Source organism: uncultured Algibacter sp. (genome assembly GCF_947487575.1).
In the GTDB taxonomy this organism is placed as follows: Bacteria; Bacteroidota; Bacteroidia; order Flavobacteriales; family Flavobacteriaceae; genus Algibacter_B.
Map to the genome: position 1 here is coordinate 1 of NZ_CANKXG010000005.1, position 57671 is coordinate 57671.

At 32.4% G+C, this 57671-nt stretch carries 59 protein-coding genes (1 of these 59 running past the window's edge); 25 read left to right on the forward strand and 34 right to left on the reverse strand.

Translation table 11 applies throughout. The features are described from left to right. Window positions 1–263: 263 nt before the first annotated feature. From Q0870_RS06195 to Q0870_RS06230, 8 genes are all read right to left on the reverse strand, one after another. Window positions 264–545: a DUF2188 domain-containing protein gene (locus Q0870_RS06195; RefSeq protein ID WP_298553450.1), complete on the reverse strand. Its 282-nt coding sequence runs from the start codon at window positions 543–545 to the stop codon at window positions 264–266. Window positions 546–740: 195 nt separating this feature from the next. After that, window positions 741–1199, reverse strand: coding sequence for a hypothetical protein (locus tag Q0870_RS06200; RefSeq protein WP_298553451.1), 459 nt, complete (start codon window positions 1197–1199; stop codon window positions 741–743). A gap of 222 nt (window positions 1200–1421) precedes the next feature. Then, window positions 1422–2540: a DNA polymerase III subunit beta gene (gene dnaN / locus Q0870_RS06205; protein ID WP_298553452.1), complete on the reverse strand. Its 1119-nt coding sequence runs from the start codon at window positions 2538–2540 to the stop codon at window positions 1422–1424. Window positions 2541–2625: 85 nt separating this feature from the next. After that, a complete protein-coding gene (gldG, locus tag Q0870_RS06210) occupies window positions 2626–4293 on the reverse strand; it encodes a gliding motility-associated ABC transporter substrate-binding protein GldG (RefSeq protein WP_298553453.1) in 1668 nt (555 codons plus the stop codon). Beyond that, window positions 4286–4771 carry a hypothetical protein gene (locus Q0870_RS06215; protein WP_298553454.1) on the reverse strand — a complete coding sequence of 162 codons (486 nt, stop codon included), beginning with the start codon at window positions 4769–4771 and terminating at the stop codon, window positions 4286–4288. The genes gldG and Q0870_RS06215 overlap by 8 nt, the downstream gene beginning before the upstream one ends. Then, window positions 4772–5488, reverse strand: coding sequence for a gliding motility-associated ABC transporter permease subunit GldF (gene gldF, locus Q0870_RS06220; protein WP_298553455.1), 717 nt, complete (start codon window positions 5486–5488; stop codon window positions 4772–4774). It abuts the gene before it with no gap. Between the two features lie 82 nt (window positions 5489–5570). Beyond that, complete coding sequence (locus tag Q0870_RS06225) at window positions 5571–5867, reverse strand: antibiotic biosynthesis monooxygenase (RefSeq protein WP_298553456.1); 297 nt, start codon at window positions 5865–5867, stop codon at window positions 5571–5573. A gap of 15 nt (window positions 5868–5882) precedes the next feature. Continuing rightward, window positions 5883–6773 (reverse strand): SAM-dependent chlorinase/fluorinase, encoded by an 891-nt coding sequence (locus Q0870_RS06230; protein ID WP_298553457.1) that lies wholly within the window; start codon window positions 6771–6773, stop codon window positions 5883–5885. Between the two features lie 229 nt (window positions 6774–7002). Here Q0870_RS06230 and Q0870_RS06235 point away from each other — a divergent pair, with 229 nt between their 5' ends. Together Q0870_RS06235 and Q0870_RS06240 are read left to right on the forward strand one after the other, a co-directional pair. Continuing rightward, a complete protein-coding gene (locus Q0870_RS06235; RefSeq protein WP_298553458.1) occupies window positions 7003–7956 on the forward strand; it encodes a PhoH family protein in 954 nt (317 codons plus the stop codon). Window positions 7957–8159: 203 nt separating this feature from the next. Further along, window positions 8160–9107, forward strand: coding sequence for a phosphoribosylaminoimidazolesuccinocarboxamide synthase (locus tag Q0870_RS06240; protein ID WP_298553459.1), 948 nt, complete (start codon window positions 8160–8162; stop codon window positions 9105–9107). 5 nt (window positions 9108–9112) lie between these two features. On the opposite strand, the gene Q0870_RS06245 is transcribed toward Q0870_RS06240, so the two are convergent. The 4 genes from Q0870_RS06245 to Q0870_RS06260 form a co-directional block, all read right to left on the reverse strand. Next, entirely contained in the window at window positions 9113–9760 is a 648-nt protein-coding gene (locus Q0870_RS06245) for an HAD family hydrolase (RefSeq protein WP_298553460.1), read from the reverse strand. A gap of 17 nt (window positions 9761–9777) precedes the next feature. After that, entirely contained in the window at window positions 9778–10563 is a 786-nt protein-coding gene (locus Q0870_RS06250; protein ID WP_298553461.1) for a carbonic anhydrase family protein, read from the reverse strand. Between the two features lie 99 nt (window positions 10564–10662). After that, window positions 10663–11034, reverse strand: a complete 372-nt coding sequence (locus Q0870_RS06255) for a TfoX/Sxy family protein (protein ID WP_298553462.1) — start codon at window positions 11032–11034, stop codon at window positions 10663–10665. Beyond that, complete coding sequence (locus Q0870_RS06260; protein ID WP_298553463.1) at window positions 11021–12130, reverse strand: heparan-alpha-glucosaminide N-acetyltransferase domain-containing protein; 1110 nt, start codon at window positions 12128–12130, stop codon at window positions 11021–11023. The genes Q0870_RS06255 and Q0870_RS06260 overlap by 14 nt, the downstream gene beginning before the upstream one ends. 85 nt (window positions 12131–12215) lie before the next feature. Between Q0870_RS06260 and Q0870_RS06265 the strand changes: the two genes are divergently transcribed. From Q0870_RS06265 to Q0870_RS06285, 5 genes are all read left to right on the forward strand, one after another. Next, the gene (locus Q0870_RS06265) at window positions 12216–13580 is read left to right on the forward strand and encodes an alanine/glycine:cation symporter family protein (protein ID WP_298553464.1); all 1365 of its coding nucleotides are present in this window, start codon (window positions 12216–12218) and stop codon (window positions 13578–13580) included. A 282-nt stretch (window positions 13581–13862) separates the two neighbouring features. Next, window positions 13863–14120 carry a DUF4212 domain-containing protein gene (locus Q0870_RS06270; protein ID WP_298553465.1) on the forward strand — a complete coding sequence of 86 codons (258 nt, stop codon included), beginning with the start codon at window positions 13863–13865 and terminating at the stop codon, window positions 14118–14120. A gap of 16 nt (window positions 14121–14136) precedes the next feature. After that, window positions 14137–15837 (forward strand): sodium:solute symporter family protein, encoded by a 1701-nt coding sequence (locus Q0870_RS06275; RefSeq protein ID WP_298553970.1) that lies wholly within the window; start codon window positions 14137–14139, stop codon window positions 15835–15837. A gap of 121 nt (window positions 15838–15958) precedes the next feature. Further along, window positions 15959–17866, forward strand: coding sequence for an acetate--CoA ligase (acs, locus tag Q0870_RS06280; RefSeq protein ID WP_298553467.1), 1908 nt, complete (start codon window positions 15959–15961; stop codon window positions 17864–17866). An 11-nt stretch (window positions 17867–17877) separates the two neighbouring features. Continuing rightward, window positions 17878–18489 (forward strand): DUF2306 domain-containing protein, encoded by a 612-nt coding sequence (locus tag Q0870_RS06285; RefSeq protein ID WP_298553469.1) that lies wholly within the window; start codon window positions 17878–17880, stop codon window positions 18487–18489. On the opposite strand, the gene Q0870_RS06290 is transcribed toward Q0870_RS06285, so the two are convergent. Continuing rightward, the gene (locus Q0870_RS06290) at window positions 18486–19100 is read right to left on the reverse strand and encodes a fumarylacetoacetate hydrolase family protein (RefSeq protein ID WP_298553470.1); all 615 of its coding nucleotides are present in this window, start codon (window positions 19098–19100) and stop codon (window positions 18486–18488) included. The genes Q0870_RS06285 and Q0870_RS06290 overlap by 4 nt on opposite strands. A 137-nt stretch (window positions 19101–19237) precedes the next feature. Here Q0870_RS06290 and Q0870_RS06295 point away from each other — a divergent pair, with 137 nt between their 5' ends. Both Q0870_RS06295 and Q0870_RS06300 read left to right on the forward strand, forming a co-directional pair. Continuing rightward, window positions 19238–21010 (forward strand): ABC transporter ATP-binding protein, encoded by a 1773-nt coding sequence (locus Q0870_RS06295; protein WP_298553471.1) that lies wholly within the window; start codon window positions 19238–19240, stop codon window positions 21008–21010. Between the two features lie 11 nt (window positions 21011–21021). After that, window positions 21022–21540 (forward strand): DinB family protein, encoded by a 519-nt coding sequence (locus Q0870_RS06300; RefSeq protein ID WP_298553472.1) that lies wholly within the window; start codon window positions 21022–21024, stop codon window positions 21538–21540. 7 nt (window positions 21541–21547) lie between these two features. Here Q0870_RS06300 and Q0870_RS06305 read toward each other — a convergent pair whose 3' ends face one another. After that, on the reverse strand, window positions 21548–22753 hold the full coding sequence (locus Q0870_RS06305) for a multidrug effflux MFS transporter (RefSeq protein ID WP_298553473.1): 1206 nt from the start codon (window positions 22751–22753) through the stop codon (window positions 21548–21550). A gap of 210 nt (window positions 22754–22963) precedes the next feature. On the opposite strand from Q0870_RS06305, the gene Q0870_RS06310 reads away from it, so the two are divergent. From Q0870_RS06310 to Q0870_RS06325, 4 genes are all read left to right on the forward strand, one after another. Further along, complete coding sequence (locus tag Q0870_RS06310; protein WP_298553474.1) at window positions 22964–23578, forward strand: DEAD/DEAH box helicase; 615 nt, start codon at window positions 22964–22966, stop codon at window positions 23576–23578. Window positions 23579–23584: 6 nt separating this feature from the next. Continuing rightward, window positions 23585–24226 carry an acyloxyacyl hydrolase gene (locus tag Q0870_RS06315; RefSeq protein WP_298553475.1) on the forward strand — a complete coding sequence of 214 codons (642 nt, stop codon included), beginning with the start codon at window positions 23585–23587 and terminating at the stop codon, window positions 24224–24226. A gap of 90 nt (window positions 24227–24316) precedes the next feature. Further along, a complete protein-coding gene (locus tag Q0870_RS06320) occupies window positions 24317–25924 on the forward strand; it encodes a hypothetical protein (protein ID WP_298553476.1) in 1608 nt (535 codons plus the stop codon). Between the two features lie 129 nt (window positions 25925–26053). Further along, window positions 26054–27520: a hypothetical protein gene (locus tag Q0870_RS06325; protein ID WP_298553478.1), complete on the forward strand. Its 1467-nt coding sequence runs from the start codon at window positions 26054–26056 to the stop codon at window positions 27518–27520. A 316-nt stretch (window positions 27521–27836) separates the two neighbouring features. Here the strand turns inward: Q0870_RS06325 and Q0870_RS06330 are convergent, their stop codons facing one another. The 3 genes from Q0870_RS06330 to Q0870_RS06340 all read right to left on the reverse strand — a co-directional run bounded on the left by Q0870_RS06330 (window position 27837) and on the right by Q0870_RS06340 (window position 31389). Next, window positions 27837–29387 carry an acyl-CoA carboxylase subunit beta gene (locus Q0870_RS06330; RefSeq protein ID WP_298553479.1) on the reverse strand — a complete coding sequence of 517 codons (1551 nt, stop codon included), beginning with the start codon at window positions 29385–29387 and terminating at the stop codon, window positions 27837–27839. Between the two features lie 72 nt (window positions 29388–29459). Continuing rightward, the gene (gene accC, locus Q0870_RS06335) at window positions 29460–30902 is read right to left on the reverse strand and encodes an acetyl-CoA carboxylase biotin carboxylase subunit (protein WP_298553480.1); all 1443 of its coding nucleotides are present in this window, start codon (window positions 30900–30902) and stop codon (window positions 29460–29462) included. Window position 30903: 1 nt separating this feature from the next. After that, window positions 30904–31389, reverse strand: a complete 486-nt coding sequence (locus tag Q0870_RS06340; RefSeq protein WP_298553481.1) for a biotin/lipoyl-containing protein — start codon at window positions 31387–31389, stop codon at window positions 30904–30906. Window positions 31390–31658: 269 nt separating this feature from the next. Between Q0870_RS06340 and Q0870_RS06345 the strand changes: the two genes are divergently transcribed. Next, on the forward strand, window positions 31659–32243 hold the full coding sequence (locus Q0870_RS06345) for a YceI family protein (RefSeq protein WP_298553483.1): 585 nt from the start codon (window positions 31659–31661) through the stop codon (window positions 32241–32243). A gap of 141 nt (window positions 32244–32384) precedes the next feature. On the opposite strand, the gene Q0870_RS06350 is transcribed toward Q0870_RS06345, so the two are convergent. From Q0870_RS06350 to Q0870_RS06360, 3 genes are all read right to left on the reverse strand, one after another. After that, window positions 32385–32936, reverse strand: coding sequence for an NUDIX domain-containing protein (locus Q0870_RS06350; protein WP_298553485.1), 552 nt, complete (start codon window positions 32934–32936; stop codon window positions 32385–32387). Between the two features lie 18 nt (window positions 32937–32954). Beyond that, window positions 32955–34952: a gliding motility-associated C-terminal domain-containing protein gene (locus Q0870_RS06355; protein ID WP_298553487.1), complete on the reverse strand. Its 1998-nt coding sequence runs from the start codon at window positions 34950–34952 to the stop codon at window positions 32955–32957. Window positions 34953–35315: 363 nt separating this feature from the next. Further along, the gene (locus tag Q0870_RS06360) at window positions 35316–36404 is read right to left on the reverse strand and encodes a M42 family metallopeptidase (protein WP_298553489.1); all 1089 of its coding nucleotides are present in this window, start codon (window positions 36402–36404) and stop codon (window positions 35316–35318) included. A gap of 361 nt (window positions 36405–36765) precedes the next feature. On the opposite strand from Q0870_RS06360, the gene Q0870_RS06365 reads away from it, so the two are divergent. Together Q0870_RS06365 and Q0870_RS06370 are read left to right on the forward strand one after the other, a co-directional pair. Then, a complete protein-coding gene (locus Q0870_RS06365; RefSeq protein ID WP_298553491.1) occupies window positions 36766–37440 on the forward strand; it encodes a DUF4294 domain-containing protein in 675 nt (224 codons plus the stop codon). A gap of 3 nt (window positions 37441–37443) precedes the next feature. Continuing rightward, on the forward strand, window positions 37444–38070 hold the full coding sequence (locus Q0870_RS06370; RefSeq protein ID WP_298553493.1) for a hemolysin III family protein: 627 nt from the start codon (window positions 37444–37446) through the stop codon (window positions 38068–38070). A gap of 7 nt (window positions 38071–38077) precedes the next feature. On the opposite strand, the gene Q0870_RS06375 is transcribed toward Q0870_RS06370, so the two are convergent. The 3 genes from Q0870_RS06375 to Q0870_RS06385 are packed head-to-tail and all read right to left on the reverse strand — an operon-like array spanning window position 38078 to window position 42060. Next, window positions 38078–38833: a T9SS type A sorting domain-containing protein gene (locus Q0870_RS06375; protein ID WP_298553495.1), complete on the reverse strand. Its 756-nt coding sequence runs from the start codon at window positions 38831–38833 to the stop codon at window positions 38078–38080. Next, entirely contained in the window at window positions 38830–40245 is a 1416-nt protein-coding gene (locus tag Q0870_RS06380; protein ID WP_298553497.1) for a DUF1501 domain-containing protein, read from the reverse strand. The genes Q0870_RS06375 and Q0870_RS06380 overlap by 4 nt, the downstream gene beginning before the upstream one ends. Before the next feature lie 6 nt (window positions 40246–40251). Next, window positions 40252–42060 (reverse strand): DUF1800 family protein, encoded by a 1809-nt coding sequence (locus Q0870_RS06385; RefSeq protein WP_298553499.1) that lies wholly within the window; start codon window positions 42058–42060, stop codon window positions 40252–40254. Between the two features lie 172 nt (window positions 42061–42232). On the opposite strand from Q0870_RS06385, the gene Q0870_RS06390 reads away from it, so the two are divergent. Next, window positions 42233–42730 carry a GNAT family N-acetyltransferase gene (locus Q0870_RS06390; protein ID WP_298553500.1) on the forward strand — a complete coding sequence of 166 codons (498 nt, stop codon included), beginning with the start codon at window positions 42233–42235 and terminating at the stop codon, window positions 42728–42730. Between the two features lie 20 nt (window positions 42731–42750). Here the strand turns inward: Q0870_RS06390 and Q0870_RS06395 are convergent, their stop codons facing one another. The 3 genes from Q0870_RS06395 to Q0870_RS06405 form a co-directional block, all read right to left on the reverse strand. Further along, window positions 42751–43179, reverse strand: coding sequence for a DUF4268 domain-containing protein (locus Q0870_RS06395; protein WP_298553501.1), 429 nt, complete (start codon window positions 43177–43179; stop codon window positions 42751–42753). A gap of 74 nt (window positions 43180–43253) precedes the next feature. Next, entirely contained in the window at window positions 43254–43928 is a 675-nt protein-coding gene (locus Q0870_RS06400; protein WP_298553502.1) for a ZIP family metal transporter, read from the reverse strand. Between the two features lie 104 nt (window positions 43929–44032). Continuing rightward, a complete protein-coding gene (locus tag Q0870_RS06405) occupies window positions 44033–44764 on the reverse strand; it encodes a class I SAM-dependent methyltransferase (RefSeq protein WP_298553503.1) in 732 nt (243 codons plus the stop codon). A gap of 182 nt (window positions 44765–44946) precedes the next feature. Between Q0870_RS06405 and Q0870_RS06410 the strand changes: the two genes are divergently transcribed. Further along, entirely contained in the window at window positions 44947–46104 is a 1158-nt protein-coding gene (locus Q0870_RS06410; protein ID WP_298553504.1) for a THUMP domain-containing protein, read from the forward strand. 167 nt (window positions 46105–46271) lie between these two features. On the opposite strand, the gene Q0870_RS06415 is transcribed toward Q0870_RS06410, so the two are convergent. Next, the gene (locus Q0870_RS06415; protein WP_298553505.1) at window positions 46272–46784 is read right to left on the reverse strand and encodes a 3'-5' exonuclease; all 513 of its coding nucleotides are present in this window, start codon (window positions 46782–46784) and stop codon (window positions 46272–46274) included. A 127-nt stretch (window positions 46785–46911) separates the two neighbouring features. Then, window positions 46912–47616 (reverse strand): DUF6090 family protein, encoded by a 705-nt coding sequence (locus tag Q0870_RS06420; protein ID WP_298553506.1) that lies wholly within the window; start codon window positions 47614–47616, stop codon window positions 46912–46914. Between the two features lie 222 nt (window positions 47617–47838). Between Q0870_RS06420 and Q0870_RS06425 the strand changes: the two genes are divergently transcribed. Further along, window positions 47839–48312: an OsmC family protein gene (locus tag Q0870_RS06425; RefSeq protein ID WP_298553507.1), complete on the forward strand. Its 474-nt coding sequence runs from the start codon at window positions 47839–47841 to the stop codon at window positions 48310–48312. 267 nt (window positions 48313–48579) lie between these two features. On the opposite strand, the gene Q0870_RS06430 is transcribed toward Q0870_RS06425, so the two are convergent. The 3 genes from Q0870_RS06430 to rlmD all read right to left on the reverse strand — a co-directional run bounded on the left by Q0870_RS06430 (window position 48580) and on the right by rlmD (window position 51413). Continuing rightward, window positions 48580–49248: a DUF6048 family protein gene (locus Q0870_RS06430; protein ID WP_298553508.1), complete on the reverse strand. Its 669-nt coding sequence runs from the start codon at window positions 49246–49248 to the stop codon at window positions 48580–48582. Window positions 49249–49276: 28 nt separating this feature from the next. Next, window positions 49277–49813 carry a DUF6452 family protein gene (locus Q0870_RS06435; protein ID WP_298553509.1) on the reverse strand — a complete coding sequence of 179 codons (537 nt, stop codon included), beginning with the start codon at window positions 49811–49813 and terminating at the stop codon, window positions 49277–49279. Between the two features lie 184 nt (window positions 49814–49997). Continuing rightward, a complete protein-coding gene (rlmD, locus tag Q0870_RS06440) occupies window positions 49998–51413 on the reverse strand; it encodes a 23S rRNA (uracil(1939)-C(5))-methyltransferase RlmD (protein ID WP_298553510.1) in 1416 nt (471 codons plus the stop codon). 109 nt (window positions 51414–51522) lie between these two features. Between rlmD and Q0870_RS06445 the strand changes: the two genes are divergently transcribed. From Q0870_RS06445 to Q0870_RS06465, 5 genes are all read left to right on the forward strand, one after another. Next, a complete protein-coding gene (locus Q0870_RS06445) occupies window positions 51523–52002 on the forward strand; it encodes a hypothetical protein (RefSeq protein WP_298553511.1) in 480 nt (159 codons plus the stop codon). Then, the gene (locus Q0870_RS06450) at window positions 52003–52542 is read left to right on the forward strand and encodes an RNA polymerase sigma factor (RefSeq protein WP_298553512.1); all 540 of its coding nucleotides are present in this window, start codon (window positions 52003–52005) and stop codon (window positions 52540–52542) included. Window positions 52543–52547: 5 nt separating this feature from the next. After that, on the forward strand, window positions 52548–52934 hold the full coding sequence (locus Q0870_RS06455; RefSeq protein WP_298553513.1) for a DUF6768 family protein: 387 nt from the start codon (window positions 52548–52550) through the stop codon (window positions 52932–52934). Window positions 52935–53086: 152 nt separating this feature from the next. After that, complete coding sequence (rocD, locus tag Q0870_RS06460; protein WP_298553514.1) at window positions 53087–54364, forward strand: ornithine--oxo-acid transaminase; 1278 nt, start codon at window positions 53087–53089, stop codon at window positions 54362–54364. A 2-nt stretch (window positions 54365–54366) separates the two neighbouring features. Further along, entirely contained in the window at window positions 54367–54816 is a 450-nt protein-coding gene (locus Q0870_RS06465) for a DUF5362 family protein (protein ID WP_298553515.1), read from the forward strand. Between the two features lie 64 nt (window positions 54817–54880). Here Q0870_RS06465 and Q0870_RS06470 read toward each other — a convergent pair whose 3' ends face one another. The 3 genes from Q0870_RS06470 to Q0870_RS06480 all read right to left on the reverse strand — a co-directional run bounded on the left by Q0870_RS06470 (window position 54881) and on the right by Q0870_RS06480 (window position 57445). Continuing rightward, window positions 54881–55207: a CCC motif membrane protein gene (locus Q0870_RS06470; RefSeq protein ID WP_298553516.1), complete on the reverse strand. Its 327-nt coding sequence runs from the start codon at window positions 55205–55207 to the stop codon at window positions 54881–54883. 9 nt (window positions 55208–55216) lie between these two features. Further along, window positions 55217–55492 carry a DUF2752 domain-containing protein gene (locus tag Q0870_RS06475; protein WP_298553518.1) on the reverse strand — a complete coding sequence of 92 codons (276 nt, stop codon included), beginning with the start codon at window positions 55490–55492 and terminating at the stop codon, window positions 55217–55219. A 69-nt stretch (window positions 55493–55561) separates the two neighbouring features. Beyond that, window positions 55562–57445: a T9SS type A sorting domain-containing protein gene (locus tag Q0870_RS06480; protein ID WP_298553519.1), complete on the reverse strand. Its 1884-nt coding sequence runs from the start codon at window positions 57443–57445 to the stop codon at window positions 55562–55564. 174 nt (window positions 57446–57619) lie between these two features. Between Q0870_RS06480 and Q0870_RS06485 the strand changes: the two genes are divergently transcribed. Further along, a protein-coding gene (locus Q0870_RS06485) for an LPXTG cell wall anchor domain-containing protein (RefSeq protein WP_298553520.1) crosses the window boundary here: on the forward strand, window positions 57620–57671 show its 5' portion. 140 nt of this gene lie beyond the right edge of the window; only the first 52 of its 192 coding nucleotides appear in the window; the start codon lies at window positions 57620–57622; its stop codon lies beyond the right edge, outside the window.

Genomic DNA, 57671 nt, shown 5'->3' on the forward strand with positions numbered 1-57671 from the left:
AATCATATGATTGTTCAGTTTTAATTAATAAATTTAATCCTTTAATAATCTGTATCGACTATTTAGGACTAGACAAAATATTTTGGGCGTTACCCCAAAAAGGGGGTCAGACTTTCCGTTATATCTTTTTAAAACGTCATAGTGAGTCCGAGAGGACGTAACTATCTGTCAAATTCTAGTTGCTTCAAAAATTTATAGTTTCCCGCTTTTAAAAAGGACGCCACTGCAATCCTTAACGCAGAAAGCACGTTTCCATTTAAGCATTAGTCATAATTAATACGCTCACGTATCCCTCCACTGGCGCGATGGATAATCACATTGGCTTTCCGACGTTTAGCAATAGTTTTGGCTTTATTTATAGCGGTACTTTGCTTTCGGTGTTTAGAGCTAATACGTTTATTGCCCTCTCTACGCACAGCCCAACCATCTTCGTAAGGCACAACATGTTGGTGCCAGGTTCTAGATTTTTTATTGGCACTTTTAAAATAAGCGTCTATGAAGTCTTTTAAAACTTGAATCCAAGATGTTCTATTGCTTTTTGTCATAGGACATTAATTAAAAACTGAAAATGATGCTTTTTGGAGAAGTTCGTTTAACGGTCTCGTATAAGAATAGTTGCGGGTTTGCGAGCGAGGAATTTCCGCAGGAAATTCAGACGTAGCAAACCCGCAACTACCTTTGATTAAGCACTAAACCGCAATTATTTTTATACATTGTTAGGTGCAGTTTTTTATTTATTTTCAATTCCCTGATAATCTTTCCAGTTCTTTTAGTATGAAGTTGACCGTTTTGTCATTCTGTTCATTTGCGTTTAATTCCAAATCTATGAAAATATTATTATTTGATTTCGTAGTAATAAAGCATTTACACTCAATTTGACTTGCAAGTAAACTGAGAGAAAAAGGTGTTCCATAATAATTTAAAAATATACTTTTTTTAAGTTGATGAGATTGATAGTCTTCTCCAGAAGTGTAATCTATTTCAAGATTTTCTATTTCAGTCGAAGTTAGTAATTCGAACGTAGAATTCATTTTCAGAACATTTTTTAAAAATATGGGGTTTTCCTTATATTTTTCTTTTCGTTCCGATTCAATATTCTCAAACTTTTGCTCACGTTCAGTTCGATTTTTTTTGGCACTTGATTGTTCATAAATTATCCATCCAAGTACTAGAATGATTACAATTGCAATTCCAGCCATTTATTATTCAGGTTATTTTTGTTTCCGTAATTGTTTGGTCAAATTGCACCTAATGCAAAGATAAAGTTCCGTTCAAATGAACTTTATCGATTGTTAAACGAAGTTAGCTAATTTTTCTGATAAAGTCAAGCGTATGTCTATTAACAAAAAAAGCAATAACCTAAAATAAGATTATTGCTTTGTATTATGAGGTTTCTCCCGATAGCTACGGGATGCAGAAATTTAATTATTCAACATCACAGGCATTACAAGCATCGTTACTTGCTCTCCGTCATCCAAACCATCAACAGGTGTTAAAATACCTGCTCTGTTTGGCATACTCATTTCTAACTGTACATTATCTGCATTAAGGTTATTCAACATTTCTGTTAAAAAGCGCGAGTTAAACCCTATTTGCATATCATCACCTTGGTAATCACAGGTTAAACGCTCTTCAGCTTTGTTGCTGTAATCAATATCTTCAGCAGAAATGTTTAATTCGGCACCAGCAATTTTTAAGCGTATTTGGTGTGTGGTTTTATTAGAGAAAATACTAACACGACGCACAGAGTTTAAAAATTGATTTCTGTCTATTACTAATTTATTAGGATTCTCTTTTGGGATTACGGCTTCGTAGTTCGGGTATTTTCCGTCTATCAATCGACAAATCAACTCAGAGTTTTCAAAAGTAAATTTAGCATTACTATCGTTATATTCAATCGTTACATCATCCTCACTTGCAGCCAAAATACCTTTTAAAAGATTTAAAGGTTTTTTAGGCATGATAAATTCTGCAACCTGATTTGCGGTAACATCGGCACGGGTATATTTAACCAATTTGTGTGCATCTGTAGCTACAAAGGTTAAACCTTCTGTAGAAAACTGAAAAAACACACCACTCATTACAGGGCGTAAATCGTCATTCCCTGCAGCAAAAATAGTTTTGCTAATAGCAGTTGCTAAAACATCGCCAGTTACAACGGTTTTACTTGGGTCTTCAAGCGCAACAGCCTTTGGGAATTCTGCACCATCAGCATAAGCTAACGCATATTTACCGTGGTTAGAACTAATTTCAACGGTGTTGTTATCTTCAACAACAAAGGTTAAAGGTTGCTCAGGAAAGGTTTTTAAAGTATCTAATAACAATCGCGCAGGAATAGCTACGCTTCCTTGGCTATCGCTTTCAACGTCTAAAGTTGATGCCATAGTGGTTTCTAAATCACTGGCCGAAACGGTAAGTTTTGCGTAATCTAATTCAAATAAAAAATTATCTAAAATAGGTAAGGTGTTCGAGCTATTAATAACACCACCTAAAACCTGTAATTGTTTTAATAAATAAGTACTTGATACGATAAATTTCATGTAAATAACTGAGTTTAGTTTTCCAAAATCACTACTTACAAATATATTCCAAACCGTCGGTATTTGGAAACAAACTTATTAACATTTAAGAAGCGTATCTTTTCTTTCTAAAGTAGTTGAAAACAAAACCAAAAATACCAAGTAAAGCGAGTGGTAGTAAGATGTTTATTAGTTGCCATTTGGTTTTTTCTGACCCTATTTTTTGCTGATTTAAGAAGGCTACGGCAATTTCTTTAGATCGAATGTTTATAAGTCCGTTATCATCCAATAAATAATTAACGGCATTCAGTAAAAAATCTTTGTTGCCATAGGTTTGTCCGGTCCAACGGTCAAAACCAAGTTCTTTAGGTTTGTTTCTAGCAAAGTCGTTTTTTATGACATCGCCATCGGCAATCACAATCATTTTTGTGGGCACACTTTTATTGACGCTTTTTGATACATCGAATGGTTTTACTCGATTTTCGTAAACCGAAGTAAATTCGCCTTCTAAAAGTACTGCTAGTGTTTGGTTGCCTTTATTAAACGCTTGTGGGTTTTGCTCTTTGGTAACCAACTCTAAACTTACTTCGCGTGGTGTGCCTTCTAATTTGGTTAGTGGCGCTGTTTCTAAAAGAATGGTTTTTTTAAGGCTGTTTTTTAAGGTGTCTATTTGGTTGGCAAAATCAAAACGTACCAAATTCAAATTATTAACAATAGGATGCTTACTACTTGAACCAGCTAATGGCGAATACGGCCATTTTAAATGCTGAAATTGCGACTGGCTGCCTTCTCCCATGGCCAAAGTAATAGGCGCAGAGTACAGCGTGCTTACCATATACGGATTGATACGAACCCCATATTTAAAAAAGAAATCGGTTAAATTTAAATCTCTACTTACTGCATAATTTTTTCCTGAAGTATTGTATAAACTATCTTTTTCCATTGCTACCGCATCAATAAGCCACAGGCTTTTTCCTCCGTTCATGGTAAATTGGTCTAAGACTAGTTTTTCTGCTTCTGTAAAGGCTTCGGTAGGTTTTGCAGAAATGATTAAATCGAAATCTTGAATGGCTTTAAGTGTTTGTTGTGGATTTGTATCGACACTATCCAAGGTAAAAGGCGCTATGTAATAGTAGTCTTTAAGCGTTTTTGCGAAGTCTACTAAATATTTGTCTTCTAACTGCTTATTGCCTTTTAAAATGGCAATTTTAGCACGTTTAGGATTGGTGAGTTTGCTAAATCCATCTGCAAAGGCGTATTCTAAATGCTGCACCGAATTGCTAACCAATTCTTGTTGTGAGGCGCCAATTTTATTTTTTACTAGCGGAATGGTAACGGTTTGTGCATTATAACTTGCCAAGGCCCAAGGGAAAATAACCGCTTGTGACGATTTTCCGTTTTCTTGAACGCTGAGTTGCATAGGTGTTAATCCGCGTTGTGTGAGTTGTTGGATGTTGCGTTCGCGAGTCGCATCATCTTCCAACGGATTTATAAAATTGAAAACAATATTGTTATTTACTGCTGCAAACTCTTCTAGTAATTGTTTAGTTTCATTTTGAAGGCGTCTGAATTCCGAAGGGAAATCTTCTCCTTCTAAAAAAATATCAACTACTATAGGCGAATCAACGTCTTCAATAATATCAATTGCTGATGCGCTTAATGTATAACGACTATCTGAAGTTAAATCGAAACGCTTGTAAACTTTACTGCTAATAAAATTTATAGCAATTAAAGCAACTATAAGGATTACTATATGTTTTAAATACTTATTCAAAGGTCTTTTCTAATTGATAAGGTCTTACTGATGTCACCGTATTATTTATAAACTGTAGCTCTATACATTCTTGCATGTTATTAAATGCACCAGGTTTAAAGCCTAAATTGTAATTCCATTTTTGTTCTGAATTGGCTTTTAAATTCTCGTCCCATCCAAACCATTCTGGTTTTCCTAATTGGGTTTCAACTTCATCTTTATTTTTTCCAATCAATAGGCTATCAGTTAAAATTTGATTTGCCATTTCGTAACGCAATTGCGGTTTTTCTTCCCAAGCTTCAGCATCAAAATATTTTTTGTGATGGTAGCTGCTAAATATATTCAGCATCGGGTAAAACAAATAAAAATACACGATTGGTGTTAATACTAAACTTACTATAAATGTAAGCCATTTGCGCTTATCAATGGTGTTTATAAATAGCCAAACGACTATAAATATAACTACTAAAAAAACAATAAATAAAGGCGTTACAATCATTTATTTTGCTTTGTTAATATTTAGTTTGGTTAGCATTAAAAAGAATGCCGTAACACTTAAAAAATAGATGATATCTCGGGTGTCTAAAACACCACGACTCATACTTTTATAATGTGTGCTCATGCCTAATTGTTCTATAAAATTACTTGAGGTAAACTCCGCAACACCTTCAAAACCAATATAAAATACAAAGCAAATAAAAACCGCCGCTATAAACGCTACAATCTGATTATCTGATAATGTTGAAGCGAATATGCCTATAGCCGTATAAGCAGCAACTAAAAAGAGTAAGCCAAAATAAGAGCCCCAAGTGCTCCCCATATCTAGATTACCAACAGGGTTTCCTAATTGATAAATAGTGTATACGTATAGCAACGTTGGTACAAGCGCAATCAATATTAAAATAAGTGCACCAAAATATTTTCCTAAAACAATATTGAAATGGGAGATGGGTTTTGTTAATAATAACTCTAAAGTGCCTTGTTTTTTCTCATCTGAAAAACTACGCATCGTCACCGCAGGGATTAAGAAAATTAAAATCCAAGGTGCTAATAAAAAGAACGATGATAAATCTGCAAACCCATAATCTAAAATATTAAACTCGCCTTTAAATAGCCAAAGGAATAACCCGTTTAAAACTAAAAATATAGCAATAACCAGATACCCAATTGGTGATGCAAAAAATGAGTTTATTTCTTTTTTTAAAATTGCTAGCATTTATTTTGATTACTGGTTACTGGTTATTGGTTCTTTGTAACTGATTTATTTGTTTTTGATTTTCAAAATTTTTAACTATTAACTATTCAAGCCTTTCCAACTTATCAACACTCCAAGCCTCAGGCCTTATACTAAAAAGTGGTTTTACTTTACTCCAAACGCTTTTAAAAAGTTCAGATTCTCTATAATTTTCTAAAGCCTCATCAGATTTCCAATAACTGTAAGTAAAAAATATGCTAGTATCATTTTTATCTCTATATAATTCTAAAAATGTACAGCCTTCAAAAGCTCTAATTTTGGTTTTATTTTTTTCAAAATTTTGAAGAAATACTTCAATATTCTGTTGGTGAAACCCCATTTTAACAATTCTTATAAGCATACATTTTTTTGAAAATTAAAAATCCGCTGCTTTTATATTTGTAGGAACATCAATCCCTTTTGGTACTACCGGATTAGGAATAAAGTTAATACTAACAGCATCCATAAGTCTTAAGCCTAAAAGTGTAGATGCGCTTCCAACGGTGGCACTATTACTTTTATAAACCGCTATTTCTAAAAAATTACCAGAATTAAATACAACAAGCTTTCTGCCTTCATCATTTCGTTTGTTTTCTGGAATTTCAAAGTTAACAAAATCACTATATTTATTATAAATTTTCTTGAATGTATAATGCCTCGCCGAAATCTCGAAATTGCGCCCCTTCTGTATGGTTTCAAAAAAGCTGCGTTTAATATTAGTGACTACATTTCCATAATTATCAATATAAATAACGCTCCCAACAATTTGTGTTTTATCGTCATTAACATATGGAACAATGTTTTTAATTGGTCTTATTTCAGAAATGGGTTTCCCAATAACTTCTAAAGTGCCACCGCGGGCAATATGGCAGGCTACTTGAACAAAAACATCTAAAACAGGAAAACTACTCTGAATTTTATCATGTATATTAATTTCAACAATTTTTTCAGGAGCAATTTCAGAACAAATCATACTCATAATGCCATTATTGGCACAAATAAAGTAATGATCGTCTAGTTTAATGGCAATATGCTTGTTTTCCGGATTAATTTCAGAATCAATACCAATAATATGAATCGTTCCTTTTGGAAAACTATTATAGGCATTTTGGATTATGTAGGCTGCCTCAGGAATATTAAATGGCGAAACAGAATGGGAGATATCAACAATTTTAACATCGGGTAGCTCACTATAGATAGCGCCTTTTGTCGCGCCAGCAAAGTAATCTTTTTCACCAAAATCGGTTGTTAATGTTATAATTGCCATGGGCAAAATTGTTGATATGTTTTTAATGTTATCTCAACCAAATTTATGTATTTTTGAATTGAGAGATATGGTCTTACAAACCTACGTAAATTTTCGTTTTCGTTTTTACGTTTTAAATAAAAAAAACGGAGGTTCATGAAGTCTTATTTAGTAAAATAAAAATCACTGAATAAAACTAAGAAATCATATCTACATTATACTTGTAATATTTAAAATTAATAACACGCTTTTGAACGAAATTATTATCGAACTCGAAGAAATAACTCCAAAAGAATTTTTTGGAGCTCAAAATGCCAACATTGTACTTCTTAAAAAGTACTTCCCAAAATTAAAAATTGTAGCACGCGGAAACAAAATTAAAGCCTATGGTGATGAAGAATTGCTAGAGGAATTTGATAGACGTATTACCATGCTATTGAAACATTTTGCAAAGTATAATAAGTTAGACGAAAATGTAATTGAACGTGTTTTAACAAGCCAAAGTAGTGATGATTATACTACCTCTAAAGCAAGTGGGGAAACTATAGTACATGGTGTTGGTGGAAAATTGATAAAAGCGCAAACCGCAAACCAACGTAAAATGGTTGAGCTTATGCGTAAAAACGATATGGTTTTTGCCATTGGACCAGCAGGAACAGGAAAAACCTATACAGGTGTTGCATTGGCAGTTCAAGCACTTAAAAATAAAGAAGTAAAGCGTATTATTTTGACCCGTCCTGCAGTGGAAGCAGGAGAGAACCTTGGGTTTTTACCAGGCGACTTAAAAGAAAAATTAGACCCTTACATGCAACCACTTTATGATGCATTACGCGATATGATTGCGCCAGAAAAACTAGCCAGTTACATCGAAAAAGGCACCATTCAAATAGCACCATTGGCCTTTATGCGTGGGCGAACTTTGGATAATGCATTTGTAATTTTAGACGAAGGCCAGAATACTACACATGCACAAATGAAAATGTTTTTAACACGTATGGGTAAGCATGCTAAGTTTTTATTAACTGGCGATCCTGGGCAGATAGATTTACCGCGTCGTACTATTTCTGGTTTAAAAGAAGCCTTGTTAATTTTAAAAAATGTAGAAGGCGTAGGTATGATATTTTTAGACGATAAAGATGTTATTCGTCATAAACTCGTTAAGAAAGTAATTGCTGCATATAAAAATATAGAAAATACAGATTAATTTTTTTAGAAGCTAATTCCCGCTTTCGGCAGTCGCTTTTTTGTGTTGCATAGGTGCAACAACACAAAAAGAGCTTCAACAAAGCCTCAATCGGGGCTAGGGCATAGTACTAAAAAATAAAAATTATAACTAAAATATCACACTGAGCTTGTCGAAGTGTCTCTTAAACAAATCAACTCATAAACGAATAAACAGAATTAAAAATGAGTAACACCATAATCGATACCAATTTCAATTTTCCAGGACAAAAAAGTCTATATAAAGGAAAAGTAAGAGCCGTATATAATATAAAAGATGAAGAATTAGTCATGGTAGCCACCGATAGACTATCAGCGTTTGATGTTGTGATGCCAAAAGGAATTCCATACAAAGGGCAAATACTAAACCAAATAGCCACTAAAATGATGGCTGCAACTGAAGATTTAGTGCCGAATTGGCTAACCGCAACACCCGATCCAAATGTTGCTGTAGGGCATCTTTGTGAGCCGTTTAAAGTAGAAATGGTAATTCGTGGGTATATGTCAGGTCATGCAGCTCGGGAGTATAAAGCAGGCAAGCGTACACTTTGTGGCGTGTCTATGCTAGAAGGAATGAAAGAAAACGATGCGTTTCCACAGCCAATTATTACCCCAGCAACAAAAGCTGAAATGGGTGACCATGATGAGGATATTTCTCGTGAAGATATTTTAGCAAAGGGTATTGTTTCAGAAGAAGATTACATCATTCTTGAAGACTACACGCGCAAGTTATTTCAACGCGGTTCAGAAATAGCAGCGTCACGCGGACTTATTTTAGTAGATACCAAATATGAATTCGGTAAAACTAAAGATGGTAAGATTGTTTTAATTGATGAAATTCACACACCAGATTCTTCACGTTATTTTTATGCTGATGGGTATCAAGAACGTCAAGACAAAGGAGAAACTCAAAAGCAACTCTCTAAAGAGTTTGTGCGCCAGTGGCTAATAGCAAATGATTTTCAAGGTTTAGAAGGACAAACTGTACCATACATGAGTGATGAATATATAGAAACGGTTTCAGAACGCTACATAGAACTTTACGAAAACATTACTGGTGAAACGTTTATTAAGGCAGATGTATCCAATATTCAAGAGCGAATTGAGAAAAATGTTTTGGAGTATTTGAAGTAAGGTTTTTACAGAAGCTTTAACAAATCTAAAGGCTTCTCCAATATAAATTCTGCTCCACTTTCCAATAGTTCTTTTTTATGCCTAAACCCCCAGCTAACACCAATGGCTTTCATGTTGGCGTTTATAGCAGTTTGGATATCGGCATTGGTATCACCAACAAAAATGGTTTCCTCGGGATTCACGTTTAATTCTTTGCATATATGTAAAGCAACCTTTGGGTTTGGTTTTTTTAGAGCTTCTTCTTTTAAACCTAAAACAGGGCTTAAATATTCAGGCAATAAAGCTTTTGATACTTTTTTTGTTAAACTATCCACTTTATTGGAAAGCACACTAAGTTTTATTTCCTTTTTATTAAGGGTATCTAGAAGTTCCAGAATTCCATCATATGGCATGGTTTTATTTGTGCAGTTTTTACTGTAAACCTGCATCATGTTTAACAAACATTCATCTATTTCACTCTGTTTATGAGCCATATCTGGAAGCGCTTTTATGACCAAACTCTTAACTCCACTTCCAACAAATGTTTTATAAGTTTTGTAATCATAGATTGGGTAATTGCGTTCCGCAAGAACTACATTCATGGCATCAGCAATATCTGCTATTGAGTTTACTAATGTGCCATCTAAATCAAAAATAATTGCTTTATAAGTCATGTATATTTAAATCAACATTAATAATTCAAAGTTACCACTCTGTTATTTAAAGGTTGTTCATTTCTATAATTATTAATAGGCATATTATTTCTGAGCTTTAAAACTTCTTCAACCGATAAAACAATAGGCTCCTTAAATACAATCCAATTTACACCCTCGGTACAAGGAGGTGTGGTTAATGAACCACCGTAGGAGTAATAATGTTTGTCTTCTAAAAATAAGCTAGATAAATCTATTTTTTGATGAATGTCTTTTACTACGCCATTTTCTAATGGTAAAAAGCTTTCGAAAAATTCAAAGAGTTGGCTTTCTTCTCCTTCTTCTCCCATAAGGCCTAGAACGGTTATGTTTCCTGATTTGCTAAGGTGTACTAAGTGCATTTCTATAGGGTAAATAACACCATTTATTTTATGTTCTGATGGTTCGTGAAAATGGATTTGTTTTAAATAATAGGTTTCGTTTTTGTAATTTATGGAATCGCCAGCTTCAAAATCAAACTGAATAGAGTGTCCATTATTTTCAACTTCGCTTAAAAGTGTTGTTGGTGAATATTGAATTTTTAAATTTCCTTTTGTTTTTATAGAATCTGCATCTTTATTAATAATATTTATAGGAGATTGATGTTTTCCATCACAATCGGAATTCTTTTCGACTTCAACCCAGTGTTCTGGTGATGTTTCACCAGAATAACTCCAGTGATGTTCATTTTTAACTTCGGTTTTATGGGCCATTTTTGGTTTCTGTTTACATGACGCCACAACTAATATGATAGTTGAAAAAAGCAAACTAAGTTTCGTATTCATAATATGATAATTTGGTAAAAGTTACTGTTACAAAATTAATATTACAACATATTCAAAAGCTTACTTTTGTCATGTTTTGAAGATAAATAAGAAGATTTATTAACTATTTCGTTTTCGAGATTTACTAGCTTTAGCTAAAGGATTAAAAGCTAAGCATAAATCTATCCAATACGATAAATCACTTTCAGTATCAAAACCATCTGGAGTAACAAAAATATACCCTTTCATTGGGCGACCTGTAAAATCCATGGGTAAACATTCGGGTTTCTCAATTACTTTTAAATAAGAGTCTTCGCCTATTCGAGCCATTAGTAAACTGTCTCCAAATTTTTTATCGATATGTACACCACAAAGCATTTTATTGTCTACTTTAAAGCATAAACCACCCATCATTTTTAGCTCTGTAAAACCAACATATTTTTCTTGGAGTTGTTTACGGATTCTATCAGCTAAATATTCATCGTAAGCCATGGTATAAATGTTTTAGTTTATCTGTAGTTTTTCGTATTATATTATAAACGAAAGCATTAGTTTTAGCATAATGAAATGATATGAAACAAACCACACCCATAAAAAGTATAGCTCCAAATATGGCAGTAGATGGCTCTAAGGATTGATTTAGAAAGCGTTTTAATCCGTAACCTGTAAAACTTCCGTAGAGTAAAATAAAATGTATAACATAAATGGAAAGCGTTTTTTCACCAATTCGTGCAATAATAGATTGTTTTAAAAAGTTTTCGAAAGCATAAAATACTCCAAATAAGATAAGAACATTTCCTAAACGAGTGAATAGAAAATTATAATCGGCACTCAGTTTAAATAATTCAATATTTGTAAGATAGCTAAGTTTGGTAAGGAATAAAGAAGAAAAATAAATAAGAAATAAGCCAACAATAAAAAAGGTTATGATTGTTGAAATTTTGAATCGTCCTCGATGTAGATGTCTGAAAAAGACAGTAGAAATAAAGGCTCCAAAAGCTGAATATCCAAACCAAGGTAAAATAGTAAATACAGATCCATTAGAAATAGTAATGTAATTGGCTATAAATGTTGGTATAGTTTCTAAAGTTAGATTTCTGTAAAGTGGTTCTGTAACAAAACAAATACATCCTATGGAAAAAAGCACTAGTGAAAAAAAGTAACTGTATTTCTTAAATAAGACGTGTAATATAACTAAGAAAATTAATGATAAACCGATGCATTGCAACACATCTATTACAAAAAAGTATGGGTTAAAATATCCTGATAACCAACTTACTAAGTTAATTCGTAAACTATAGCCGATTCCTAGAAGAAGCAACCCTCTAAAAAGCCCTTTTTTAATTCTTGCCTTATCATTGCCTTTGGCATAAGCACGCAGTAGTAAGTAAGTGAAAACTAATCCAGATATAGTAAAAAAAGTTGGTGCTGTAATACCTCTAAAATAAGACCAGATATTGTATAAGGTGTTAGAATTATCTCTATAAGCAGGAGACAATAATGTGTCTATAAAATGACCTTGAAGCATCATTAAAATAGCAAATGCTCTAACAGCGTCAATAAAATATAGGCGATTAGATTGCACCATAAGTTAGTTTAGTATGCCTAAATATACTTTATAATTAATTGAAATATTTGTAAAGTGATATATTTATAAAATATAAAACCTTTTTATGGAGCAACTCATTAAAGATTTTTCAAATTATGCTTGGGGCTTACCCTTGGTAATTTTGTTAATAGGTGGCGGGCTGTATTTATTGGTTTTGTCTAGGTTTTTACCATTTCGATACTTAGGTCATGCGATTGATGTACTTAGAGGTAAATATGATGACCCCAATGACCCTGGACAAATCTCACACTTTAAAGCGTTAACCACAGCTCTGTCTTCTACAATTGGTATGGGTAATATTGCAGGTGTAGCAGTAGCTATTTCGGTAGGAGGACCAGGTGCTATGTTTTGGATGTGGATAAGTGCCATTGTTGGCATGTCTACTAAGTTTTTTACTTCAACTCTGGCAATTATGTTTAGAGGAAAGGATAGCGCTGGCGAGTTGCAAGGTGGCCCCATGTATTTTATCATGCAAGGTTTAGGAAAATCTTGGAAGCCTTTAGCTATTATGTTTAGTCTTTTTGGGATGGTTGGAGCGCTTCCTGTAGTAAATGTGAATCAATTAACACAGGCCATAAACGATATTATTTTAATCCCAAACGGTGTTGAGGTTGGTTTAAAATCGAATTTAATTATAGCATGTGTTTTAGTAGCTTTAACCTCAGTCATTATTCTTGGTGGTTTAAAGCGCATAAGTAATACAGCCTCTAAAATGGTGCCTTCCATGGTATTATTATATTTCGTTTTAGTACTATATATTCTAATTTCTAATTATGAAGTAGTACCGAAGTATTTTATGATGATTTTCACTGATGCGTTTTCAGCTGATTATTATGAAGGGGATGCGTTTATGGGTGGTGTTTTAGGTGCTTTAATTTTGTTGGGAATTCGCCGTGGAGCATTTTCAAACGAAGCAGGAATTGGTACTGCGCCTATGGCTCATGGTGCAGCAAAAACTAATGAACCCGTTCGTGAAGGCTTAGTCGCTATGTTAGGACCAGCAATAGACACTTTAATAGTTTGTACACTAACAGCATTAGCCATTTTAGTTACTGGAGTTTGGGAAACCACATCAGATAATGGTGTGAGTTTAACAGCCTCAGCTTTTAATCATGTTATGCCTGTTTATGGTAAATATATGCTGATGGTTTGTGTAGCTATTTTTAGTATTTCGTCGTTGTTTTCCTATGCTTATTATGGGTCTAAATGTTTGTCTTTTTTAATTGGTGCTGATAAAAAGCATTATTATAATTATATTTATATCTTGAGCATTATACTTGCAGCAACAACACCTTTTAGTGTGATATTAAATTTAATTGACGGTGTTTTTGCATTTATGGCTATTCCTACTATGCTAGCAACCATAATTCTTGCGCCAAAAGTGGTTAAAGAAATTAAGGCATACTTAGAAAGATTAAATATTACTTAATAGATTTATGAATTCCCTCCTTGAAGGATTGGAGGTAGATTGCGTTAAGGATAGTAGTGGATAGCCCACAGCCTGACGAAGGAAGTGCGAGGACTTGTAACGGATAGCCTGACCCTTTTTAGGGTAACGCCCAAAAAATAATTAGCACAGATTATGTAATGATAGAATTAAGAATAACTAAAAATATTAAAAGCTATTATCCATATTTTGGATAATATGATGCATATAAATTGTATCAAATTAATTTATTTTTAAAAAATAATATTACTAAACCAAGAAAAGATGATAGATAAAAAAAATGCAAAAGCCTATTGGAAAGAGAATATTAAATACCTAACATGGCTTTTAATAATATGGTTTATTGTGTCTTTTGGAGCGGGGATTTTATTTAAAGATGCCTTGAATTCTATAAAAATTGGAGGTTTTAAACTAGGTTTTTGGTTTGCACAACAAGGTTCTATGTATGTGTTTGCAATTCTAATCTTTGTATATGTTCGTTTAATGAATAAACTCGATAAAAAATACGGATATGATGCATAGTTTATTGGCGGAAGGCATGGGTGTGCAAAACTGGACGTACATTTTAGTAGGGATAACATTTACCTTGTATATAGGTATTGCGATATGGTCTAGAGCAGGCTCTACCAAAGAGTTTTATGTTGCTGGTGGCGGTGTATCACCATTAGCAAACGGAATGGCAACGGCTGCCGATTGGATGAGTGCCGCATCGTTTATTTCTATGGCTGGTATCATCTCTTTTGCAGGGTACGATGGTGCTGTATATTTAATGGGTTGGACAGGTGGATATGTGCTTTTAGCCTTACTTTTAGCTCCTTATTTAAGGAAGTTTGGGAAGTTTACAGTGCCCGATTTTATAGGCGATAGATATTACTCGAAAACGGCCAGAATTGTAGCTGTATTTTGTGCATTATTGGTTTCATTTACTTATGTGGCAGGACAAATGCGAGGTGTAGGTATTGTGTTTTCTCGTTTCTTAGAAGTTGATATTAATACAGGCGTAATTATAGGCATGCTTATCGTGTTGTTTTATGCTGTTTTAGGTGGTATGAAAGGCATTACATATACTCAAGTAGCACAGTATTGTGTGCTAATTTTCGCCTTTATGGTGCCAGCTATTTTTATATCTATTCAAATGACAGGAAATCCGATTCCGCAACTAGGTTTTGGTGGTGAATTAACCGATGGTTCTGGAACTTATTTATTAGATAAACTTGATGGTTTAAGCACTCAATTAGGTTTTTCTGAATATACTGAAGGGTCAAAATCTCTGATAGATGTTTTTGCAATAACACTAGCGCTTATGGTTGGTACAGCAGGTTTACCACATGTTATTGTTCGGTTTTTTACTGTAAAGCGTGTTAAAGATGCTCGTAAATCGGCAGGTATTGCCTTATTGCTAATTGTACTTTTATATTCAACCGCACCAGCCGTAGCCGTATTTGCCAGAACAAACATGATAGAAACGGTTTCCAATAAACCGTATGCTGGCGTTCCAGATTGGTTTACAAAATGGGAAACCACAGGTTTAATAAGCTTTACCGATAAAAATAACGACGGATTAATTAAATACGTAGCTAACAAAGAGCAAAACGAATTAATTGTGGACAGAGATATTATGGTACTCGCAAATCCAGAAATTGCAAACTTACCCGATTGGGTTATAGCCTTAGTTGCAGCTGGTGGATTAGCTGCAGCATTATCCACCGCAGCAGGGTTACTGTTAGTGATTTCAGCATCAGTATCTCATGATTTAATCAAGAAAATTATCAATCCAAAAATCTCTGAAAAAGGCGAATTAATTGCAGCACGTTTATCGGCAGTTGGAGCTGTTTGTGTTGCAGGCTACTTTGGTATTAACCCACCAGGTTTTGTTGCAGCAGTTGTGGCATTGGCGTTTGGACTAGCCGCCGCATCCTTTTTTCCAGCCATCATTTTGGGTATTTTTTATAAACGGATGAATAAAGAAGGTGCCATTGCTGGTATGGTGGCTGGTATTACAGCTATGCTTTTGTACATGATAAAATACAAGTTAGGATGGTTTGATGAAACGCTTCCTGATAAAAGTGAGTGGTGGTTTGGAATTTCGCCAGAAGGTTTCGGTAGTATTGCTATGCTTCTTAATTTTATAGTCTCAATAGTTATTATGAAATTTACACCAGCACCTCCAAAAGACGTTCAAGACATTGTTGAAAATATTAGAATTCCAATTGGAGTAGGTAAAGCTATAAAACATTAATTAATCAAAAAGATATTTTTCGTCGACAGATTTATGCTGTATGTTGAAAAAATATCAACAAGATTATATAATTTTATTACTTTACAAACCGCATAAGTTTATTTAAGAAGAAACATTTATAATGAGTAACTACCACATAAAACATTTAGAAGAATATTATCAAGTTTACAGAAAATCGGTAAGAGAGCCAGAACATTTTTGGGAAGAAATAGCCGAAGAACATTTTATGTGGCAACGAAAGTGGGATAATGTATTGAGTTGGGATTTCTCAAAACCCGAAGTTAAATGGTTTGAAGGTGCGCAACTCAATATTACTGAAAACTGTATTGATAGACATTTATCTACTAGAGGAAATAAAACAGCTATTCTTTTTGAACCAAACGACCCAAAAGAAGCAGCAGAACATATTACTTATAACCAATTACACGAAAGAGTTAATAGGTTCGCTAATGTTTTAAAAGACCAAGGCATCAAAAAAGGAGATAGAGTTTGTATTTATTTACCCATGATTCCAGAATTAGCAATATCAGTTTTGGCTTGTGCTAGGATAGGAGCTATTCATTCTGTGGTATTTGCAGGATTTTCTGCAACAGCATTATCTACAAGAATTAATGATTCGGATTGTAAAATGGTTATCACTAGCGATGGTTCTTATCGAGGTGCTAAAACCATAGATTTAAAAGGTATAGTGGATGAAGCTTTGGAAGACTGTTCTTGTGTAAAAACGGTTTTAGTAGCTAAACGCATTCACTCAGATATATACATGAAGGAAGGACGAGATAAATGGTTAAAACCTTTACTTGAGGAAGCTTCAACGGATTGTAAGGTAGAGGTTATGAATGCAGAAGACCCGCTTTTTATTTTATATACTTCAGGATCTACAGGTATGCCAAAAGGTATGGTGCATACTACGGCTGGTTATATGGTATATACGGCATATACGTTTAAAAACGTATTTCAGTATAAAGAAGACGATGTGTATTGGTGTACTGCAGATATTGGTTGGATAACAGGACATAGTTATATTGTTTACGGCCCGTTAGCAAACGGAGCAACTACAGTAATGTTTGAAGGTGTACCGAGTTATCCAGATTTTGGAAGGTTTTGGGAGATTGTAGAAAAACACAAAGTCAATCAATTTTACACCGCACCGACGGCTATTAGAGCTTTAGCAAAAGAAGGTTTAGAACTTGTTGAAAAGCACGATTTATCATCCTTAAAAGTATTAGGGTCAGTCGGCGAACCGATTAACGAAGAAGCGTGGCATTGGTACAATGATAACGTTGGAAAAAAGAAAAGCCCCATTGTAGATACGTGGTGGCAAACCGAAACGGGTGGTATTATGATTACGCCCATTCCGTTTGTAACTCCAACAAAACCAACATACGCTACGTTACCATTTATAGGCATTCAACCAGCATTAATGGATGAAAATGATAAAGAGTTAAAAGGCAATCAAGTAGAGGGTAGATTGTGTGTAAAATTCCCGTGGCCAAGTATGGCAAGAACCATTTGGGGTAACCATCAGCGCTATAAGGACACGTATTTTTCAGCCTTTGAAAACATGTATTTTACAGGAGATGGTGCTTTACGCGATGAGGTTGGTTATTACAGAATTACAGGTAGAGTAGATGATGTTATTATTGTTTCTGGTCATAATTTAGGAACCGCTCCAATTGAAGATGCTGTAAACGAGCATCCTGCTGTAGCAGAATCTGCTATTGTAGGATTCCCTCATGATGTAAAAGGAAATGCGCTTTATGGTTATGTCATTCTAAAGGATACCGGTGAAAGTAGAAACCACGATAATTTACGTAAAGAAATTAATCAAATTATTACCGAACATATTGGGCCAATAGCAAAACTCGATAAAATTCAATTTACTTCAGGATTACCAAAAACACGTTCTGGGAAAATTATGCGTCGTATCTTACGAAAGATAGCTCATAAGGATACTTCAAATTTAGGCGATACCAGTACACTTTTAAACCCAGAGGTAGTAAATGATATTATGGATAATGTCCTTTAACTACTAAAAACATGAAGAAAGTTATTTTTGTACTTTTTGCAATCCTATGTATTTGTATAGGCGTATATCCATTAATTTACTTTTTAATTGACCGAACTTTTGGATTACTAAATTCTAAGAGCGATGTGTTATTAAATGATATCTTTTGGAACATTGGATTTTACTCACACATTCTATTTGGTGGCTTAGCCTTATTAATTGGTTGGATGCAGTTTAGTAAAAAACTTAGATTAAAAAGTATAAAACTACACAGGAATATAGGTAAAATATATGTTGTCTCAGTTTTAATTAGTGGATTAGCAAGTATTTACATTGCAATTTTTGCAACAGGAGGTTTAATTTCTGTAATAGGTTTTTTGTGTTTAGGTTTAATTTGGACAATTACTACAATATTAGCTTACACATCAATTAGAAAAGCTGATGTTAACAAGCATCAAAAATTCATGATTTTAAGTTATGCCGCTTGTTTTGCAGCGGTAACGTTACGTATTTGGTTACCTCTTTTAACTATAGCTCTTCAAGATTTTATATCGGCTTACAGAATTGTTGCTTGGTTGTGCTGGGTTCCAAATATTATTGTTGCTATTTTTATTACAAGAAAATTAGGTTTAAATGCTTCTTAAATAAGTTTAAAGTCTAAAAGTAATTCGCCTTCAACAAAAGCTTGTAAATGGTCGCCTTTTATGTTTTCTCCGGCTCCAGTTGCAGGCGTTCCTGTAAAGATTAAATCACCAGGTTGTAAAGTCATATATTGAGAAACATAAGTAATAATTTCAGCGAAGTTGTAAATCATATTACTGGTATTTCCGTTTTGGACTTCTTTATCGTTAATCTTTAAACTAAAGTTAATATCATTAATGTTAGTAAAATTGGAAACTGGTTTAAACCCATTAACTGGTGACGCACCATCAAAACCTTTTGCCAGTGCCCAAGGTCCTTTGTTTTCTCTGCTAGCACCCAAAACATCTTTTGCAGTGTAATCTATACCTACACCAATTTCGCTAATGTAGGATGCTGCTTCGGTTTCAGAAATATCTTTACCTGTTTTACCAATTTTTGCAACTAATTCAACCTCATATATCAGTTGATTTGTAATCTTCGGAAAAACAATATCCTTATTATCAGTTACCAAAGTACTTTCAGCCTTTATAAATATAAGTTGACTTCCCGTTTTAAGTGCTGCAATCTCACTTTTGTTATTCACGTAATTCTTACCAATACCAATAATTTTCATCCTTTTAATTTGTTTAATTATATGTCAAAAGTAAGCAATACATAGAATTTTACAACTTGTTTTAAATGATAATTGTTGGAAAGTTTAACAAAAAAGTTTTAAAGAAACACTTACCTTTCATATTTGAAAAATGACTCATGAAACACCTAAAGGAAACACAAAATAATAAAGAAAAAACCAAACCAAAAGTAACTATGGCGCAAGCCTTTAAAACCATAATTTGGCCACGCAGAAATTTGGTGTTTATTGGTTTAATATTAATAGTTATTCGCAGTTTAGCAGGATTGGTATTGCCTTGGCAAAGTAAAGTATTGTTGGATGAGGTTGTGCCAAGCAAAGATATATCTCAAATTTACACACTAATTACTATTGTTATAACGGCAATTACAATACAAGCTATAACATCATTTGCATTAACACGAATTTTAAGTGTACAAGCACAATATTTAATTAGTGAATTAAGAGCCCAAGTTCAGAAAAAAGTATTGTCGTTGCCCATTAGTTTTTTCGATAATACAAAATCTGGTGCCTTAGTATCAAGAATAATGAGTGATGTTGAAGGTGTTCGAAACTTAATAGGAACAGGATTAGTGCAGTTGGTAGGAGGCTCATTTACAGCAGTGGTGTCATTAATTATCTTAATAAAACTAAACCCATGGATGACACTTTTCGTTTTTATTCCACTATCAATATTTGGTTATATAGCTTTAAGAGCTTTTAAATATATTCGTCCTATTTTTAGAAAACGAGGCAAGATAAATGCAGAAGTAAAAGGCAGATTAACCGAAACTTTAGCAGGTGTTCGCGTTATAAAAGCTTTTAATGCGGAAGAACAAGAAAATAAGATTTTTGAAAAAGGGGTAGATAAGCTATTTCAAAATGTAAAAAAGAGTTTAACAGCAACAGCATTAATGACGAGCTCATCAACCTTTTTAATAGGTGTTGCCACTACAGGTATTATGGGTATTGGTGGTTACTATATGATTCAAGAACAAATGACGACGGGAGATTTTCTATTCTTCACTTTAGTGCTTGGTTTTATGATAGCGCCTATTGTGCAAATGAGTAACATAGGTAGTCAACTTACAGAAGCTTTAGCTGGTTTAGATAGAACAGAAGAACTCATGAATAGCGCAGCTGAAGAGGATGATGAAAAAAGAACCATACATCTAAAGAGCTTCAAGGGTGATATAAGTTTTAATAATGTCTCTTTTGCTTACGAAGAAGGTAAAGATGTACTTCATAATATAAGTTTTAATGCGCCAGCGGGTTCAGTTACAGCTTTAGTTGGGAGTTCTGGTTCAGGTAAATCTACTATTGCTGGTTTATCGGCAACATTTTTAAATCCGAAATCTGGTAAAGTAACTATAGATAATCAGGATTTATCAAAAGTAAAATTGAATAGTTATCGGCAGTATTTGGGTGTGGTGTTACAAGACGAGTTTTTATTTGAAGGAACTATTAGAGAAAATATTCTATTTCCAAGACCTAATGCTACTGAAGATGAGTTGCAAAATGCCGTTAAAGCAGCTTATGTTGATGAATTTACAGATAGATTTGATGATGGTTTAGAAACGCTAATTGGAGAACGTGGTGTAAAACTTTCTGGAGGCCAACGACAACGATTAGCAATTGCGCGTGCTATTTTAGCGAATCCTAAAATTATAATTTTAGATGAAGCCACTTCAAATTTAGATACCGAAAGTGAAGCCTTAATTCAAAAAAGTTTAAATGAATTAGTGAAAGATAGAACCACTATTGTTATTGCGCATAGGTTGAGTACCATTAGAAAAGCAGACCAAATATTAGTGATTGAAACCGGTAAAATTGTTGAACGCGGCACACACGATGAGTTAATTGCTTTAAAAGGAAGGTATTACGATTTATACACTTATCAAGCAAAAATTTAATAATCATAATTATGAAAGTATCAGATTTAAAGGCATCAGAATATAATAACTATTACCAAACATATATTAGCAAAGTTTCGAATACAGCATCTTTAGTTGAAAGTTATAAAGAAGCACAAAATCAAGTTACAAGTTTTTTTAAAGCGATTCCAGAAAACAAATTAGAGTTTAAATACGCGCCTGGTAAATGGACTATAAAAGAAGTGTTTCAGCACATTATTGATACTGAACGTGTTTTTATGTACAGATGCTTTAGAATTGCAAGGCATGATAAAACACCTTTGTCTGGCTTTGAACAAGATGATTACATAGTGCCTTCAAAATCAAATTTTAAGACCATGGATATGCTTGTGGAGGAATATGAAGCTGTTCGTCAAAGTTCAATCGTATTCCTTAAAAGCTTAAACCCCGAGGATTTAAAATTTATAGGAAACGCCAGTGGAAGTAATGTATCGGCAAGGGCAGCAGCTTTTATAATTTTAGGTCATGAAATTCATCATATAGACGTTATAAAAAACAAATACCTTTAAAGATTGATTATGCGCTAGCAACAATAGTTTTTTTCCTCATTAAAATAAAAACTAAAAGCGATAATATTCCAAAAATAGAGAAACCAATAAAAAGTGGTAGCACCGACGTATTAACAAATTCGCCAATATAATTCGCAATAGGTACTGCCATAACTGTAGATATAAAGCCATTAATCGCGGCGCCTATTCCTGCAATATGCCCTAGAGGTTCCATCGCTAAAGCACGTAAATTTCCAAATAGAAAACCAACAGCAAAAAACTGCAATGCAAAAAAACTAAGTAACACAAAAATACTTGGATTGTTACCGCCCCAAAACAACAAGATATAAAAAACGGAGACAATTACATATGCAATACATGCTGTGAAAGCTATTTTGTGCATTCCATATTTAATAACTAACCTGCTATTTAAATAAGTAGCCACACCTACAGAAATTGCTAAACTTGCAAATATATATGGAAATAGCTCTGCAAGATTATATTGTACTTGAAATATTTGTTGCGAAGTGCTTAAATACACCATAAAAGAGCCCGTAATAAAACCAGAAACAAAGGTGAATGCTATGGCTTGTTTATGCTTAAAAAACTCTTTAGTTCCATCTATAAACAAATGTGATGAAAATTTAATTCGGTTTTTAACAAGTAAGGTTTCTGGTTGCCTTTTCCAGAACCAAATCATAATTGAAACACCAAAAATTAAGTTGAAATAGAAAATAGATTTCCAATCAAAAAAACTTAAAATGAGTTGTCCTAAAGTTGGTGCAATTACTGGTACTAATATAAAGAACATAACAACTATCGAAATTATTTTTGCCATGTAATTTCCACTGTAAGAATCGCGTATCATAGACAAAGCAATACTTCTTGGTGATGATAAACCAACACCTTGCAGTATTCTGCCAATTATCATAATCTCAAAACTTTTAGTCGTAACACAAATTATACTGGCTATTATAAAAACAATAAAGCCTATGTAAACCATGGGTTTTCTCCCAAAGCTATCAGATAATGGACCGAATAATAGTTGACCAAACCCTAAACCAAGAAAAATCATGGTTATAAGTAATTGGTTATTAACAGGATTTGTAACACCAAGTGTTGAACTTATTTCTGGCAATGCAGGTAACAAAGCATCAATAGATAATGCAACAATAGACATTAAAGATGCCATTAAAGCAACAAATTCTAATTTAAATTCTTGGGGGTTTTTCATAACGCCAAAAGTAGGAGAATTTTAATTCTTTTTTTACCAATACAAATCTTATAACGCTATATTAATATTGGTAAATATGATTGAATAGTTTTGATTAAAAATTGATTATATCTTCTAATTAAAGAAAATGGAATTCTAATTTCTTTTAAACAGTTTTTGGTAGGACTATTTAATGCTATATTTGTTTTCTTTAATAAGAGATTTCGAAATATGCCGTTTAAAAAACTCATTTTACCTTTAAAAGAAGTACTTAAGAATAGAGGTTTTAATGAGCCATTAAATTTTCAAAAATTAATTTTATCGAGGATTAAAGGAGGTGTGAGTATGTTTTGTGTAGCTCCCAAAGGGTCTGGTAAAACAACAAGTATAGTGCTTAGTGTTATTCAAAAGTTAAAGGGAAAGGCTTTTGAAGATGCACCTAGAGCTTTAATATTTGTAAAGGATAAACAAGCTGCCTTAGATTTAGAATTAGAGTTTTACGCATATGTAAGAAGAACAGATTTACGGATTTATTGTGCCTATGATGAAAAAAACATTGATAATCAGCGAAATGAAATTTATGATGGTGTAGATATTGTTATAGCAACTCCTAAACGCTTAAATAAACTCTATTATCTTAATGGGATAAATTTGAACAAGTTGCAACTATTTATTGTTGAAGATGCTGAATTATTGTTTGCAAACAATAATTTATCTGAAATAGCTAGAACACCAGAAAGTATTGGAAGGTGTCAGTATTTGGTGTTTTCAACAAAGTTTGATGATCGATTTAAGCGCTGGCAAGAATCATTTATGTCCAATGCCCTAATTGTTAAATCAAAATAAGTTTTAATGAAGCAAAAAATTATAATTTCATTTTTTATTACTTCATTTTTCATGATTAGTTCAATTGTTGGACATGCCCAATTAAAAAAGGAAAATTTCAGATTGGGTTTTGCATACGGAGTGGGTTCTCAAAATAAATATCCATTTAATGCAAAAGATTATACACACGAGGTTAATTTTTATAAAATTCTAATAAACTATAGATTTAAAGAAAAACGAAAGTGGGCTTTTGAAATTAATTTAGAGACTAGTTATAACGTTGTTGAGCATCAATTACTAAACAAATGGTATGTAAAGGAAGAGGATGCAGATAATTATTTAGAGTTACGGGATTTATATACTCAAAAAAGAACGATTAAAGAATACGTATTAAACTGTGGTTTAATAGCTAGATATAAAATTTACAATAATATTAGTGCATATGCTATTGGAAGTTTGGGGGTAATGACAGCAGATAAAGGAACAGAGCGACTAGCCAAAGGCTTTGCGTTTTCAGATATTTTTGGTTTGGGACTATCTTATGAAATTAATAAGGTGCAATTGGGTTTTCGTTATTCTGTTAGGCATACTTCTAATCTAGAATTAAAACAGCCTAATGGAGGTCATAATACTACAAATACTGAGTTTTCTGTTCTGTATAAACTTTAGCTTAAATTTTTAATTTGTAATAATTTTAAACATTTACAAATATTTATCTACTTTTACCAAGCTATTAATTAATTTATTAGAGTAAAACCAATGCCGAAATTTAATTTCTCTCTAAAAGCATTAAGTTTATACCTATGTTTTTCTTTTTTTGGTTTGTTTGTTTACAGTCAAACAGATAATGATTATTATAAGTTTGTAGATTCTGCAGATATACATATAGATATCAGTTCGGAAAAAGCATTATCTTTTCTTCAAGCTATTCCAAAACCAATTGAAAACTATATATCAGGTAGAGTTGCAGAGTATTATGCACTAAAAGCGCTTGTGCATGATGATTTTAAAGAATATACTAAATATCATCAATGCGCTATTTTAGCAATTAGATATGCTGAAAAGGAAGATGATTTTTGTATTGCAGGTGAGGCTAGTATAGGCCTTTATTCCAATTTATATTTTATTGGCAATTATGATGCGGCAAGTAAATATTTAAAAAAGGCTAAGGAGTATTATAAAAAGTGTGATAATGAATATGGGCTTATTGAGGTAAAACAAGTTGAAGCCTATGCTAAATTTCTCGACGGTGATTATAATGCATGTAACGATTTTTTGTTAAGTGAATTAGAAAACTATAAAGGCATAAAAGATGATGCTTATTATTACATGTTTGCACTGTATATGCTTACTTCAAATTATATTTACCTAGATGATTTAAAAAACGCAAATAAATATTTTGGAGATTTTAAAAAATTAAAAACAAACTCGACTGTAACTAAATTTAATTATTTTTCTTTTGAGGGAGCTATTCGAACTTGTTATGCAGATGTGTTTTTAAAACAACAACAAGTAGATTCTACTCGTTTTCATTTAAAAAAATCTTCAAAGTTAGTTAGTTACATGTCCGAAGATGCTTTAAGGGATTACTATAGATTATTTGCTGATGTCTATAAATACGAAGGCAATATAGAAAAAACAGAAATTTATATTGATTCTTTAGTATTACTGCAAAATAAACTACATAGCAATACTATTGAAGCTAGTTTTGGAGTTAACGAATTGTTAATTAAAGCTGAAAATGAGTTGATTACACAAAATAAAAAGAAGACTTTTTATAATTTTTTTATTGGTTTTATCGTTATTATTTTATTAATGCTTAGCTTGTTATTTTTGTTTAGCTATAAAAAGCAAAAAGTTAAATTAGTTACTCATAGTCGTGAAAAAGATACTAGTTTTTTTTATTTAAAAACTAATAATGAACAGCTTGCAACAAAAGTCTATGGTTTAGAAGGGTATATTAAAGATTTAAAGAAAGAGGTAAAGGAAATATCTAGAACAGAATGTGTGGATATACAAAAGGTTAAAATTAAAAATTTGTATAAAAATCTACATATTAATTCATCAACATTACTTTATAAAAGTGAAAATCATTTAGATTTAGTAAATGAACTTAATATTGATTTTTTTACACAAATTGAGGAAAAATACCCACAGCTAAATAAGTCAGAAATCATTATTTGCTATTATTTATTTATGGGATTTACAAATAAAGAAATAGCCGTATTTTTAAATGCTACAGTTAGGTCTGTAGAGAGTAAAAGGTATAGAATATCAAAAAAAATAAATCTTGTAAATAAGGATATTCAACTTCTTGATTTTTTGCAGGCATCATTTTCTAGTGCCTTAAGTAGAACTATAGTTTAATATAAATTTCTGATTATTAGAACATATATAAAAATACTAATTGTTTTAATACTTTGCATTTCATTTCAGTTATGTAAGGGTCAAGAAGTAAACCCTTATTTAAAATATATTGATGAGGCAAAAAACAATTTGGATATAATTTCAAATGTATCCCAAACTTTTCTAGATTCTATACCACTTCCATTAGAACAAAATATTGAAGGACATCTAGATGATTACTTTATAACCCAAGGGCATATTTACGGTTTTAGAAATAAAGATATTAAAGCGCTTCAGTATTTTAATAAAGCACTTAATTATGCCGAAAAGGAAAATGATTATGAAAATGCAGGAGATGCTTGTGTACAGCTTTATAGAACTTCTTATACAAATTCTAAAGACAGTTTGGCTATTAGTTATTTAGATAAAGCAAAATACTATTTTAAAAAAAGTAATTATAAATATGGTTTATATGAAATAGAGCTTATAGAAGCTTATATGAAATATATAAATAGTGAGAGTTTTGAAAGTATAAAGATGCTGTTGCCAAACTTGGATAAATATAAAGCCATTTTAAATGAAGATGGTTACATATATATGGAAGCTAATGCACAATTAGCTATGAGTTATATAGATTTGGATAGTATTAATAAAGCAAGAAAGTATATAAGAAATTTTGAAACAACCAAAGGCAATGCTACAATTGATAAAAATAATTATTATTCTTTTAGAGGGAGTCTTAATGTAAACTTAGCAGAATTTTTCTTAGAAAAGAATAAACAAATAGATTCGTGTACCTTTTATCTATCTAAGGCAAGAACTGATTTTTCATATTTACATCAAACTTATATTGTTAAATATTATAATTTATTTGTTAATTTATATAATAGTATTGAAAATCTTGAGTTGGCTAAAACTTATGTAGATTCTATTACAATATATGAAAATGAAATATTTCAGACCCATTTTAATGCTTCGTTAGATATTGGTAGTTCAATTAAAACTACAGAAGATAAATTAAAAATAGAAAGTAATAAGCGTAAACGTAATGTGATTTTGGTATTTGTTTTATTTTTAGTTTTAATTTTTATCAGTATTCTATATTTTGTTTTTTATAGAAGACAAAAGCTTAAATTAAATAAAGTTTCAAGTAAAGTAGATACATTATCTAAGATAAAATCAAATAATGAGCAACTAGTAGTAAAAGTTCATGGTTTGGAAGAATATATAAGTAATTTGAAAGAAGAAGTAAAGAATATTTCTAGAATAGAATCTATTCAAAATCAAAAAGAAAAAATAAAAGAACTTTATAAAAATCTTCACATAAATTCTTCGACATTACTAGATAAAAGTGAAAACCATTTAGAGTTGGTTAATGATTTAAATATTGATTTTTTTACAAAAATCAAGGAAAAATATCCACAGTTAAATAAGTCCGAAATAATTATTTGCTATTATCTGTATATGGGGTTTATAAATAAAGAAATTGGATTGTTTTTAAATACTACAGTAAGATCAGTTGAAAGCAAACGTTATCGAATATCCAAAAAAATTAATCTTATTAGAAAAGAAAAAACGTTAGTCGAACATTTGCAAAATACTTTTCGGAAACCTTAATTTATTTAAATTTAAACGTTTTTTTAGCATTTTGGATAATTTGAGTAATAAGTGCGTAGCAGGTAATTGCTTAAAACTCAAGAAAGTTTATGATATTTGGAATATGCTATTATCAATTCATTAATCAGCAGATAAAATGTACTTGGTTTAAGGTTTAATTAAAATTATTATTTGATGTACTTGGGTTGGTTGTATTTCAAATTTATTTTAATTAAAACAAGTTTGTTTTTGGCGATTAATTAAGAACTTTTTTTTAAAAGTTCAGTAAATTGAAGTAAAATTTGGAGCCTAATATAATTATATTAGGTTCCTTTTTTTATAGAGGTATATTTCCGTGTTTTCGTTTTGGGGTATCTACTTTTTTATTTTCAAGCATATCAAATGCTTTCAATAATTTTCTTCTTGTATTTTTTGGAAGAATAATTTCATCAATAAAACCACGTTTTGCAGCTCTATAAGGGTTAGCAAATTTTTCAGCATATTCCGCTTCTTTTTCTGCTAATTTCTCTTCAGGGTTATCTGCTGCTGCAATCTCTTTTCTAAAAATAATTTCACTAGCACCTTTAGCACCCATAACCGCAATTTCTGCAGCTGGCCAAGCATAATTAAAATCTGCACCAATGTGTTTAGAATTCATAACATCATAAGCACCACCATAAGCTTTTCTAGTGATTACTGTAATTCTAGGTACTGTGGCTTCACTTAAAGCGTATAATAGTTTTGCGCCATGTACTATAATACCATTCCATTCTTGGTCTGTTCCAGGTAAAAATCCAGGCACATCAACTAAAACTAATATTGGAATATTAAAACAATCGCATGTACGTGTAAATCGTGCCGCTTTTCTTGAACTATTAACACCTAAAACGCCTGCAAAAGCCATTGGTTGATTAGCAATTATGCCAATACTACGGCCGCCTAATCTTGCAAACCCTACGATAATGCTTTGAGCATAATCTTTATGGATTTCATAAAAAGAATCTTTATCTATAACACCAGAAATTACATTATGCATGTCGTATGGTTTATTTGGGTTGTCTGGAACAATATCAGACAAAACATCTCTTACTTCATCATTGATTTCAATGTTTATTTTTTTAGATTTTTCTGTGTTATTTTGAGGTAAATAGCTTAAAAGTTTTTTTATATCTTCTAGGCATGCGATATCATTTTCTGAAGTTTTATGAGCTACTCCAGATTTTGATGCATGCGTTAAAGCACCTCCAAGTTCTTCACTTGTAACCTCTTCATTAGTTACTGTTTTTACTACATTAGGTCCTGTTACAAACATGTAGCTAGAGTTTTCTACCATTATAGTAAAATCGGTCATTGCTGGCGAATAAACTGCTCCACCAGCACAGGGTCCCATAACAGCAGATATTTGTGGAATAACTCCAGATGCCTGCACATTCCTATAAAATATATCTGCATAGCCACCTAGCGAGCGAACACCTTCTTGTATGCGTGCGCCACCAGAATCATTTAAGCCTATAATGGGAACCCCAACTTTTACTGCCATATCCATAATTTTACAAATTTTTTCAGCATGAGTTTCGGATAATGAGCCTCCAAAAACAGTAAAATCTTGGGCATAAGCGTAGATTAATCTACCATTTACGGTTCCGTAACCAGTAATTACACCATCTCCATAAAAAATTTGGTCTTCCATACCAAAATCAGTGGTTCTATGGGTCACTAAGGCTCCAGTTTCTTCAAAAGAACTTTCATCAAATAAGTATTCAATGCGCTCTCTAGCAGTAAGTTTTTTATTGGTATGCTGTTTATCTATGCGATTTTGTCCACCTCCAAGTTTAGAAAGTTCTAAAGCTTCATTTAACTTATTAATTTTTTCTTGTTTAGAATCCATTTTATGAATGTATGTTGTTAAGCCTGGTGTTTTTTGAGTTTAAAACTCTATAACCTTCAGACTGAATAGTTTCTATTTAATTGGTAATCTTAATAGTTTTTGGTCTTGAATATATTGTTTAATCGCTATTAGGGCAGCAATTTTAGCTTCGTTTTCTGTTTCAGCTTTTAAACTTTGAGTAGAGTAGAAGTTCTTTACAAAATGCGTGTCAAAGTTTCCTGAACGAAATGCTTCATGTTCACATACATATTTACCAAAGGGTAGGGTAGTTTCTACCCCTTTAACAATATAATTCCCAATGGCTTTTATCATAAGTTGAATAGCTTCTTCTCTTGTGTTACCATAAGTAATTAATTTAGAGAGCATAGAGTCATAATAAATAGAAATATCCATCCCTTCTTCAAAACCATTATCTACTCTAATGCCTTCTCCTTTTGGTAATTTATAAGTATCTAAATACCCAACACTTGGTAAAAAATCATTCAAAGGGTCTTCAGCATAAACACGTAATTCAAGTGCGTGTCCGTTAATTTTTAAATCTTCTTGTTTTATAACCAAAGCTTCCCCTCGCGCTACTTTAATTTGAAGTTCAACTAAATCTACTCCAGAGATTAATTCGGTGACAGGATGTTCTACCTGTAAACGCGTATTCATTTCTAGAAAATAAAAATTATGGGTTTCATCTAATAAAAATTCAACAGTACCAGCTCCCAGGTAATCACAAGCTTTCGCAACTTTTATGGCTGCTTCACCCATTTTAGCTCTTAATTTTGGGGTTAAAATACAGGAAGGAGCTTCTTCAACCACCTTTTGATGGCGACGTTGAATGCTACATTCGCGTTCAAAAAAGTGTAAAACATTACCATGACTATCTGCCATAACTTGAATTTCGATATGCCGAGGAGAACTCACATACTTTTCAATAAAAACTGAACCATCTCCAAAAGCAGAAGTCGCTTCACTAATGGCACGATTCATTTGTGATTCTAACTCACTTTCTTTCTCAACAACCCGCATGCCTTTTCCGCCTCCGCCAGCAGAAGCTTTTATTAGTATGGGAAATCCTATTTCTTTAGCTATCTGTTTTGCTTTTTCAACATCTGTAATTGCTTCATCTATGCCAGGAACCATAGGAATATTATATATTTTTACCGCATCTTTAGCGGCAAGTTTGCTTCCCATTATTTTAATGGCTCTGGACTTAGGGCCAATAAAAACGATTTTATTGGTTTCGCATAATTCTGCAAAAGCTGCATTTTCACTTAAAAAACCATAACCAGGATGAATGGCATCTACATTTAAGTTTTTTGCAACTTCTATAATTTTATCTCCTTTTAAATAAGATTTGCTGGATGGCGCTTCACCAATACAAACTGCTTCATCTGCAAATTTTACATGAGGTGCATTTCGGTCTACTGTAGAAAAAACAGCAACCGTTTTAATGCCCATTTTTTGAGCAGTTTTCATAACTCTTATGGCAATTTCACCTCTGTTGGCAACAAGTATTTTTTTCATATTATTCAAACTCAATTAAAAGTTGATTTTTCTCTACAGCATCTCCGTTTTTCATGGATATGGATTTTATAATACCATCTCTAGGCGATGCAATACTGTTCTCCATTTTCATGGCTTCAAGAATAAATAGAGTATCATTTTCATTAACTTCCTGACCAACTTCAACATTCATTTCTAAAATTAAGCCAGGCATAGGTGCCTTAATAGAATTAACTTGTTTTGTTGTTCCTACAGAAAATCCCATGTCTTTAATTAGTAAGTCTAATTCATTAAATATAGTAACGTCATAGGAGTTATTATTGACTTTTACTGTGTATGATTTCTTGTTGAAGTTTGCTTTAGTTACTTCTGCTTTAAAAGAAGCATTATCTTTTAGAATATGGTATTTTCCTTTGGATGTTTTAAGTGCATCAAGTTTTGAGAGATCATCTTCAGAAAAATCGAAATCAATGGCATTATTTACTTTTGCCTTAAAATGTTTACTCATAATTGGAGAAATTAATAGTAGTAAATATAAGGATTTTATTAGGGAGATTCAATTTCAAAAAACCACTTTCAAAAAACCAGAAAACGTATTTATTAAGTTTTTAATTCTAAATAATGAAACTGTAAATATTGCTTAAAATTACGAATATGATAAAATAAGATTAAAAAAATAACAAATTTTACGAAAAACATAATAAAAACATGATATTTATCATTTTTATTCAATTTCATTAAATTGATATTTGTATATAAATTTAATCACATAATGTTATGAATACACAAAAAAATATTTTTAGAAAAATAATTACTTGTATTGCTGTTATAGGTTTTGCATTTAATTTATCACAGGCACAAATGCTAAAATTGGAAAATGAAAACTCTTTTTTAACTGTTTTTGGTTCTTCTAATCTTCATGGTTGGAAAGTTGATGCAGAAAAACAAAATGGGTTAATAAAGTTCAATAACCTTGAAACTTGTCAAATCGAGTCTTTATCACTGGCTGTACTTACCGAAAGTTTAAAAGGTGTAAAACCAGGTATGACTAAAATAGCTTCTAAAACTTTAAAATCAAACGAGTTTAAATCTATATTATTTACACTGGTGGAAGTTGAAAGTATAGTTGATAAAGGAAACGGGAATTTTGAATTACAAACTATAGGAGATTTAGTTATTGCGGGTACAAAAAAAGCTGTTCCATTGCGTTTTAATGTTTTAATTGTTGGTAAAAAAGTAAAACTTGAAGGCAGGGTGAAATTGAAGATGACCGAGTTTAATATAACACCTCCTATAGGTATGCTTGGAGCTTTGAAAGCTAAAGATGATATTTTTTTAAAATTTGAGTCTAATTTTATATAGATTAATTCTTAAATAGTCTAAAAAAACCTCTTAGCTACGGATTTCTTTTAATTAAAACTTGTAGCTGGGAGGTTTTTGAATATGAAAAACTATAAATAGATATTTTATTGTTTAAACCTTAAAAGTTATTTTTATAAGCAGTTAAAAATGATTTTTTATTTGATTTAGTATCAATTCATAATAGGCTTTATTTGAAGGTACAAAATGGTTGTTATTAGATCCCAAGGTTTTTATAAGTCTTTTAAATTCTCTAAAATCAACTAGTTTTAATGCTTCAACTTCCTCTTCTTGAGGAATTAATTTAGAAATAGAAACATTCAATTTTGCGATATATGTGTTATGAAACTCATTATCTACAATGCCATTTTTATAAGATTGAAAACACTTAAAAACACCTATTTTTTTTAACTCATTTTCAGAAATGGTTAAGCCAATTTCTTCTTTGGTTTCTCTTATAATACCTTGCTCAGGAGTTTCACCTGCATCAATATGTCCTGCCACGGATACATCCCAAAGTAGCGGACAAATGGTTTTGTTTGCAGAACGCTGTGATAATAAAATCTTGCCCTTATCTGTATATAACCAAAGATGCGATGTATGATGATAATAACCCTTTGTATGGATAACTGATTTTAATTTAGATTTCCCTGTAGGTTTTCCATGTTTATCTACAATGTCTATAAATTCGTCCATTTTTTTAAATAAAGTTGACTATTTCGTGCCTATATAAAATGTGCTAATTAGAGGTTTTAAACCACTATCTATTATATTTATAATATAATAATAAGTTCCTGTGGGAACTTTATCTGATGATCCAATAGAACTACTACTAGACCTGCCATTCCAATTATTTTGATAATTATCTGAATGATAAATTTGCGCACCCCAACGATTAAATATTTTCAAATCTACTATAAAGTCACAACCTTTAATTTCATTTATTGTAAAATATTCATTCCATTCATCTTGGTTTGGTGTTACTACTTTAGAGATGGTTATTTGACTACCATCAAAAACTTGATTAGACGGTACTGTTATAACTTGTACAAAATCTGCAATAGTGCGGCCACAGGCATCGGTAAAATTCCAAGTATTAGTATAGGTTCCTTCATAATCACAATCACTATTCTGAACAAAATCTCCAGACGTTTTAATGATATTAAAATTACATTTATCTGGAATAGGGAATAAGGCTTGGGCATCCCTTAAATTATTTGGGTTGCCAATAACCAATGTTCTGTCTAAGCTCCCAATAGGAGTCTCCCATACTGCAATGGGTTGGTTTATGTTTATTAATAACGGATTCCCGAGTTGACAATCATCCAACTCATCAGAGCTAAAGGTTGTAAACATATTTGGGTTTTCTTCGCCATTATAAGTTGCCGTAAATAGAAGCTCTAGCTCTAGATTGCAAGTGTCTTCAAGAAAATAGCAGGCCGTGTTAACTCTTAACTCAAATTGAATATTTAGGGTTGGGGATCCTATATCAAGTAACCCGTCTTCAATAAAAAACTCTAAAAGCCTTGTATTTGTATCATAATTATAACTCACTCCATCAGGTAAATTATCGGCAGAAACAAATTCTACGTTTGTTGGTATGGTTTCAGAAAGTATAACATTAAGAGCATTATCATTTCCTGTATTAGAAAAGTTAAATTCAAATGTTATTAAATCACCAGCATTAGTAATGTTCTCAAAGGCATTCGAACTAATTTCTAAAGGATAAAGGCTAGGGGACCAAACCTCAATAGCTAACCCTATTAAAAACAAACTATATGTTTCTTGGGCAGAAGCAAGCCGAATAGTGGCAGAAGATTGGTTATTCCCGATAATATTATTATCTGTATTATCGAGTCTAAAAACAGCAGCATCAAAACCTAGTGTATTCAAACTGGCTGGATTTCTATCTGTAAAGTTTGCGTTTTCTAATGTAATTCTACTATTAAAAAAATTGAATGAATTCCTTAAAGGCGCTGTGATATCTACAAATTCATCAGCAATATTTTGTATTTGAAATCGGTCTCCAATTAAACTTCTATCACCTTCCAAAGACCCAATTAAAGTATTTACATTTACAGAACCCGTTGGAACAGTTCGGAAACCAGAAAAATTAATATCATAATTATTAAAATCTCTGGTAATATGTGCATATCCATCAAAAATGCTCACATTTTTTGAAACAAGCCCTGGACTTTCATAAACATATACAATTTGCCAGCCTCCCGAAGTCCCTGTATTTCCTGAGCCGTGTTGGAATAAAAACCCGGTTTTGGCTTCAACATTAGCAACTTGATATGTTCCGTACGGGCTCTCCAGATTTGCTACTAAATTTGTAATATCTTTAAAACAAACATATGGGTCGTTACTAAAATGAAAGTCTCTTCCGCGGTAAAGTACCTCGTCTGCGCTTAATGTTTCATAACTGGTCTCACCCGGAAGCATTAATTTAATATCATTAAAATTCCAGTCGGGTTGATTATCTTCTCCACCTTCATTTTCTTTATCAGCCGCCGCCCAATATAGAAATGCTTTTTTTATGTTCAGACAAACTAAATCTGGATGCGGATTTACAAAATTGGCACTACTGGAATTAAAAGTGGAGTTATCTGAATCAATATCAACATAAACATTATCAAAAAAGCTATGGTTATCACTTTCACCATTGTAATTTTCAGTTGCTGTTCTAGATAATACATTGTTGGCAATCATCGTGAAATCGCCATTTATCATCTCATTAAACCGTGGGGAAAATTCTTTTTGAATTTGGGAGAAACTGGTAAAAGAAAAAGTAAAAAAACTAATACATAAAAGTATAACTATTTGTTTGTTTAATGGGTGTTTAAGTATATGTGTAAAACAGTTACCCATTGTGAGCGTAATTCGTTTTAAATGAATGAAATAAACTTGTAAATTGAGTTCGCCTAAAAAGTTTAAAAAATACTTAGTTGTTACATTGAGCGCAGTCGAAATGCATTGAAATTTAGGATTATAAGTTTTTTGACTGCGCTTAAAATGACATTTAATATTGCTTTTTAAGCTGACTCAATTTACAAGTCTTAAAATACATATTTTTTACTTAAAATAGCTAAATGTTTCACCGTCTTCTATTTTAAGTAAAGTTTCATAAATTAGTTTAATTACGTTCTCAACATCTTCTTTATGCACCATTTCTACAGTCGTGTGCATATAACGTAGCGGTAACGAAATTAAAGCAGAAGCAACACCGCCATTACTATAAGCAAAAGCATCAGTATCTGTTCCTGTAGCCCTAGATAACGCAGAACGCTGAAAAGGAATTTTTTTAGCCTCGGCAGTATCCGTAATTAAATCACGAAGTTTTTGTTGTACTGCTGGTGCATAAGCCACAACAGGACCTTTTCCAATTTCTAAATGCCCCGCTTTTTTCTTTTCAATCATTGGGGTAGTGGTATCGTGCGTTACATCGGTAACTATCGCTACATTAGGTTTTATAGTTTGGGTAATCATTTCTGCACCACGCAAACCAATTTCTTCTTGCACAGCGTTTGTAACGTAAAGCCCAAAAGGCAATTCTTTTTTGTTTTCTTTAAGTAGCCTAGCAACCTCAGCAATCATAAAACCACCCATACGGTTATCAATAGCACGACAAACAAATTTATCGCCGTTTAAAATATGAAACTCATCAGGGTATGTAATTACACAACCAACATGTACACCAAGTTTTTCAACCTCATCTTTAGTTGCGCAACCACAATCAATAAAAATATTATCTGGTTTTGGAGGTTCCTCTTTAGCACGGTTTCTAGTATGTATTGCAGGCCAGCCAAAAACACCTTTTACAATGCCTTTTTTGGTATGGATATTAACCACCTTACTTGGTGCAATTTGGTGGTCACTACCACCATTTCTAATCACATAAATTAATCCGTTATCCGAAATATAATTAACATACCACGAAATTTCATCAGCATGTCCCTCAATAACCACTTTGTATTTTGCTTTTGGGTTTATTACACCAACAGCAGTGCCGTAAGTATCTGTAATAAATTCATCTACATACGGTTTTAAATAATCCATCCACAGCTTTTGTCCGTCCCATTCATAACCAGTAGGTGCTGCATTATTCAAATATTTTTCTAAAAAGTCCATCGACTTTTTGTTTAAGATGCTCTTCTTTGTCATTTATAAAAAGTTTTGCACTAAAATAATAATATAAAACGTAAATGAATAGTTTAAGTAGATTCTTATCATGAAAAATTTTTGAAGGTTAGCATAAGTACTCGTACCTACTTCGTCTGCCTTTGGGCTTTCTATTGCAATCCCTAATGCAGGTTTTTGCTAGCTTATGTTTTAAACCGAAAACTGATTTATTTTGGAGAAGTTCGTTTAACTAAACCATATATTAAACGTTTAATATCTGGCTTTAAACGAAGTTAGTTAATTTTTCTGACAAAGTTAAGTATTCCAGTATTTTCAAATTTAAGTTTACTAGTTTTCAGAAATTCAGTATTTTTGGCATAATAAATGCCCCAATATTTATTAGATGGATTACTTAAAATACATATTCATAATTTTTCCTTTGATACTCTGTGCACAGATAGAGGAAGCCGAACAAGATTCCATACCCGAAAAGTATCTTATTATTGAGGGCGATTCAGTACCAAGAACAACAATAGATTTAGATGAAGTGATGCTGCTTCATAAACTAAAATTTGATAGTAAAAAAGATAGAATTCGCTATTTAATTTTAAGACGTAAAACCATAAAGGTGTATCCGTATGCTAAGCTTGCCGCAGAGCGTTTAGATTCTATGAATGTACGTTTGGCTGCACTTACCAAAAAACGCGATAAAAAACGCTATACTAAACGTATTCAGAAATATATAGAAGGCGAGTTCTCTGATGAATTGAAAAAAATGACACGTACAGAAGGACAAATTTTAGTCAAGTTGATTCACAGACAAACTGGAAAAACGGCTTTTAGTTTAATTAAAGAATTGCGTAATGGCTGGCGTGCGTTTTGGTATAATACTACCGCAAGTATGTTCGATATTTCATTAAAACGTGAATTTGATCCAGAAAACGAAAAAGAAGATTATTTAATTGAGGATATCTTGCAACGTAACTTTCAAAGCGGACGTTTGGACCGTCAAAAACCTGCTATAGATTTTGATTTCTATGATTTAACCAACAAATGGGTTCATCAGAAAACACCATAATACATGCGCATTCAATCGCCATTTGAAGAAAAACTAAATGCCATTACACATGCCATTGGTGCTTTGTTTGGTGTTTCAGCATTGGTATTACTTATAACATATAACACCAATAAAACAGATTGGAGTTTGTTTAGTGTTATAGTTTACGGAATTTCAATTATTATTTTATTCACCGCATCTACATGCTATCATGCCGTAAAAGGGGAGAATCGCAAGCATTATTTTAGAGTTGTAGACCATATTAGTATTTATTTTTTAATAGCAGGAACCTATACACCGGTTTGTTTAATAGCTTTGGAGCAAACTCTTGGGTGGACGCTCTTTTTTGTGGTTTGGGGAATTGCCGCTTTTGGTGTTATATTAAAGTTGTTTTTTACAGGTAGGTTTGAGGTTTTTTCAACCTTGCTCTATTTAGTAATGGGGTGGCTAATTGTTTTTGATTTTTCTAATTTATCAAATACTATTGGAGATAATGGTATATTGTTTTTATTTGCAGGTGGCTTAGCTTACACTGTTGGTATTGTGTTTTATGCCATACATAAGATTCCTTATAATCATGTAATTTGGCATCTTTTCGTATTAGCAGGTGCTATTTTTCACTTTTTTATGATTTTTTACTACGTAATCTAGTAATAAATCACTTTTTCTTAATCAATTTAAAAGATTGCTCTTTCCCATTTTGAATAATTTTTAAAATGTATACGCCTATGGACAAGCTACTTCCATTAAGTTCTAAATTATAAGTTTCGTTTCCTGCGTACATGGTTATATTATTACTAGTTATTGAGCGTCCTAAAATATCATATAGCGTATAATCTAGAGGTATACTTTCATCCAAAGCAACCAATCTTAGGGTGATATTATCAACAAATGGATTTGGGTAAACAGATGCATTAAAACCATCTTCTTCATCAATAACTAAAAAAGGATCGGTTATAGAAATTTTTAGTTCACTTAAGCCATAGCAGTTTCCTCCATAATTTGAGTTTGGTGTAACTAAAACATATCGCGCTTTTACGGCATTAAAATCTGGTCCTTCATCACCTTCGTAGGTTGATAATCCAGATGCTTGTTCCATATTAAATTCGCCTAGGTTCGTCCAAGTAACACCATCTAGCGAGTAATCTAAATGAAATGCGTTAATTCCAAAATTTAAATTTTTAGGCTCGTTAGCATTCCAAAATTTAGTTTCATTTAAAACATAATCATAACCTAAATCGTACATAATCCAATGTGTTTCTCCGTAGGATGCTATTGGATTTTGAGATACTTCACAAGACACCCAACCGTCGTACCAACTTGTGCTATGTCTGTCTGGGTAGCATTGTGATTGTATGAATTGAATACTCAAAACAGCAAGTAGCAATATGTATATATTTTGTGTTTTCATCATGACATATTCATAAAACCTAATGGAGGAACACTAGAAGTTGTATCGTAAAAGTTTGAAATATTAGGAAGTACCGTTGTAAGTTCTGATGCTGGAACACCAAACCATAAAGCTAATTCTGCCATATATAGATCGGCAGAAGTAGTTGGAATAATTATACTACCATCAAAAACAAGATCGCTATTTAATGCTAAACTGGGGTAATTTCCATAAATTTCTTTTCCATTTACTGCACCTCCCATCATAAATGCATTTCCGCCCCAAGCGTGATCTGTTCCATTACCGTTTGAGGTTAATGTTCTTGCAAAATCTGAAACACTAAATGTAGTTACACAATCATTTACATTTAACTCTGTCATGACATCATTAAAATATTTTAGTGCTGTATTGACTTCTGCTAGTTTGTTACTTTGATTAATTAAAAGCTCATCATGATGGTCCCAGCCTCCAATTTGCACAAAAAATATTTGCCTAGAGAATCCTAAAGTATCTCTTGAGGCTATCGTTTTTGCTACCATATTTAATTGAGCAGCCAAATTATTATATTCTGGAAGTTGTGTGTTAAAACTTGAAATAGCATCAACAGCAGCTTGAAATTCTAAATTAGCATCATTAGATTTTTTAATAGTGCTTTTATAAGCATTTTTAAAAACATCTTGATAATCTCTTTCTAGCATGGTATTTAAAGCAGTAGTTTTAAGGGTGTTAAAATGCCCAGATTCTCCATAACCATTAATGCCAATACTGCCATTATTACTAATGGTATAAGGAATAATATCATCACCACGCTGAAAAATGTTACTACCTCGTAAAGAGATATTCATTGAAATATTTTGGTTGGAATTCATAGATTGAACTAAATCTGCAATTTTTCCACCCCAACCAGTATTTGTTCTTTCATGTGGTCGTCCAGTTTGCCATTGCTGTATTTGGTCGGCATGCGAAAATAACCCTAAAGGTGTTTTAACAGCACCACTTTGTATATCTGTTTTTGTAGATGGCTCAATAAGGGTTCCAACGTTTGAAAGAAATGCCAAATTACCACTCTCAAAAATTTGTTGCATATCTGGCATGGATGGATGTAAACCAAAAGTTCGTCCATCTGAAGTATTAGGGTTTATTTGTAAAACATCATTTTGTGGAATTGCTAAATTTGATCTTGTGGTTGCATATTCGTTATATTCAGTATTTCCTTTTGGGATTAGCATGTTAAACGAATCATTACCTCCTCCTAATAGAACACATACCATAGCTTTGTAATCGCCACCAAGAGTAATAAGTGATGAGTTATTCATGGCAGTTGCAGCCATGGCTTTTAGGTTTATTAAAGACGAAAATAATGTTGTATAGCCTAGGGCAGCACAAGAGTCTCCAATAAATTTTCTTCTAGAAATATGTTTTTTATGCTTTGTCATTTGGGGTTATTTAAGGATGGTGTAATCTGGACTTATTAATATAAGATATAAAGCCATTTTTACTCTTAAATCGGTATATTGAAAATCTTCATTCCAGTCATTTACAATGGGGTCTACAGCATTTATTATAAGTTGTTTTGTTTCGTTTGATAATTGTCCACGAGTAAATAGTTTGTCTAATTGGTTAATGAGCACTTCACTATCTTTTGCATAATATTTTAAAGCTTCAAAATCTAGAGGTCTGCCTTCCATTTCCAAATCCCAAGTATCTAGAATTGAATAATATTGTGGAAAGGTCCATAAATTGACTTCATTTATATAATCAATACTAGTTGCAGAATTGTGTATTTCAAATTCTGGACCTACTAAATTAGCACTTGTAAATTCTGAATTAGGTACGTAAGCTGGTAAGAAAAAATTGAATACATGTGGTGCTGCTAAAGGAGATTGTCCTGTGGCTTGATAAAAATTATAGCTAATGTTCCAGTTTTCACTCGTTTCATTATCTAAATCAAGCTGTCTGGCTACATTAAAGTAACGAAGCATAGGTTCAATTAGTTTACCGCCAGAGGGGTTATCTATCCAACTGCAACTTCTAGCTTCTTCATCTAATAAAATGGTTTTTATAACAGCTTTCATATCTCCTCGAACACCTTTTGTATTATTAAAAGCAGAACTTACTCTAGATATATATGCTGATGAAGGGTTCGATTTTACTAATTGTTGAATAAGACGTATCGCTATAAACGGACCAACATTTTGATGATTAAACAAATTATCAATAGCAGAATCGATGTCTTGCATTCCTGACTGCCCACTTGGTACTACTTGATCGTTAAGTAAACGTTTTTCGCCAGGTTCATGAAATTCATCATACATAACCATAGGGATATCTTTTACAGCCAAATAGTGGCCTACACCAAAGCGAGTTGTTACACCCCAAGGATTCTCCATGACATCAGCAGGGCCAAGACCTGTGAAAATTTTTGCAAATTCTTTTATGTCAGCATTATTATAAGTTGGAATACGGTCCCCATTACCATCTAAAACATAGCTTCCATTTTGGTTTAACTCATAAAGGCCTATAGAGAATAATTGCATAATTTCTCTGGCAAAATTTTCATCAGGATGTGTATTTTCTTCTGGATTACTTTTTGGGTTGTTATAATGACTTAAATAAATGCCCATCATTGGGTGTAATGTTATTTCTCTAAGTATATTTTTGAAATTCCCAAAAGCATTATCTTTTAAAACATCGTAGAAATCTCCTAAACCTACACCATAATCACCAATATTAGAATTTCTAGATATTACAATAATTTCACTTAACGCTAAGGCAATTCTTTGTCTAAGTAAGTCTTGGTTACCAATATTGCTTTCCCACCATGCATATTGAAAGTGAGGCCAATAGGGGCCAAAATAATCATCTTCATTACCACCGTTTGTTACAAACCTATCAAGAGCTTTATCGTAAACGGTTTGAGTTAATTCGCCCATTGATGGGGAGTCTAAATCAAATTGATTATCAATCCAATCTTCAAATGGGTTTTCAGCAACTGTTTTTATATAATCTAAGTCAGTTCCAAAAGTTGCTTGTGCCAAAAAACGAGATGTTTCTAATAAACGTCCATCTAAACCAGTCCCATTTATTGTGTTTTCACCGCTGGCTGTTTCATTCCAATTTAAACGATTTTCTTGACTACTAGAGGTAACTGTAATACCATTGCTATGGCCAGCACCCAAATAGTCACTATATTCTTGCGAAAAGAAACAAATAGGAAACCATAAAAAAAGGTAGAGTATGGGTTTTTTCATATTACAATCTTTTAAAGCTGTTATTTGTTATTGTAGGTTAATAAGACAACTTGGGAGTCAAATTTAGTTAAAAATCAGTTAATTGGTGTAATTTTTCGATAAACGGTAAATTCACTTTATATTAACATTATTAATTCATTTTTATTGTTTACTTTGAATTTTAAATTTAATTATGATTAAAATTAAGCCTGCTACAGCAACTTTACATTATTCTCTAATAGAAACCTTAGCAGATACTATTTGGCGCGAACATTATATTCCTATAGTAGGAAAACCTCAAATTGATTATATGCTTGATAAATTTCAATCTGTAATGGCCATTGAAAAGCAAGTTGAAGATGGTTTTGAGTATTTCTCAATATTTTACAATGGAACTCTCGTTGGCTATATTTCAATAAAACAAGAAACTAATGCCTTGTTTTTAAGCAAAATTTATGTTTTAAGTTATTATAGAGGAAAAAAGATTGGGAAAACGGCAATGGAATTTATAGAGCAGAAAGCTAATATCTATCAATTAAAAAATATCAGATTAACAGTAAACATTAACAATACAAATTCTATAAAAGCTTACGAAAAAATAGGCTTTAAAAATGTTGGACCTTTAGTTACAGATATAGGAAACGGATTTGTAATGGATGATTATGAGATGGTTAAATTAGTTAGAAGTTAGAAAATTGTAGTTTTCACTATTCATCCTTCAATAACCTCCCTGTACTCCTCAAAAAAAGCTTCAAATAAACTCATATTTTCATTGAAGAATTCCATAACATCTCGCCATGAGTTTTTGTTATGTATAGATACTTTTTGTTCTAAAGGCAAGTAGATTCTAGAAATTTCTTTTTTATTATCCAAAAAATATTCTTCTTCAAAAATGGCATCAGGAAGATACTCATCTAGTAGAATAGATTTTAAAGCCAAAAGTTTTTCCCAGTATTTAATGCGATTTTCTAGGTCATCTTCTAAATCTAATACAACTGAAGCGGAGCGATTATCAAAATGAAATTTAAAACTTAAACCTTTCAGTTTTGTATTGTATAAAATCCATTTCCGTGGAAACGATTTTCCGAAACTAGTCCAAAATTCTTGTCGTAAAAGTCTCGATTCTTCTTTAGAGAACATTTCTTTGTTTTTGGTTACTAGTTACTAGTTATTGGGAGTCAATCAACCAATAACAAATAACCATCAACTAATAATTATATCAAATAAGCAATTCCAACTCCAAGTATAATCGAAACAAACTTCGATAAATTAAACTTATGCCCCTCTCCACTTTCAAATAAAATGGTAGTAGAAATATGAAAAAATATACCAATTACAATCGCATTTATGCTATGTGTAAAATCGATGCTTAAATTTGAGGTGTTCGAGAAATAAGTTCCTAAAGGCGTCATGGCAGTAAAAACGGCTAAAAAGGCTATAATCTGTATGTTACTGAATTTAGACTGAAATAAAAACATGCTTATTAATGCAGCAATAGGTACTTTATGGACTAAAACCCCATAAATCATATCGTTATGCTGGTGTATAGGGAAACCTTCTAAAAAACTATGAATACACAAACTAATAAATAACAACCACGGAAAAGTAGTTTCTTGTTTATGTATATGTACATGCCCATGTTCCGCACCCTTAGAGAATAATTCTAAAATAATTTGCAACATAATACCACACATAATAAGCAATCCGGTAAGCTTGGTATCTAAGTGATTATAAACCTCAGGCAATAATTCAAAAAGTGTAAGCGCCAATAAAAAAGCGCCACTAAAAGAGAGTAGGAGTTTAGTATTCCAGTTTTTTTTATTTTTAGATAGCTTGGCTATAATTACACCTAAAATAACCGCGTATACAGGAAAAAGAAATTTATTCATTCAAAAAACTATTCAATTTTAAAACCATTCAATAATAATCAGTAACAGTAATGATAATTAAACATCAATTAACAGTGATAATAATTAAATGTCGATTTATCGACTTATTTAAAAATCATTACTAAACGTTCCGATGTTTTGGCATTAAACTTATTCAGTTTATAATCGCCAAAAACATCTAATAAGTATACATCAGCCTGTTCAAAAAGCGATTCAAAATCAGCTAAAGTAAACCCGCGCACGCGTTCTTGGAAATTGTACAACTTATCATCAGCTGTAAAAGTAATATCTTTTATAATATATCCGTCCTCAACATAACGTTTTAAATGGAAATCAATATCATCTACCGTTTTTACCTCTTCAGGTACCAAATTATCAATTACAAACTCACTATTCATAAAATCAATAACCCCAAAACCAAAGTCGTTTAATTCCGCTTTAATCGCTTTTATCGTGTTTAAATTATCCGCCTCATCCTCAAAATACCCAAAGCTGGTAAATAAATTAAAAACCGCGTCAAACTGTTTGTGGTATGGCGTACACATATCATGAACGGCAAAGTGTAAGCGGTGGTTTTCAAACTGTTTCGCAAACTCTATACTATTGGAGCTTAAATCTACGCCCGTTACATCATACCCCATTTTATTAAGGTATAAAGCATGTCGCCCCTTACCGCAAGCCAAATCCAGAACAGTACCACCATCCGGAATATTTAAGTAGTCTGTAAGCGTATCCATAAACGCATGCGCCTCGGTATCATCCCTGTCCTTATATAAAATGTGGTAAAATGGCGTGTCAAACCAAGAAGTAAACCAAGTAGTAGTGTTGTTAGTCATAAATTTTTTTTGGGGTTACCCCCGAGAAATGTTCGGGGGTCAGGCTTTCCGCTACAAGTCCTCGCACCAAAAAAAGGTGCTGTGGGCTTTCCACTTCAATCCTTAACCCGAATTATCAATAAACTTTACGTTTGCCGCAAAATTACGTTATTTTTGCAACCTATTAGAAGTAGACGTAAAAAATGGGAGAAAATTTCAATATGGTTGCCAAAACCCTTTTTGGCTTTGAAGATTTATTGGCAAACGAGCTCACACAATTAGGCGCCATGCATGTTAAAAAAGGCATTCGTGTCGTGTCTTTCTCTGGCGATAAAGGATTTATGTATAAATGTAATTTAGGATTACGTACGGCAATAAAAATCTTAAAACCCATCCATTCATTTAACGTTAATAGCGAGCAAGATTTATACAATAAAATCTATGCTATGGATTGGAGTAAATACCTAAAACCAACAGGCTCTTTAGCAATCGATGCAACTATACATTCCGATTTATTTTCGCACTCGTTATACATAGCCCAAAAAACAAAAGATGCCATAGTCGATAAATTTAGAGACACAGACGGGCAACGCCCAAATGTAGATTTAAAATTCCCAGACCTTAAAATAAATGTGCATATCGACAGACGAAAGTGTACCATATCTTTAGATTCTTCTGGAGATTCGCTACATAAACGTGGTTATAAAACCGCAACCAATATTGCACCAATAAACGAAGTTTTAGCCGCAGGCTTAATTATGCTTTCGGGTTGGGATGGGCAAACCGATTTTATGGACCCCATGTGTGGTTCGGGAACCATGCTTATAGAAGCCGCCATGATAGCCTGTAATATACCACCAAACCTCATGCGAAAAGAATTTGCTTTCGAGCGTTGGAACGATTGGGATGTCGAGCTTTTCGAGAAAATTGAAGAATCGCTACTTGGTAAAACACGCGACTTTCATCATAAAATTATAGGCTACGATAAAGCACCAAGTGCCGTATCAAAAGCCATAGAAAATGTAAAAAACGCTCAACTAGACGATTTTATAGAAGTCAGACACGAAGATTTTTTTAAAACTAGAAAGCCAGGCGAAAATAAACTCCATATGGTATTTAACCCGCCTTACGGTGAGCGTTTAAGTATCGATATGGAAAAGTTTTACGCTAACATTGGCGATACCCTTAAACAAAACTACCCAGGTACAGATGCTTGGTTTATTACCTCAAACCTAGATGCTTTAAAACATGTAGGTTTGCGTCCATCAAGAAAAATACACTTATTCAACGCGAAATTAGAATCGCGTTTAGTAAAGTATGTCATGTATGAGGGGAGTAAGAAGGGTAAGTATATGAAATAATTCCTGCGGAGGCAGGAATCTCATCAATCGAAACGTCATTACGAGGCACGAAGCAGTCTCAAAAATTTAACGTCATTACGAGGGAAGAATGACCGAAGTAATCTCATGATTATAACTAAAAGTGAACAGATTGCCACGTCGTAAAAACGCCTCGCAATGACATTAAGTTAAAACAAAGGCAAACGCTCAAATTGAGCAATTAAAAACAACTTTCCACAAGCACGCGCATCAGATAAGGCATCATGATGTTTTAAAGCAATATTATGCACTTTACAGCAGGCATCTAACTTAGCAGGTTTATAGCCTTTTTTACGGTATATTTTAAGTGTACATTCCCAACGCTCTTGCATAATTAAGTCCGATTGTGGGATGTTGTAATCTTTCATGGTTTTTAGTAAAACCGTTCTGTCAAAAGACTCGTTATGCGCTACTGTAACCATACCAGAAATACGTTTTTTAATTTCTGGATATACGCCTTTAAAGTTGGGCGAAAACCGAGTGTCGTCTTCTGTAATACCATGCACTTGTTGGTTGTGCCAATTGTAATCGTTATTTGGCGGTTGTATTAAAGCATGAAACTCGTCTACAATAACACCATCTTTAAACGTTACAATACCCACAGAACAAATATGATGACCTTTTGCGGTCTCGAAGTCTATAGCAGCAAACGTGTTTGACATGATTTGGGTTTTTTGAGCAAAGTTACGGGTTTATGTTTGTAGTTTGGTTTTAATATTTAATGTGCTATTTTATAAATAATTGTTTGACGCCACTAGTTACAAACTAGCGGTAGCGGGGGTGCTTTCGTTATTTTTTGATTTTCTTATTTATTTCCTTTTGAATAATATCTATTCCCATGAGTAAATCTTGTAAACTTCTAGTGCTTAGTCTTTCTGAAAAGTTTTTCCAAGCGTGCATATTTTCCCATCCTAAAATTATTTCTCTTCTATTTTCATCTGTAACTAATAGAGACTTTAAATCTTTTTGTTTAGCAACCCTTTTTTGTAAATCCAAGTTTCCAAACAGTGATAATGTTCTCTGCATAATATTATTTTTTTGAAGGTCGTTTTTAGTCTGATTTGACTTAATAGAATTTTGAAAGTTTTTTAAATCAATTAATTTATTTCGTATATCAGAAGGAATAAGTGATATTTCTCCACTATTTTGAAGAGATTCCATTGTATTAGAATTAAAAATTATAGGTCGAGAATTTATATTTAAGTTAAGTAATTTCTCATAAACATCTATTAGTGTTAGGTTACTTGAATAAAATTCTTTTTGATAACTTTCGTATTCCTTTCTCCGTTTATTGAGAAGTTCAATTGTTTTTACAGAAAATTCTTTATCCTTTTTCAAGTCTTCTAACAATTGCTGATAATAGTCCTGCTTTTTTACTTCTAGTTTATTGTTTTCATTCCAATTATTAATTTGTAATGCGATTAAAATTCCTATTACCACAAGGATAATCTCTCCAATAGCATACTTAAAATACTTTGCGCTTTTGTTTTCCATAAGTAAGTTTTGGCGAATTTTTCTAAAGAATTTCATAATTGGTTATTGGTTGGTCATAATGAAGCACAACTTTAATGATATGACGTTGTTTTAATGACTTATATCAGTCGATAAGCGAAGTTAGAATTATCCCACTAAAAAAGCAATACGTATTTGCACGTAATTATTAACAATTATGATTATAACATTAACAGATTCGTATCTTTCAAAAAAAAGAAACCCATGCCCTTCAACCACATTTTCAAAGCCAAAGTAAACTGGCAATTAGGCACTAACGAAACCACCCAAAACCCAAAAGGTTTTAGTAGAAACCATGTGGTAACTATAGCTAACAAAAAAACACCTTTAGAGGTTTCGGCAGCAAAACCATTTAGAGGCGACGAGACACTTTATAATCCAGAAGATTTGCTGTTATCTGCCCTGGCATCTTGCCACATGATGTCGTATTTATACGTTTGCGCGCAACACAATATTGAGGTTTTATGTTATGAAGATAACGCTGAAGCCATTTTAGAGGTTGAAGGGTCGGGTAGTGGGCGTTTTAAAAAAGTAACTTTAAACCCTGTGGTAACTATCAAGGATGCTTCAAAAAAGGAACTGGCTAAAACGCTACATGCTAAAGCTAATAGTTTATGTTTTATTGCTAATTCTTGTAATTTTCCTGTGGAGCATTATGCAGAAATAGTTATTGACTAGAGTTAGTGGTAAGTGGTTTGTGGTTTGAAGATTTGCTTTGGCGGATTTGCCCGCGTTAAGGATAGTAGTGGCATCCTTTTTAAAAGCGGGAAACTATAAATTTGTGTTGTAACTAGACTTTGACAGATTGCCACGTCGCTCACGCTTCGCAATGACTTTTAAAAAGATATAACGGATAGCCCGACCCCTTGTGGGTAACGCCCAAATTATAAGAGTTAATTATGAACAGATTGCCGCGTCATGCTTCCTCGCAATGGCAACTAATAACTACTTAACCTTTTTGTAAAGCGGAATTCTATAAGCCAGAAAGTAACTGTAACCGGCACCAATGGCGCCGCTATCGTAAGTTTTACCAAACCCCGGAATATAAACATTCTCAAAATTATTAGGTATAGTTTCGCTTACAGCTATTTTTAATTGCACATTTAACCCTATGTACAAGTTATTAAATAATTCGGCTTTAAGGCCTAATATAATTTCTGCCCAAAATGCTGTAAGCCCAGTAATTTCTTGTTTGGCAGTTGATGTTAATTGAGGTGCCCAAAATTGGTCTATACTGTACACTGCAAAACTATTTAAATCATGACTAAATGTACTTGCTCCAACACGAAAACCTGCATAAATCATGTTATCCATGTTTAGCCAATTTTCATACATATTTAGGTCTATACCACCTTTTATATAACTACCTTTGGTTGTAATGTTTAAATAATCGTTAATGGTGTTTTTTTCTTCAATTCCAATTTCGCCAGCTATATATAGTTTTTCTTTTAAGCGATAATCTGCCATAATTTCAAAACCAGTATAGGTGTCATCCAAAAAGGTTCTGGCAAGTCTACCAATATCGGTACCAACACGAAGGCCGTACTTTAGTTTAATTCTATTGGAATCATTGGCCGAACTGTCTATACTTTTATTCTGTGAGTTAGCAGACACACAAAATAATATCAAGCATATTAATGTACTAATGCGATATATTAAAGTGCGCTGTTGTTTCATCTTCTACAGATTGGTTATCGGTTAATGGTTGTCTAGAAAGCATCCAGTTATCACCATCATCAACAATGGTTAATGTTACGTTTTTAAAAATAGTTTTAAAACCACAAGCTCGCGATACGTATACTTGCTCACGACTGTAGTTTATTTCTATACGGTCTTGATTTCCTTCTATAAAATCATCACTAGTATCATCTGGGGTGTCATTGTCGTTTTCCTTAGCGTTACTAATAATAGTAAATTCTGTTGTGTTGTCAGTTGTTTTTAGGGGTAAAATAAGATTGCTAGTATTTGTTAAATAATAACCAGGTAAAACGGCATTATCATCACCTCCAACAACCACTATGTCAAAAACATTTTTTTGGATATCAGAATCTGTAGCATCTAGAAAATCTATAATTAATCTGGGTGTTGTTGGGGTTGCATCCGGACAAATATCATCCCGTTCGCAACTATAGTTTCCAACTATAATAAGAATTATAATAAGTAGGCTTATTTTTTTCATGAATTTTTTTGTGTATGCGTTTATTTGTTTAGCTGAGACTTCCTCAAAGCATTTGGCATAGTCGTTATTTTTTTAAACTTATTTCTGACTAATATATAATCATTTTCAGAATTAAATTTTAATTGATGATATTTTATTTTTATGTGCAATAAACAAATTAACTTTTTATAAACGAATCAACTTTTTACCGTTTTTCAAGTAAAACTACATTTTCCACATGAAACGTTTGCGGAAACATATCTACAGCTTGGGTTTTTATAACTTTATATGTGGCATCCATTAAGGCTAAATCTCTGGCTTGAGTGGCACTATTACAACTTACATAAACCACGCGTTTTGGCGCTATGTTTAATATTTGTTGTACCACGTCTTTATGCATACCGTCTCTTGGTGGATCAGTAATAATAACATCGGGTTGCCCATGAGTTTCAATAAATACATCATTAAAAACCTGTTTCATGTCTCCAACAAAGAATTCAACGTTATTAATATTATTTAATTGTGCATTTTCTTTGGCTGCTGTAATAGCATCTGGTACAGACTCTACACCAACTACTTTTTTAGCTTGTTTTGAAACAAACTGAGCAATGGTTCCGGTTCCGGTATATAAATCGTAAACCAATTCATCTCCTGTTAATCCAGCGAAATCTCTGGTGATTTTATACAATTCAAAAGCTTGGTTGGAGTTGGTTTGGTAAAAAGACTTCGCGTTTATTTTAAATTTTAAACCTTCCATGTCTTCAAAAATATGGTCGGCGCCTTTGTAGCAAATTACGTCTTGATCGTAAATAGTATCGTTTGCTTTTCCGTTTATAACGTATTGTAATGATGTTATCTGAGGAAAGGTTTCTGTAATAAAATCAAGTAATAATTCGCGTTTAGTTTTATCTTCTTTAAAAAACTGAATCATCACCATAATATCACCAGTAGTAGATGTTCTTATCATCATGGTTCTTAATAATCCGGTTTGATTTCTGGTATTAAAGAATTCTAAATCGTTATCAATGGAAAACTGCTTAACGGCATTTCTAATAGCGTTAGAAGGGTCTGCTTGTAAATGACATTTTTTGACATCTAAAATCTTATCCCACATACCAGGAATATGAAATCCAAGAGCGTTTCTATCACCTAAATCTTCATCAGATTGAATTTCTTCAAGGGTTAACCAACGGCTATCACTAAATGAAAACTCCATTTTATTTCTATAGAAGTATTGTTCAGCAGAACCTAAAATAGAAGTAACTTCTGGAAGCTCAATATGTCCAATTCTAGTTAAGTTATTGGTAACTTCTTTTTGCTTGTAAAATAATTGATGCTCGTAGGTCATGTTTTGCCATTTGCAACCACCACAGGTTCCAAAATGCTCGCAAGCAGGCTCTGTTCTTTTGTCCGAAAGTTTATGAAAAACCGTTGCTTTACCTTCGTAATACGCTTTTCGCTTTTTAAAAGTTTGTACATCAACCACATCACCAGGTACCGCATTTGGTAAAAAAATTACTTTTCCGTCAGGCGCTTTTGCTACCGTTTTTCCTTTGGCACCAGCATCAATAACTTCTACGTGCTCAAAAACTTGTTTTCTTTGTTTACTTCTTCTAGACATGCTGCAAAAATAATAATAGCAACAGATTAATTGTAGGTAAATAGAATTATCTTTAAAAAACTTCAAAATAAAATGAACCTTTTTATTTTTTTACGGTCTTTAGAGTATAATGCAAGTTGTAAACATCCATAAACGAACAATTAATCAACCCAAAGCTAAAGTGGTTACTTTGTTGGGAACACTATCAATAAAATACGATAAAGTTTGGCCTAAAGATAAATGGCCCGCAATGCGATTTAAAAATGGATTGAAGGTAGGAGAGAAAGGCGGACATGGAATAATAAGATATACCGTTGAAACTTATGATATTGGAGAACAGATAGTGTTTAGATTTTTGAAACCTAAAGGATTTAATGGTATTCATAAATTTGAAATTAAAGCGATTGATGCTAAATCAACAGAAGTGAAGCATAGCATTATTATGAAAACTGAAGGATTAGCAACATTAAAATGGATTTTTGTAATACGATGGTTGCATGATGCGTTGATTGAAAATGCTTTTGATAGGATTGAGAACAATTTTTTAGAGACTAAGACATTTACGAAATGGACTTTTTGGGTGCGTATTTGGAGATATATTTTAAAATAAGTGAAGAAAAAAAAATTAGATAGCGATTTAGTTTTAGCATTCCAATCAGGGGATAAGAGTGCATTAAACCAATTAGTAAAAAAATGGCACAAAACCTTTTGTGAGAAAGCGTATTGGTTGGTTAAAGATGCCGATGTTGCTAAGGATATTGCTCAAGATTCTTGGACAGTAATAATAAATAGAATAGAAGCTTTAAACAAACCAGAAAGCTTTGGGAGTTGGGCATTACGGATTGTGTGCAACAACGCTATAGATTGGTTAAATAAAAATAAAAGACAGAAAAAACACAAAGAACAAATAAAATATGAACAAGAAACAGTAGCTATTCAAAAGCCTTTAGATACCAATTCAGAAATAAAATTGAAGCTTTTAGAGGCGTTTAAGCAGTTGCCCAAGCATCAACAAGTGGTTGTAAAACTGTTTTACACGGAATCTTATTCATTGAAAGAAATTAGTGTAATGCTTAACATTTCTGTAGGAACAGCAAAATCAAGATTATTTCACGCCAGAGAAAAATTAAAACAACTTTTAAAAACATAGAAATTATGAAAACAAATCAAGACGATATTGACAAATTAATAAAGGAGACATTAACAGAAGAGGAAGCTAAATTTTATGATGATTTAGATGAGCAAAACGTTTTGCAAATGGTTTGGGGATTGTTCAAAGGAAAAAATAAGTGGATTATGTATATGATGAATTTTATGACTTTAGTATTTTTCGGTTTATTCATATATTGTCTAGTGCAATTTTTTAATTCTGAAGTTACTTTTGATATGATAAAATGGGCAACAGGAAGCATAGTTTTTTTACTTGGTGTTAGTATGCTTAAGGTTTTTGCTTGGATGCAAATGGATAAAAACGCATTATTACGAGAAATTAAACGTCTGGAAATACAAGTGTCTTCGCTATCTGGTAGAATGTCTGAATAATATTTTTTGAAGCAACTAATATTTACTAGATTTGTCCCTCCTAGGGATGATTTCTTTCCCACGCTGAATTTTCGTCCCGATAGCTATCGGGATTCTCGAAAGGATAAAGGTAGATAAGGAATGGTTATTTTATTAATTTAAAACAAATTAAAATGGCTGTTTTAGACCAATTAACTTCGCAACAAGCGATAGATTTAGAAAATGAGTATGGTGCACACAATTACCATCCATTACCTGTTGTGTTAAATAGAGGAGAAGGTGTGTATGTGTGGGATGTAGAAGGTAAAAAGTATTACGATTTTTTATCGGCATATTCTGCAGTAAACCAAGGACATTCTCATCCAAAAATAGTGAATGCTATGGTGCAACAAGCGCAAACATTAGCGTTAACTTCCAGAGCATTTTATAATGATATACTAGGAAAATACGAGAAATTTGCTTGCGAATTTTTCGGATTTGACAAACTTTTACCAATGAATACTGGTGCAGAAGCTGTAGAAACGGCTTTGAAACTTTGTAGAAAATGGGCCTATGAGGTAAAAGGTATCGATGAAAATAGAGCTGAAATCATTGTTTGTGAAAACAATTTCCATGGGAGAACAACAACTATTATTTCGTTTTCAAATGATCCTGTAGCTAGGAAAAATTTTGGACCGTATACCAATGGGTTTATTAAAATTGAATATGATAACCTAAAGGCTTTAGAAGAAACTTTAGAAAATAATCCTAACATTGCTGGTTTTCTTGTGGAACCTATACAAGGCGAAGCGGGTGTTTATGTGCCTAGTGATGATTATTTAATAAAAGCTAAAGCACTGTGTGAAAAGTACAATGTATTATTTATTGCTGATGAAGTACAAACTGGTATTGCCAGAACAGGACGTTTATTAGCAACTTGTGGAAACTGTTCATGTGAAAATAAAAACTGCTCAGACGTACCAGATGTAAAACCAGATGTTTTAATTCTAGGTAAAGCTATAAGTGGAGGCGTATATCCTGTTTCTGCAGTTTTAGCAAATGATAGCGTTATGAACGTTATAAAACCTGGAAACCACGGAAGTACTTTTGGCGGTAATCCTATAGCGGCGGCTGTTGCAATGGCAGCACTTGAAGTTATTAAAGACGAAAAACTTGCAGAGAATGCATTTAAACTGGGTAACTTATTTAGAAGTGAATTAAATAAATATATAAAGACTAGTAGTATTGTTAAACTTGTTAGAGGTAAAGGGTTACTTAACGCTATAGTGATTGATGATGAGGAAAGTGATACCGCTTGGAATATTTGTTTAGCATTACGCGATAATGGGTTATTAGCAAAACCAACGCACGGCAATATTATTCGTTTTGCACCGCCTTTGGTTATGAACGAAGAGCAATTGTTAGATTGTGTTAACATAATTATTAAAACATTAAAACAATTTAAAAAATAAATATGGAAGAAAAATCAGCTTTTGAAAGTTTTCAATTAGAAGTAAGTACAGAGATTAAAGGTTTTTTAAAAGAAATATCGAAATGGGCCTATTTTTTATCAATACTTGGTTTTGTAGGTATAGGCTTTATGGTTTTGGGAGGTATTGGCTTTAGCATGTATTCTGGATTTAATCAATTTGGAGCTGAAACGGCTTACGGATTGGGTTACTCTACCAGTATTGGACTATTTTATATACTTATTGCGTTAGTTTATTTTTTTCCAGTATTATACTTGCTAAAGTTTGCAAAAAATATGAAAAGAGCATTGCATTCTGATAATAATGAAAACTTTAATAAAGCGTTTTTAAATTTAAAGTCGCATTATAAATTCATTGGTATTTTTTCCATCGCAATTATTGGACTTTATATTCTTACCATAATAGGAGTAGTTTTAGGTACTTCATTTTTTTAAAATGATAAATAATTTTAGGTTAATAAAAAAAGCTCCAATTAATTGGAGCCTTTTTTATATTTAATTATTGATTTTGATATTGTTCCATCATTTCTTGAGATTGTCTCATAATTTCATCCCATCCAATTGTCGAAATTTGGTAAATAGTGTAAATAAGATATAAGATGTTTATCACTAATATCACTAAAGCTACAGTTTTTGCTGTGTCCATTGCTTTTACACTAGCTGTGTCAAAGTTTTCAGGATTAAGTTTTACTTCTTTTAGTTTGCTAGTTGCTATAAAAAATGCAATTCCAGCTAGTATAAATCCAAAACCGCCAACACAGCAGCATAATAGACCTAAAATAGCTAATACGTAAACAAGAGTTGGATTGAGTTTTTGTTGTTCCATGAGTGATTTTTAATTAATTATTTTAATAATATAACTTGTAATAATTGTTGCAACCGTTATGGTGGCTAGAACACTAATTATTTTATTTGAATGTTTAAATTTAAAGAAAATATTTATCCCGATGAATAAAAATAAAGTAATTAAACTATAAATAGCTGGGTATATTTGAAAAGCTGCAACAAATTCACCTTGAAAAATTAATGAGATAGACCGTTGTAAACCACAACCCATACATTCAAAACCAAAGAGTTTTTTATTTAAACACGGTAGCATGTACTCTTCCATAATATTGTAAAACGAATAGTGTATAGCTAAAATACTAAAAGTGAATTAAGAAAATAGTAACCGTAATTTTTAATTTCTGTTAGCAATTACAATTTTTTTGTTGAAGACTTGATTATTCTCTATGTCAATTTTAACAATATAAACCCCATCGCTAAGTGATTTTGTTGAATAGGTACGTTTTCTTTGGTCTGAAGATGTATAATCCATCATAACTTGTTTTCCAGAAACATCGAATAAACTAAATGTTTTAATAGTTAAGTTATTTGGATTTATTAGTTTTAACTGAGAAATTCTATTGTTTTGGAATATTTTGAAATCGTCAAAAATATTTTCTGTTATGCTCAATGCTTCACTCTGTTTAAAAGTAACCTCAAAACGATTATTATAAACACCAGAGTCTAAAGTAATATTAAATGCGCCGCTTTTAATATCTGTATAGGTGTTGTTTTCACTATCAAATAAGTAAATTTCCACATGTTCTGGAACATCTTTTAACTTGTTTATTTTTATGCTAAACTCTGTATTGTCAGTTGCAGCTTTTAACCCTAAAGATAATCTTGTTGTATCATTATAATTAATGGATTTAATTACGAGTTCTTTTTCGCTGGATATTAAATAGGCGTCCGAGGCTAATTCATTTATATTTTGACCATCATAAAACTTATTATATACATCATTATCAGGTGTACCTTCTCTAAATGCTATGACGTTTTCTTTATAAAATGTATTGTTAATATGAGTATGTAACCTTATTTCCGGAACTATCTTTGGGTTTTCAAAAATGACATTATAATCAACTCCGTTATGAGACATTGGAATTATTTTTTTTGAGACTTTAACACCTTTTGATTTGTCATTTTTAGCAAAAATAGAACCATCGCCACCTATAGTTGAATCTTCAGGATAATAAACTCTCATGGAATTATCAAAAATTACATTACCTCCTCCAGAAATAACATCACTTTGTACCACGAAACCTTGGCCAATTGCTGCGTAGCGTCTTTGGTTATTTCCACTAAAATCGGTAGTATTCCCAGAAGTAGTACCGCTTGTGGTGCCGTTATTATTGTAGGCTTCAAAGGGAGCTACAGTATATGTTCCATTGTCTGAGAAAGGAGGGGTTATATCACCTGGAATATAAACACCATAACCACCTTCATAATCAGCTAAGTAATGCGAATTTTTCACTTTTTGTTCCCAGAAAAATATTTCACCACTTAAACTTGTCTGATTCGTTACTGAGTTTGCATAAAACAGCTTTAAATCTAATGCAGATGGGTAAGGGTTGCCTGTTAAAGTTGCAACTGAATTGGGGGTTCCTGATGGTTGATTATCGGTTCCATCAAAAAGGCAACTAACTGTAATAGTGCCATTATTTGGCCTACCTCTAAAATCTAAAACATTATTTGGGTTAGGGCTTCCTTTTAAGGTAAAGCCGTAGCCTGTTTGGGCATTTCCGGCATTATAAATTTGATTCCAACTATAATAACCTTCAGCGTCGCGTAAGGTGTACATCCAATAATCAGAAAGTTCAGTTGCGGTACCATCGTATGCACTTGTATACAAATATGCAGTACTGTTTACGTTTGTTAAATCTGTATGATCGGCAGGGTCGTGAATATTAGTTCCGTTAAAATCAACATTAGCTTGTGCAGTACCGTTTACTGAAACACCAACGGGAGAACAAAAGAAGTTGTATTCGTAAATACCTGTATTTTGATTTTGATAGATTGAAAGTTCGCCTAAATCAGAATTTTTCGAGTCTGTATTTTGAATAAGTTGGGCATCTCCCCTAAAGTAAAGGTTTGATGTTGCTGTTTCAAGTCTAATGTCATCATTAACAAAAACGACCACATCTCTAGCATACAAATAGCTATTATCAGCAACATATAAATCTTGGGTATAAGCAAGATTATAAGTAAAAATAAATAAGACAAAAATTCTTTTAAACATAGACTTATGAAGTCGAATTTATTCCGCAAATATATGTTTTTATTTCTAAATAATGCAATTTATCGTATTTAAATGCATTTTAACGATAAATTGTTTTGTAATTCTTTAAAAGAAAGACACTAGTAAAACCAATTTTTAGCGTAATTTGCAGACCATATTATAACACATTAGTACATGAAATATGTAAACTACATTTTAATTATAGTTGGCGCTTTTATAGCGATGT

Bases quoted from the DNA above. Each gene is read 5' to 3' on its own strand.
- Q0870_RS06395 (WP_298553501.1), bottom strand. From the start codon at position 43,179: ATGTTCTCTAAAGAAGAATCGAGACTTTTACGACAAGAATTTTGGACT.
- Q0870_RS06355 (WP_298553487.1), bottom strand. From the start codon at position 34,952: ATGATTGCCAACAATGTATTATCTAGAACAGCAACTGAAAATTACAAT.
- Q0870_RS06360 (WP_298553489.1), bottom strand. From the start codon at position 36,404: ATGACAAAGAAGAGCATCTTAAACAAAAAGTCGATGGACTTTTTAGAA.
- Q0870_RS06475 (WP_298553518.1), bottom strand. From the start codon at position 55,492: ATGGAAGAGTACATGCTACCGTGTTTAAATAAAAAACTCTTTGGTTTT.
- Q0870_RS06410 (WP_298553504.1), top strand. From the start codon at position 44,947: ATGGGAGAAAATTTCAATATGGTTGCCAAAACCCTTTTTGGCTTTGAA.
- Q0870_RS06240 (WP_298553459.1), top strand. From the start codon at position 8,160: ATGAGTAACACCATAATCGATACCAATTTCAATTTTCCAGGACAAAAA.
- Q0870_RS06365 (WP_298553491.1), top strand. From the start codon at position 36,766: ATGGATTACTTAAAATACATATTCATAATTTTTCCTTTGATACTCTGT.
- accC (WP_298553480.1), bottom strand. From the start codon at position 30,902: ATGAAAAAAATACTTGTTGCCAACAGAGGTGAAATTGCCATAAGAGTT.
- Q0870_RS06455 (WP_298553513.1), top strand. From the start codon at position 52,548: ATGAAAACAAATCAAGACGATATTGACAAATTAATAAAGGAGACATTA.
- Q0870_RS06315 (WP_298553475.1), top strand. From the start codon at position 23,585: ATGAAGCAAAAAATTATAATTTCATTTTTTATTACTTCATTTTTCATG.
- dnaN (WP_298553452.1), bottom strand. From the start codon at position 2,540: ATGAAATTTATCGTATCAAGTACTTATTTATTAAAACAATTACAGGTT.
- Q0870_RS06200 (WP_298553451.1), bottom strand. From the start codon at position 1,199: ATGGCTGGAATTGCAATTGTAATCATTCTAGTACTTGGATGGATAATT.
- Q0870_RS06285 (WP_298553469.1), top strand. From the start codon at position 17,878: ATGAAGAAAGTTATTTTTGTACTTTTTGCAATCCTATGTATTTGTATA.
- Q0870_RS06250 (WP_298553461.1), bottom strand. From the start codon at position 10,563: ATGAATACGAAACTTAGTTTGCTTTTTTCAACTATCATATTAGTTGTG.
- Q0870_RS06230 (WP_298553457.1), bottom strand. From the start codon at position 6,773: ATGGCAATTATAACATTAACAACCGATTTTGGTGAAAAAGATTACTTT.
- Q0870_RS06370 (WP_298553493.1), top strand. From the start codon at position 37,444: ATGCGCATTCAATCGCCATTTGAAGAAAAACTAAATGCCATTACACAT.
- Q0870_RS06380 (WP_298553497.1), bottom strand. From the start codon at position 40,245: ATGACAAAGCATAAAAAACATATTTCTAGAAGAAAATTTATTGGAGAC.
- Q0870_RS06310 (WP_298553474.1), top strand. From the start codon at position 22,964: ATGCCGTTTAAAAAACTCATTTTACCTTTAAAAGAAGTACTTAAGAAT.
- Q0870_RS06225 (WP_298553456.1), bottom strand. From the start codon at position 5,867: ATGCTTATAAGAATTGTTAAAATGGGGTTTCACCAACAGAATATTGAA.
- Q0870_RS06215 (WP_298553454.1), bottom strand. From the start codon at position 4,771: ATGATTGTAACGCCTTTATTTATTGTTTTTTTAGTAGTTATATTTATA.
- gldF (WP_298553455.1), bottom strand. From the start codon at position 5,488: ATGCTAGCAATTTTAAAAAAAGAAATAAACTCATTTTTTGCATCACCA.
- Q0870_RS06330 (WP_298553479.1), bottom strand. From the start codon at position 29,387: ATGGATTCTAAACAAGAAAAAATTAATAAGTTAAATGAAGCTTTAGAA.
- Q0870_RS06470 (WP_298553516.1), bottom strand. From the start codon at position 55,207: ATGGAACAACAAAAACTCAATCCAACTCTTGTTTACGTATTAGCTATT.
- Q0870_RS06385 (WP_298553499.1), bottom strand. From the start codon at position 42,060: ATGAAAAAACCCATACTCTACCTTTTTTTATGGTTTCCTATTTGTTTC.
- Q0870_RS06305 (WP_298553473.1), bottom strand. From the start codon at position 22,753: ATGAAAAACCCCCAAGAATTTAAATTAGAATTTGTTGCTTTAATGGCA.
- Q0870_RS06195 (WP_298553450.1), bottom strand. From the start codon at position 545: ATGACAAAAAGCAATAGAACATCTTGGATTCAAGTTTTAAAAGACTTC.
- Q0870_RS06300 (WP_298553472.1), top strand. From the start codon at position 21,022: ATGAAAGTATCAGATTTAAAGGCATCAGAATATAATAACTATTACCAA.
- Q0870_RS06435 (WP_298553509.1), bottom strand. From the start codon at position 49,813: ATGAAAAAAATAAGCCTACTTATTATAATTCTTATTATAGTTGGAAAC.
- Q0870_RS06340 (WP_298553481.1), bottom strand. From the start codon at position 31,389: ATGAGTAAACATTTTAAGGCAAAAGTAAATAATGCCATTGATTTCGAT.
- Q0870_RS06275 (WP_298553970.1), top strand. From the start codon at position 14,137: ATGGGTGTGCAAAACTGGACGTACATTTTAGTAGGGATAACATTTACC.
- Q0870_RS06255 (WP_298553462.1), bottom strand. From the start codon at position 11,034: ATGGCTTACGATGAATATTTAGCTGATAGAATCCGTAAACAACTCCAA.
- Q0870_RS06290 (WP_298553470.1), bottom strand. From the start codon at position 19,100: ATGAAAATTATTGGTATTGGTAAGAATTACGTGAATAACAAAAGTGAG.
- Q0870_RS06400 (WP_298553502.1), bottom strand. From the start codon at position 43,928: ATGAATAAATTTCTTTTTCCTGTATACGCGGTTATTTTAGGTGTAATT.
- Q0870_RS06265 (WP_298553464.1), top strand. From the start codon at position 12,216: ATGGAGCAACTCATTAAAGATTTTTCAAATTATGCTTGGGGCTTACCC.
- Q0870_RS06350 (WP_298553485.1), bottom strand. From the start codon at position 32,936: ATGGACGAATTTATAGACATTGTAGATAAACATGGAAAACCTACAGGG.
- Q0870_RS06415 (WP_298553505.1), bottom strand. From the start codon at position 46,784: ATGTCAAACACGTTTGCTGCTATAGACTTCGAGACCGCAAAAGGTCAT.
- Q0870_RS06425 (WP_298553507.1), top strand. From the start codon at position 47,839: ATGCCCTTCAACCACATTTTCAAAGCCAAAGTAAACTGGCAATTAGGC.
- Q0870_RS06405 (WP_298553503.1), bottom strand. From the start codon at position 44,764: ATGACTAACAACACTACTACTTGGTTTACTTCTTGGTTTGACACGCCA.
- Q0870_RS06260 (WP_298553463.1), bottom strand. From the start codon at position 12,130: ATGGTGCAATCTAATCGCCTATATTTTATTGACGCTGTTAGAGCATTT.
- Q0870_RS06345 (WP_298553483.1), top strand. From the start codon at position 31,659: ATGAATACACAAAAAAATATTTTTAGAAAAATAATTACTTGTATTGCT.
- rocD (WP_298553514.1), top strand. From the start codon at position 53,087: ATGGCTGTTTTAGACCAATTAACTTCGCAACAAGCGATAGATTTAGAA.
- Q0870_RS06390 (WP_298553500.1), top strand. From the start codon at position 42,233: ATGATTAAAATTAAGCCTGCTACAGCAACTTTACATTATTCTCTAATA.
- Q0870_RS06445 (WP_298553511.1), top strand. From the start codon at position 51,523: ATGCAAGTTGTAAACATCCATAAACGAACAATTAATCAACCCAAAGCT.
- Q0870_RS06375 (WP_298553495.1), bottom strand. From the start codon at position 38,833: ATGATGAAAACACAAAATATATACATATTGCTACTTGCTGTTTTGAGT.
- Q0870_RS06270 (WP_298553465.1), top strand. From the start codon at position 13,863: ATGATAGATAAAAAAAATGCAAAAGCCTATTGGAAAGAGAATATTAAA.
- acs (WP_298553467.1), top strand. From the start codon at position 15,959: ATGAGTAACTACCACATAAAACATTTAGAAGAATATTATCAAGTTTAC.
- rlmD (WP_298553510.1), bottom strand. From the start codon at position 51,413: ATGTCTAGAAGAAGTAAACAAAGAAAACAAGTTTTTGAGCACGTAGAA.
- Q0870_RS06465 (WP_298553515.1), top strand. From the start codon at position 54,367: ATGGAAGAAAAATCAGCTTTTGAAAGTTTTCAATTAGAAGTAAGTACA.
- Q0870_RS06480 (WP_298553519.1), bottom strand. From the start codon at position 57,445: ATGTTTAAAAGAATTTTTGTCTTATTTATTTTTACTTATAATCTTGCT.
- Q0870_RS06295 (WP_298553471.1), top strand. From the start codon at position 19,238: ATGAAACACCTAAAGGAAACACAAAATAATAAAGAAAAAACCAAACCA.
- Q0870_RS06420 (WP_298553506.1), bottom strand. From the start codon at position 47,616: ATGGAAAACAAAAGCGCAAAGTATTTTAAGTATGCTATTGGAGAGATT.
- Q0870_RS06245 (WP_298553460.1), bottom strand. From the start codon at position 9,760: ATGACTTATAAAGCAATTATTTTTGATTTAGATGGCACATTAGTAAAC.
- Q0870_RS06320 (WP_298553476.1), top strand. From the start codon at position 24,317: ATGCCGAAATTTAATTTCTCTCTAAAAGCATTAAGTTTATACCTATGT.